This window comes from Pantoea sp. CFCC18179 (assembly GCF_059412405.1).
Map to the genome: position 1 here is coordinate 1 of NZ_JBNBPM010000007.1, position 57,671 is coordinate 57,671.

The window sequence follows — 57,671 nt, forward strand, 5'->3', positions numbered from 1 at the left end:
ATGGATACTTTCTCAGTCCAGGGCATAGTGAGTCTCCTCTGCTATGCCGTTTATAACTGTTACCCATGTGCCCGGTCTAAAGTGTTACCCATGTGGCCGGTTTGTACCTTTATGGTGACCTCAATACCGTTAAATAAACGCAAACGCATCGCCAAACATCTGCGCTTCTAGCGCACCACGCTCGGCACAGAAACGTTCACGTGCAATCTTCGCCATCTCAAAACGTCCGGCAATATAGATATCGTGCTCGCTGAGTGAGGCATAATCCTGCATCACCGCCGTCAACACTGTACCGCTGCGACCCGTCCAATCGTCCGCTGGTTGTTCAACCACCGGGATCACTTTCAAGTTGGGATGCTTCACCGCCAGCGCGTTCAGCTCATCCAAATCGTACAGATGCATTAACTCGCGGCCGCCCCAATAAATGGCGATCTCGCGATCGGGCTTCTGCGCCAGCGCGGTTAGCAGAATCGAACGTGCGTAAGAGAAGCCGGTGCCGCCTGCAATCAGAATGATCGGACGATCGCTATCTTCGCGCAGCCAAGCATCGCCGTGCGGCATATCGACGGTAATCTGGCGATCGTTTTTGATGCGATCCATCACCGCCATCGCGTAGAGATTGAGGTCCGACGCGCCGATGTGCAACTCAATGATGTCTTTTTCCATCGGCGTGGAAGCCAGCGAAAATGGGCGCTTGTCACGCTCATCCATCACCACCATCAAATACTGCCCTGCGCGGAAGCTAAAATCCGCAGCTGGAATCAAGCGGACGCGGAAAACCGTATCCGTAATCGCTTCAACCGAAGTTACTTTGCAGCTTAACGTTGTCATGCGTTCCCTTTTTCTTCGGGTCTAATTGGTCTGCCGCCGTTAGCGCTGCGGCGGCTCGGCAAAGATGGCTAACTCATCCCAAATGGCGTCAATGCGCGCGGTTACAGCCGGATCTTTAACAATCGGCGTGCCCCACTCGCGCGTGGTTTCGCCAGGCCATTTATTGGTGGCATCAAGTCCCATCTTCGAGCCTAAACCGGAAACCGGCGAGGCGAAGTCGAGATAATCTATTGGCGTGTTCTCAACCAACACGGTATCGCGCGCCGGGTCCATACGCGTGGTAATCGCCCAAATCACATCATTCCAGTCGCGCGCGTTAACGTCGTCATCACATACAATCACAAACTTGGTGTACATGAACTGGCGCAGGAACGACCAAACGCCAAACATCACACGCTTAGCATGGCCAGCGTACTGTTTCTTGATGGTCACCACCGCCAGGCGATAAGAACATCCTTCTGGCGGCAGATAGAAATCGACAATTTCCGGGAACTGCTTGATCAGAATCGGCACCAACACTTCATTCAACGCCACGCCCAACACCGCAGGTTCATCTGGCGGGCGGCCGGTATAGGTTGAATGATAAATCGGGTTGCGACGTTGCGTTACGTGCGTCACGGTAAACACCGGGAAACTATCTACTTCATTGTAGTAGCCAGTGTGATCGCCGTACGGACCTTCCGGCGCCATATCGCCCGGCTCGATGTACCCTTCCAACACGATTTCGGCGCTGGCGGGCACTTCAAGCTCGTTAGAGATGCACTTCACCACTTCGGTTTTATTGCCACGCAGCAAACCGGCAAAGGCATATTCCGACAGCGTATCCGGCACTGGCGTTACCGCGCCGAGGATGGTGGCGGGATCGGCACCCAGCGCCACCGCTACCGGAAAACGTTCGCCTGGATGCGCTTTGCACCACTCCTGGAAATCCAGCGCGCCGCCGCGATGCGACAGCCAGCGCATGATCACGCGATTCTTGCCGATCACCTGCTGGCGGTAAATACCCAGATTTTGCCGCTCTTTATGCGGGCCGCGAGTGACAGTCAATCCCCACGTAATCAGCGGCGCGGCATCGCCAGGCCAGCATTTCATTACCGGGATACGCGACAGATCGACTTCCTCGCCGCTGAAAATCTCTTCCTGGCACGGCGCATTGCGCAGGCGCTTGGTCGGCATATTCAGCACTTGCTTGAACTGCGGCATTTTATCGAACAGATCGCGGAAACCTTTTGGCGGCTCCGGCTCTTTCAAAAACGCCAGCAGTTTGCCCACTTCACGTAGCGCACTGACCTCTTCCTGGCCCATGCCCATCGCCACGCGTTTTGGGGTGCCGAACAGATTGCACAGCACTGGCATGTCGTACCCTTTTGGGTTCTCGAACAGTAGCGCTGGGCCGCCGGCACGCAGCGTGCGGTCGGCAATTTCGGTCATCTCTAACTCAGGATCGATCTCCTGAGTGATGCGTTTTAACTCGCCACGCTGTTCCAGCAAGGAGAGAAAATCTCGTAAATCCTGATATTTCATGCGGCGTTAGCTTTCCGGCCAGAGTGAAGCGCCATTATAAAGCGCTTGTCCGCTGGCATGTTGAGGTTTCTGCGTCAGGCGGGCTGACAGGAAAACGGCACCAGCGACTGAATCGCCAGAACATCGTGATAAGCGGCAATCGGCTCGCCGTGGCGGAACACTTTGAAATCCTCGCCGCGCGCACTGTAGTAACGCAGGCGATTTTCGCTGACATGCAGGAAGCTGGCTTCACGCAGCGCAATCACCGATTCGTGTGGATTGACGGCGCAAAACTCAGCCAGTCGTTCATCACGTGTTTCGCCCATATGGCCGCTGACGTGCGCATCAAGATAATGAGGGTTGATTTGCACCGGGAACAAGCCCAACGCGGGCAGCACTACGCTGCTGCGCACCGGCATATCGTTGGTGGTACGAATGGAAGGCGTTGCCACGTTGCAACCGGCGCTCCAACCGACATAAGGCACGCCGCGTTCACGCACCGCACGCTGAATGGCAACGATCAAGCCATGCTCGTGCAGCATTTGGTTAAGGAACCAGGTGTTGCCGCCACTGACCAAAATCATTTCGGCTTGTTCAATCGCGGCAACGGGCGAAGCAAAGTCGTGCACGGTGCGCACTTTAATGCCCAGCGATGTAGATAAATCCTGCGCGCGTTGCGCATGGTCGCCACGAATGATGGCGTAAGGCACCAATACCGCCGAGGTAATGCCGCGCTGGGCAATCATCGCGTGTAACTGCGGATGGGCGTAACTCAACAGCGGCGCATCTTCAGCCACTTTGCCGTTACTTAACAGAAACAGTTCCATCAGCCACTCCATTTCAATCGAAAGATGGAGATGGAGTCTGATACAGATAGTTATCAGCCGTCAATTTTCTTACAAGAAACAGTGAAAAAGGTGCAGCAATCAGAAAAATCGTAGTGATATTATTTTCCCAGCCGGGTTTACGCGGCCGATGCGCTATAACTCTGTCAGCAGGTTTGATATTCTTAGCGTCCATTATTTGGGAGCAGTTATGGAATCCTGGTACTTACTCTATTGCAAACGTGGACAACTATTGCGCGCGAAGGAGCATCTTGAGCGGCAAGAGGTGAATTGCCTCAGCCCGATGATCGCTTTGGAGAAGATTGTGCGCGGTAAACGCACCACCGTGAGTGAGCCGCTGTTTCCCAACTATCTGTTTATCGAATTCGATCCCGAAGCGATTCACACCACCACTATCAGCAGCACGCGCGGCGTCAGCCACTTTGTGCGCTTTGGTACCATGCCCGCGACCGTTTCGCATGATGTGATCGAAGCGCTGCAAACTGACGCGCCGCAGATCGTCCTTGATCCCGAAACGCCGCAAAGCGGTGATGAAGTGATCATCACCGATGGCACATTTGAAGGACTGCGCGCGATTTTTGCTGAGCCGGATGGTGAAACGCGTTCTGTGTTACTGCTAAACATGCTGAACAAACAGGTGATGCGCAGCGTGGATAACAAGCAGTTCCGTAAGCTCTAAGCCAGTTTAAACAGTTGGCGTGCGTTGTGATTAACCTGCGCGCCCAACGTCTCCGCCGCTTCGCCACGCCAGTTCGCCACTTGCTGCACAATATGTGGCAAGAAGCACGGTTCATTGCGGCGTGAGGTAGGACGCGGATGCATATCGCGCGGCAGCAAATACGGCGCGTCGGTTTCGAGCAATAAGCGCTCGGCCGGAATCAACGGCAACAATTCACGCAATTCCAGGCCACGACGTTCGTCGCAGACCCAACCGGTGATCCCCACCGATAAGCCCAATTTCAAACAACCTTCCAGCTCACCGCGCGTGCCGGTAAAGCAGTGCACCACCGCGCCAACCAGTTTTGGCAGCCACGGTTCAAGCACCGCGACAAATCGATCGTGCGCTTCACGGCAATGCAAAAACACCGGCAGTTGCAGTTCAGCGGCCAACGCGAGCTGCGCGTCAAAGGCATATTCTTGTTGATCGTGCGCGGAGAGATTGCGATTGAAATCCAATCCGCATTCACCAATCGCCACCACCTGTTCGCTTTCTGCGAGGCGGCGCAATGTATTCGCCGTGTCAGCTGACCATTCGCTGGCATGATGCGGATGCACGCCCGCAGTCGACCAGCAATAGCCTGCGTGTTGTGCAGCCAACTGGCGCGCCTGCTGGCTTTCCAGCGCGTTGGTGCCGGTAATTAACAGGCCGGTGACGCCTGCTTCGCGCGCACGTTTCACAACCTGCTCGCGATCTTTTGCGAATTGCGTGCTGGTCAGGTTTACACCGATATCAAACATGTTTTCTCCCAAATAAAAACCGCCCAATTGGGCGGCTTAGATTTCTTTATCGCCCCGCCACTTTGCGGGGGCCCTGCATTAAGGACATCAGGATTCGGTGTTCTGTTCCTCATCCTCTGAAGCCTTGCGCCCTTTACCCACATAGTAGCGGGAGAAGAATACGCCGACTTCAAACAGGCAGTACATCGGAATAGCGAGCAAAGTTTGCGAGAAAACATCCGGCGGTGTGAGCAACATCCCAACGACGAATGCGCCAACCAGCATGTAAGGACGCTTCTTGCGCAGATCTTCCGGCGAAGTAATGCCAGTCCAGCACAGCAGCACAATCGCAATCGGCACTTCAAATGCTACGCCAAATGCCATGAAAATCGTCATGACAAAATCGAGATAGTTGGTGATATCCGTCGCGATGGTCACGCCTTGCGGCGCGGTTTTGGCGAAGAAGCCAAACGCCAGCGGGAACACGATGAAGTAAGCAAATGCCACTCCGACATAGAACAGCAGCGTGCTGGAGAACAGCAGCGGCATTACCAACTTGCGTTCATGGCGATACAGCGCAGGCGCCACAAACGCCCAAACCTGATACAAAATCACCGGCACGGCAAGAAACACCGAGACAATGATCGTCAGCTTAATCGGCGTGAAGAAAGGCGATGCCACATCGGTGGCGATCATGCTCGCACCCGCTGGCATTTGGCTAATCAGCGGTGAGGCAACCAGATGGTAAATATCATTCGCGAAATAGACCAAGCAGAGAAAGATGACTAAAACAGCGATGATGCAATTCAACAAACGCTTACGCAGCTCAATCAGATGGCTAATGAGGGGTTGGGTATCTTCAACGGCCATGTTTATCGTTCATCTTTGACAAGAGAGACTTTCGCGGTGCTTTCAGCAGCACTGGCGACAGGATGGGTTTCTGCTTCAGAGGTCACATCGCTAGACTGCGGAGCCTGTGCTGGTGCACTGGATTGATGTTCCGCAGCAGCAGGCGTAACCGCAGGAGAAGTCGCGGGTGGCGCTGCGGCTGGCGTGGTCTGATGAATGGTGTTGGCTTCATCTTCCTCTTTTTCGATATCGATGCTCTGCTGGACCGAACGCTTCATGGAGTCGGCGGTTTTGCGTAGCTCTTCCATCGACTCTTTCAGCTCCGGCGACAGCGTGCCGCGGCCTGCTTCTTCCACCTTCTTCAGGCTGTCCTGCAATTCTTGCAGTTTCAGTTCCTGCGCCAGTTCGTTTTGTACATTCGCGGCCAGCGAGCGAATGGCTCTGATCCAGCCAACGACGGTTTTCACCGCAACCGGTAAACGCTGCGGGCCAAGCACAATCAGCCCGATCACGAACACCAATACCAGTTCACTAAAACCAATGTCGAACACAGTTATACCTGCTTGTCGTTCCGGGCGTCGTCTTTAGTCGCCGAGGTTTGCTGTTTGTCTGCCAAAGTTTTGGCGTTAAAGTCAGCGTCCTGCTCTTTCGGTTGATCCTTTTTATCGTCTTCATCGCCCATGGCTTTTTTGAAGCCGCGAATGGAAGATCCTAAATCCGAACCCAGGTTGCGAAGTTTATTGGTACCGAACAGAAGTACAACAATGACGGCAATGATTAACAATTGCCAAATACTGATACCGCCCATGAGATATGCCTCTAATATTCTGTGAAAAACTATTGATTGTAACGCACAGAAAGCCCATATGATTTCGGGCTTTAACTTGCGACATTACGCGATTTGTACCGGGCAAACAATCAGTTTGTCTTGCGCCAGCCGATAAGCCAGGTGACGATGCCAGCGGCCATTAAAAGTGCCGGGAAGAAATCCCAGTCTGGTCGACTTAACAGCACAGCGGTACCACTTAATAACAGTGTAGCGCCTACACCGAACAGATAGCGTGCCTGATGATTGCGTGTTCGCTGTACGTTTAAATCGGTGACGAGTTTATCGACACTGTGCTTCAATAATTTGTGCTGGCGCATGCTGTCGTAAAATAGTTCCGGCAGCTCCGGCAATTTCTCCGCCCAGTACGGCGCTTTCTCTTTCACCGCCCGCATAATGGCGGGAATCCCGATCTGATCTTTGATCCAATCTTCCAGGAACGGCTTGGCGGTTTTCCACAGATCAAGCTGCGGGTAAAGTTGACGACCAATGCCTTCGATATACAGCAAGGTCTTCTGCAACAGCACTAACTGCGGCTGCACTTCCATATTAAAGCGACGTGCGGTGTTAAACAGGTTCAGCAGCACGTGACCGAATGAAATCTCCGCCAGCGGTTTCTCGAAAATCGGCTCACACACGGTACGAATGGCGAACTCAAAATCTTCCACATTGGTATCCGGCGGCACCCAACCAGAATCTACGTGTAACTCCGCTACTTTGCGGTAATCGCGATTAAAGAAGGCGATAAAGTTTTCGGCCAGATAGCGCTTATCTTCTTTGTTCAGAGAGCCAACGATGCCGCAGTCGATGCCGATATACTGGGGATCTTCCGGGTGGTCGTAGCTAACGAAGATATTGCCGGGATGCATATCGGCGTGGAAGAAACTGTCACGGAATACTTGGGTGAAGAATACTTGCACACCGCGTTCAGCCAGCAGCTTCATGTTGACGCCATGCTGCTCCAGCGTAGCGATATCTGAGATGGGAATGCCGTAAATGCGTTCCATCACCATCATCGATTCGCTGCAATAATCCGAGAACACTTCCGGTACGTACAGCATGCGGCTTTGATCGAAATTACGACGCAATTGAATGGCGTTCGCCGCTTCACGCAGTAAGTTCAGCTCATCAATCAGCGTTTTTTCGTAATCGCGTACCACTTCCACCGGACGCAAACGGCGTCCATCCGGCAGCAAACGCGGCACCCAACGCGCCAGTCGGTAGATCAGCTTCATATCCGCTTTGATCACCGGCAGGATGTCGGGGCGAATTACTTTGATCACTACCGCACGACCGTTGGATTTCAGCGTGGCGGTATGCACCTGCGCGATTGACGCCGAAGCCAGCGGCTTGATATCGAAGTCGTCGAACCAGCTTTCTACCGGGCCGCCAATCGACTTTTCAATCTGCTCTTTGGCTTTGATGCCATCAAACGGCGCGACACGATCTTGCAGCACCGCCAGTTCATCAGCAATCGCTGGCGGGAACAGATCGCGGCGCGTGGAGAGCATCTGGCCGAACTTGATCCACACCGGACCCAGTTGTTCCATCGCTAAACGGATGCGCACACCAGCGGTCGCGTCTTTGTGTTTGTTGGGGATCCAGAAGATGCAGCGCCGCCACAACCGTAACAACAGCGTGAAGCGCATGCGGGGAATCAGTTCATCAAGACCATAAGTAAGAAAGATCTTGATGATGAAGTACAAGCGCCGAATTTCTCCCAGCGTCATTTCGCCTCCAGCTGTGCCAAACGCGCGTCAAACGCATTGAGCGAACGTTCCATCGCTTCCACTTCCTCACAGAACCATGCTAATTCCAGCGCACCTGGCGCGACACGCCACTCTTCGGTCAATACTTGACCGAGATAATCCTGGCGGCGCGTCACCTGCTGCTGCACGAATTTAAGCGCCTGTTGCGCGGCCTGGCTGACGCCCTGCGCAGCAATATCGCCCATCCACGGTGCCAGATATTCCGCCGGATCGAGTTCGGCAAGATCCATCAACGCAGAGAATTGCTGTACCACCTGCAGATCACCCTCGACGTCCAGCTCACCGCTGCGAATCAAGCTGGTGAGTTGTTGGCGATCGCGCAGTTTTGGCAAGGTGCTGATGCGCAAACTTACCGTGCAGTCGCTGCTGTCCTGCCAATCACTCAGCACATCTAATTGCGATTCGCTAAACACCAGCACCAACGGGAAATCGAGCTCTTGCAGACGCAGCATCAACACTTTGCCCGCCAAACGCTGGCGTGCGGTTTTCAGGCTGCGATCGCGATAGAGAACACGGTTCAAGGCGGTCTCAAGACCGCCGGTAATGAGGGGAGTTAAAGTCATGATGAATTAGAATTTAAATCCGCGATGTAGCGCGACAATACCGCCAGTCATGTTGAAGTAAGTGGTATTTTCAAAGCCTGCGTCATTCATCATCGCTTTCAGGGTTTCCTGATCGGGATGCATACGAATCGACTCCGCCAAATAGCGATAACTCTCCGCATCCTGCGCCACTAATTGACCAATACGCGGCAGAATGTGGAAGGAGTAAGTATCGTAAGCTTTGCTCAGCGGCTCGAGCAGCGGTTTGGAGAACTCCAGCACCAGCAAACGTCCACCTGGCTTCAACACACGGAACATCGACGCCAACGCTTTCTCTTTTTCGGTTACGTTACGCAGGCCGAAAGAGATGGTGATGCAATCGAAATAGTTATCCGGGAACGGCAGCGCTTCGGCGTTGGCTTGGACATAACTCACATTGCCGGACACGCCAAGATTGCGCAGCTTTTCGCGGCCCATTTTCAGCATTGAGCTGTTGATGTCTGCCAGCACAACCTGGCCGGTTTCGCCTACCAAGCGAGAGAATTTTGCCGTGAGATCGCCGGTTCCGCCCGCCAGATCTAACACGCGTTGACCGCGGCGCACGCCGCTGCTGTCAATGGTAAAACGCTTCCAGACACGATGGATGCCAAACGACATCAAATCGTTCATCAGGTCATATTTTGCTGCGACGGAGTGAAACACGTCTGCAACTTTATCGGCCTTTTCGCTTTTCGCGACGGTCTGGAAGCCAAAATGGGTAGTTTCCTGCTGTGATTCATCTGCCATCGGTTTTACCTGTTCCACAAACAATTCTTGCCGAAGTGTATCAGAGTCGCGCTACACGAGCACGCGACCACCGTGCTATTCGTTGATGCGGCGCAGAGAAGACGTGGCTGAATCTGCAACGTTTTCATCCGATTCGCGATCGTCTGCCCAATCTTCATCCGCCTCTTCCGGCTGCGCCTGCTCGACTAATTGCGGATTGATCGGCCGTTTGATCTCGACGCCAAGCGAGCGGAAGACTTCACTTTGCGCAATCAGATTGCCGCGCCCTTCTGACAGTTTTTTCATCGCCTGATGATAACTTTGCTGCGCTTTATCGAGATTGTGGCCAATGCCGCTCATGTCATCGACAAACAGCCGCATCTTGTCATACAAGCGCGTTGCCCGATCGGCGATACGCTGCGCATTGCGGCTTTGATGTTCATAACGCCAAAGATTGTTGATGGTACGCAGCGCCACCAGCAGCGTGGTTGGGCTTACCAACATGATGTTTTGCTGCAACGCTTCGCTGATCAATTCTGGCTGACGATCGATCGCCAGCAGAAACGCCGGTTCGACCGGGATAAACATCAACACATAATCGAGCGAGCGTAAACCGGGCAATTGTTGGTAATCTTTTCGTCCTAACAAACGAATGTGTCCGCGCATGGCATTGACGTGTTCCTGGATCGCCTGCTCACGCGTAGCTTCATCGTCGGCGTTGAAGTAGCGTTCGTATGCCACCAGCGTCATTTTGGCGTCAATCACCACATCTTTGCCTTGCGGCAAACGCACAATCACATCGGGCTGCATTCTGCCCTGCTGTTCCAACTGCACGCTGACTTGTGTTTGATATTCGTAGCCTTCACGTAATCCTGAAGCCTCTAACACGCGGCTCAACACCACTTCGCCCCAGTTGCCCTGAATCTTATTGTCGCCTTTCAGCGCTTTAGTAAGGTTGACGGCTTCTTGTGCCATCTGCGCATTCAACTGCTGCAATTGGCGAATCTCGTGGGTCAACGTGTGACGTTCTTTGGCTTCAAGGCCAAAACTGTCGTGCACCTGACGACGAAAACCATCCAACTGTTCACGTAGCGGACCAATCAGGCTATTGAGGCTTTGGCGGTTTTGCTCATCAACGCGCTTGCCGCTGTTTTCGAAAATACGGTTGGCAAGATTTTCAAACTGCGCGCTGAGACGTTGTTCGCTGTTGGTTAGAAGACGCTGCTTCTCTTCAGCGCCAAAACGCGTCTCTTCAAGACGAATAGTGACTTCACGCAATTCAGCTTCTTGTGCGCTGTTTACTTCGAGCTGATTACGCAATTCGCGGCTAAGTTGCTCACTTTCGCCACGCCAATAATCAAGCTGCTGCAAACGCTCTTGCGCACCGCTCAACGAGCCGTGCAATTGGCGAAGCTCTTGTTCGCGCTGCTGAATTTGCTGTTGTAACTGTTCGAGCTGTTGCTGCTGGCGCTGCTGCGCCTCTTCCAACAACCGGCGCTCGGTGATGAAGCTGGCGTGCTGCTGGCCGGCACGCAATTGAGCAATGATCCAACCAATGCCCAAACCGGCCAGCGCCAGCGCGCCGCTGATGATAAGTTGCTGATCCATAATTCCCCCCGTGGATCGTCTCGCTGAGGGAAAAGGTAGAGTGGCACTGTATAAATGTCCAGAAGAATTAAAGCGCTTTCACCGTTAAATCCCCGGCTTTCCACGCATCAATCAGGAAGAACGGCATTGGCAGCACCCATTCGTTGGTGGCGCTATGAATACGTGCTGGATAGGTCCAACTTTGCCCATCATAAGTGATTTCAACTTGCTGCCAGTCGTTTTCAACATTTTCGATTTTACCGGCCATGCTGGCAAAACCGGCATTGCTGCCGACGTGGAAGCTGTCGGTTTGCCAGCGAATCGGTTGATGTGCCGGCCACGGCTGGGCGTGATGGAAATGGAAAATATCGTCATGGCTCAGCAGGCTTTCACGCGCCGTTGGCCACAGCGCCACTTTGAGGAAGTACTGATCGGTAAAACGCTCGCTGCCTTCATACTGGGCAATAAAGTCGCGCATCTGCTGTTCAACATTGTGGAACACGCCGTGGCAGCCGCCCCACATGCCAGCCAGCAACAATTCGGTGTGCGAGAAGTAATCACGCATATGATGGAACCAGCAAGGAGAATTCAGCCAAGCATCCACCGCCACCACTTCGCGCTCAGACAACAATGAGTCGGCATCACGAACGATGTAGCGTTTTACGCTGGCATCGTCCATTACCAGGAAACGCCACAGGGTTGGGAAGATGGTTTTCTCCTGCGACATATCGACCAACTGCGTGTTCGACTGCTGCAAACGCTGCCAAACGTGCTGCGGCACGCTGTCGTCAAGGTAAATGCGGCAAATCCAATCAGGATAGAGTTCGCGCGCCACTTCAATGTTCTTGATCAGCGTTTCGCAATAACGTGGCTGGCCGCCATACAAACTAAAGGAGATGATGTTTTCCGCTGGATTGCTACGATTGATCGGCGGTGGCGTTTCGGAAGGGAAAGCAACTTTCGGGCCTTTACTGAATTTCGCGTCTGATAATTCTAAGGATTCGCGGCCATAGCGTGCCACTTCATCCTGCTTATTCAGCCAACCACACACTTCGGTTAAGCCATCCAGCCAGGTTTCCGATGCTTGCGCACGCTGCGCGGCAGGAGCCTGATAGATCTTCTGGTAAATTTTGTAGGATTTTTTGTATTCGCCGGTGCGCATCAATGTCAGCGCATAATCGCTCAGCACTTGCATGTTGTTAGGCATCACGCGCAGTACTTCTTCACAGCACTGGCGGGCGAGTGGAAAATTGCTGGCCGCCATTGCCTGGCGGAAACGCGCTGCTGCACCTTCAACGCGAGATTGCGCAGCAGCGGGATTGCTCATGAAATTAGGACGAGGGACAGAAACCGTTTTGCGCATAAGAAATTTCTCAGTATTGGCTGAAATTGCGCGCATTCTAATCAGGCAATTGCTGAGCTCCCTATAAGCCTGGTCTCGAATTCGTCCCTTGAATGGCGCACTAAATTAAGTGACGCACGGCTTCAACCACAATTTTCACCGCATCACTTTCGGTCTGCTTCATGGTCGCAGCATCCGGGATCTCTTTTTGCGTACGGTTCACGATGACGCCAGCCACCATGCCGGCACGCAGTCCCTGACTGGCGCACATGGTTAACAGTGTAGCGGATTCCATCTCATAGTTAAGAACGCCCATCTGTTGCCACTCTTCCATCGATCCTTTGAAGCGATTAACCACGCGACCAGAGAAAGTGTCGTAGCGTTCCTGGCCCGGATAGAAGGTGTCGGAAGACGCGGTAATACCAATGTGAGTTTTCGCGCCGCAGGCTTCTGCCGCCGCCACCAGCGCGGTGGTACAGGTGAAATCGGCAACCGCCGGGAATTCCATTGGAGCAAAGTGCAAACTGGCGCCATCAAGACGTACAGATGCGGTGGTAACCAACACATCACCCACATTAATATGCGGCTGAATCGCGCCGGTGGTGCCGACACGCAGGAAGGTGCGCACGCCAAGTTGCGCCAGTTCTTCTACAGCAATTGAGGTTGAAGGTCCGCCGATACCGGTTGAGCAAACGACCACTGGTTTACCCTCCACTTCAGCCAGATAAGTGGTGAATTCACGGTGCGAAGCCAAATGCTGAGGATTATCCATCAGCGCCGCGATTTTCTTCACGCGCTCAGGATCGCCCGGGACGATGGCGAGTGTGGCGCCTTTAAGGTCAGCTTTAGTGATGCCAAGATGGAAAACGTCAGATTGGGCCATAACAGACTCCTGATTGATAAGGGATGTGCGCGCCACTCTACGTGAGCAAGCAGCAGAATTATGTGACTGATTTCACCCTCAATAATGAAAGTTACATTATCAGAAAATTTTTATGTGACACGAATCACACTTTAGCGTTGTGTCATTCTGAATTGCTACAAGCGGTGCTGTGTAAGTTCTGTTAGCAATGTTAATAGAGATGAAGCACACGTGAAAAAATCCCTCTGCACCCTACGTCAGCCTGACGCCATCGGCCAGGCTATAGTTACGTGATTGCGCATTTGCTAGCACGGAGAGAACCATGAAAACCGAAGACAATATGGCACAAAAAACCGCAGCTGGTGGCTTTGCGCCGGCAGTTCAGCCCACCGCAAGCAGCACCATTATTACCACTAGCGATGCGATCCATGCTGGTGAGACCTCGGTTCCCAGCCAGGGCGAAAATCTACCTGCTTATTATGCCCGACCAAAAGAGTACCAAGGCACGCTGCCCGTGGTGTTGGTGGTGCAGGAAATTTTTGGCGTCCATGAGCATATTCGCGATATTTGCCGTCGTTTGGCACTGGAAGGTTATCTGGCGATTGCGCCGGAACTCTATTTCCGCGAGGGCGATCCCAACGACTACAACGATATTCCGACGCTGTTCAAAGAGTTGGTGAGCAAGGTGCCGGATTCGCAAGTGCTGTCCGATCTCGATCATGTCGCCAACTGGGCCGCGCGCCACGATGGCGATAGTCGTCGCATGGCGATTACCGGTTTCTGCTGGGGCGGTCGCATAAGCTGGCTGTTTGCCGCCCACAATCCGCAGGTGCGTGCAGCTGTCGCTTGGTACGGACGTTTAGACGGTGAGAAAACGCTGAAGCAACAAAAGCATCCGATTGATGTAGCGGTTGATTTAAATGCGCCAGTGCTGGGTTTGTACGGCGGTCAGGACGAAAGCATCCCGCTGGAAAGCATTGATAAAATGCGCCAGGCGGTGCATGCGGCGAATGCCAAAGCCGAAATCGTGGTTTATCCCGATGCGGGTCACGCTTTTAATGCCGATTACCGCGCAAGTTATCATGCTGATTCTGCCAAAGATGGCTGGCAACGCATGCTGGCATGGTTCAGGCAGTATGGTGTCGCGCCAAACGCCTAATAAAAAAGGGGCGCACTCGCGCCCCAAACCTATCAACACAACGTATTAAATCGTTTCACTCCGCAAGTTCTGCGCCGCTTTGACCATATTCGCCAATGCCTGACGCGTTTCCGGCCAGCCGCGCGTTTTCAGCCCACAATCCGGATTCACCCACAAACGCTGTTGCGGAATACTTTGCGCCGCTTTACGTAGTAACTCTTCCATCCACTCCACGCTGGGTACGTTGGGTGAGTGAATGTCATAGACGCCTGGCCCGATTTCGTTCGGATACTCAAACTCTTTGAAGCTATCCAGCAGATCCATATCGGAACGTGAAGTTTCGATGGTGATGACATCCGCATCCAGCGCGGCAATCGAATCCATGATGTCGTTGAACTCGCAGTAACACATGTGGGTGTGAATCTGCGTGGTATCCTGCGCCACCGCGGCATTCAGACGGAACGCATCCACCGCCCAAGTCAAATAGGCCGCCCAATCGGATTGATGCAGCGGCAGACCTTCACGCAGCGCCGGTTCATCAATCTGAATAATGCCGATGCCAGCTTTTTCCAGATCTGCCACTTCATCACGCAGCGCTAAGGCAATCTGTTTGGCGATGGTTTCGCGGCTGACATCTTCACGCGGGAACGACCAGCAAAGAATGGTCACCGGGCCGGTCAACATGCCCTTTACCGGTTTCTCAGTCAGCGACTGAGCATATTTGGCCCACTCAACGGTGATCGCCTGTGGACGACTAACATCACCGATAATCACCGGCGGCTTCACACAGCGTGAACCGTAGCTTTGTACCCAGCCGTTTTGCGTGAACACGAAGCCATCAAGGTTTTCGCCGAAGTATTCGACCATGTCGTTCCGTTCCGCTTCGCCGTGTACCAACACGTCCAGCCCCAGACGTTCCTGTTCCACAATCGCCTGTTTGATGTGCTGGGCGATGCCGGTGCGATAGTTGCCACCGTCGATGTTGCCTTTTTTGAAGTCGAGGCGCAGACCGCGAATTTCCGTGGTTTGCGGGAATGAACCGATGGTGGTGGTTGGCCAATCCGGCAGATTGAAGCGTGCACGTTGGGCTTTAGCACGTTCGGTGTAATGGCTGGCACGCTCCACATCTTTGGCTTGAATTTTCGCCAGCCGCGCGCCGACGGCGGCATTGTGCACGCGAGTGGATTTAGCCCGCGCGCGAATCGGCGCGCTCCATTCCACCAGCGAAGCGGCATCATTGTTATTGAGAGCGTGACTTAACAGCGCCAGTTCGGCACATTTTTGCAGCGCGAAGGCAAACCAGCTTTTTACTTCAGCATCCAAACGGGTTTCCACGCTCAGATCGATTGGACTGTGCAGCAACGAGCACGATGAGCCAATCCACAGTTGCTGGCGTTGACCAACCAGCGGTTGCAGGCGTTCAAACCAGCTGCTGAGATCGGCGCGCCATACGTTGCGGCCGTTAATCACGCCGACAGACAGCAACCAATCCGCGGGGATTTGCTGATTGAGTTGCTGAATATCATCTTTGCCATGCACCAGATCGACATGCAGACCTTGCACCGGCAGCGCTTTAATCACATCAATGTTCTGTCCGATGCTGTCGAAATAGGTGGTCAGCAGCAGTTTGCTGGCACCTTGCAGTGCGTCATAAGCCGATTGGAACGCCGCGCGCCACGCTTGCGGCAGTTCCAGCGCCAGCGCCGGTTCATCAATTTGCACCCATTCAATGCCGCGCTGTTTTAGCTCTGCCAACACCTGTTGGTAAACCGGTAGGATGTCTTTCAGCAACGTTAGACGATCAAACTGCTCACCTTTTACTTTGCCGAGCCACAAATAGGTCACTGGGCCGAGCAGCACCGGCTTGACGTTATGCCCGAGCGCCAGCGCTTCATCAACTTCATCCAGCAACTGTGTCCAGCTGAGTTTGAATTTTTGGCCCTGGCTGAATTCCGGCACCATGTAGTGATAGTTGGTGTTAAACCATTTGGTCATTTCCGCCGCTGCTGCCGGTTCACCGCTGGGCGCACGCCCGCGACCGAGGCGGAACAGCGTGTCGAGATCCACCGATCCGTCTTGGTTTTGATGGCGAGCCGGCACATTACCAAGTAGCAAACTGGTGGTTAAAACGTGATCGTACCAGGCGAAATCACCTACCGGCAGCAAATCCACTCCCGCGTCTTTCTGCTGTTGCCAGTGACGAGCGCGCAATTCGCGACCCACGGTCAGCAGCTCTTCCTGTGAGCTATTACCTGCCCAGTAGCTTTCCTGTGCTTTTTTCAGTTCACGACGCAGGCCGACGCGAGGGAAACCGAGTGTGTGGTTCAGAATGGTCATTTGCTGTTCTCCAGATATTCTTAACTGAGTAGCCTGGATGAGATGTTTAGCCGTCCAGATGTTTACACCGCTATAATCTGCGGGTACTGTATGTTCCTCAAGCGCAATATGTTCAATCTCGGAGTGAAGGAATCTCATGATCGAACTCAAACACCTGAGGACGCTGCAAGCGTTACGGAATACCGGCTCGTTAGCCGCCGCCGCCTCGCAGCTTCATCAGACGCAATCGGCGTTATCTCACCAGTTCAGCGATTTGGAACAGCGGCTGGGCTTTCGCCTGTTTGTGCGCAAAAGTCAGCCGCTGCGTTTTACGCCACAGGGAGAGATTTTGTTGCAGTTGGCCGAACAGGTTTTGCCGCAGATTCAGCAGGCGTTGCAGGCATGTCATGAACCGCATCAAACCACGCTGCGTATCGCCATTGAGTGTCACAGCTGCATTCAGTGGCTGACGCCGGCGTTGAATAATTTCCGCCAGAATTGGCCGCAGGTGGTGATGGATTTCAAATCCGGCGTGACGTTTGATCCGCAACCAGCATTGCAGCAAGGCGAGCTGGATGTGGTGCTTACCTCGGATATCCTGCCGCGCAGCGGGTTGTTCTATACGCCGATGTTCGATTTTGAAGTGCGTTTGGTGCTGGCACCGGATCATCCGTTGGCGCAGCTTGAACATATTGCGCCGGAAGATTTGGCTGACGAAGTGCTGATGATTTATCCGGTGCAGCGTCAGCGTTTGGATGTCTGGCGCCATTTCCTGCAACCAGCGGGCGTGAGTCCGGCATTGAAGAGCGTGGATAATACGCTGTTGCTGATTCAGATGGTTTCCGCGCGCATGGGCATTGCCGCGTTGCCGCATTGGGTGGTAGAGAATTTTGAGCAGCAAGGTTTGGTGGTGACGAAAACCTTGGGCGACGGTTTGTGGAGCCGCTTGTATGCCGCGGTACGTGATGGCGAGCAGCGTCAGCCGGTGCTAGAAGCCTTTGTGCGCTTTGCCCGTCAGCACGCCTGCGAGCATCTGCCTTTCGTCCGCGATGCCGCGCGTCCGGGTTCGTTGCAAGCCACTTCTTCCTGATGATGTTGGGCGATGCCTGTCGCCCGCGCTGTTATCGCTGCCTCGCCTGCTCTATAATGCGCCGCCTCAACCCGCGACCAAGAGAGTTTCACCATGATGAGTAACGATGTTCTGCGCAGCGTGCGCTATATGCTTGATTTGAGCGATAGCAAAGTGGTGGAGATTTTTGCCTTAGCGGGAAGTGAAGTGCCGCTGGAAGATGTGCAGGCGTGGATGAAGAAAGATGACGATGCCGCCTTCCGCAAATTGCCGGATGTGTTGATGGGCTACTTCCTCAACGGGCTGATTTTTTATCGTCGTGGTAAAAGCGAAGATGCGCCCGCACCTTCGATTGAGCGCCGCATGAATAACAACATTTTTATGAAGAAGCTGCGCATCGCCTTTGCGTTGAAAACCACCGATATTCCCGATGTGTTGCTGAAAGCTAACTTTAAGCTGTCGCAGGCGGAAGTGGGCGCGATTTTCCGTAATCCAGAACATAAGAATTTCCGCGAATGTGGCGACCAGATTCTGCGTAATTTCCTGAAAGGATTGACGATGATTCATCGTCCGGGGCCGATTAAGAAGGCGTGATGCTTGAGTTTGCTGCCAGATCGGAGCGTCGGACAGAATAGCCCGCTCCGATTGCGAAGAAAGCCCACATCCCTGTGAGTCGGCCTCGCCATCCATGGCTCGGACGCTTCGCGTTTCTGAGCGGGCTACTCTGTCCGATTCATGGCTAAGCGTGGCTTTTGGAGTTTTTGCCTAATACCCAACGCTTGTGCACATACAACGACGCGAAAATCACTGCGGCACCGGCGATAAAGCTCGGCCAATGTGGTTTCTCCTGCCAAATCGCCAGATTCACCAGTAATCCCGCTGGCACATGCATGTTGTTCATGATGCCCAACGTGCCAGCATCCACCTGCGTGGCACCGTAGTTCCACATGAAGTAGCCCAAGCCGGAAGCCGCGACACCCAGCCACACCAAAATGCCCCATTGCAGCGAGGTGGTTGGCAATTTGTTTGGATTGCCCCACAAGCTCCAGGCAATTACCGCGATGATCACCGCGCCAAGATAGAACCACGAAAATGCGGTGTGCTGCGGCATCGGACGCGTTTCCTGCAAGCGTTTGTAACCCACCATGCCGATAGCGAAGCAGATATTGGCTGCCTGCACCAGCAGCAAGCCGAACCAGAAATGGTCACTGACTTTGTCGTAACGAATAATCGCCGCGCCGATTACCGCCAGCATCGCGCTGAAGGCATAGCCAATGCGCAGCGGACGGCGGCTGAGCAAATCGTAGATCAACGTGACATACAGCGGCGTCATTACGGTGAACAGCAGGAATTCGGTGACGCTGAGGTAGAGATAAGCTTCAAAGCTCAGCAAATACATGATGCCGAGTTGCAGCATGCCCACCAGCATATACAGCAAAATGGTTGAAGCACGGTAACCGCGCCAGCGCAGGAATGGCAGGAAGACAATGGCGGCGAGTGATAAACGCATCAGCACCGAGAACCAGGAATCCACCTGACCCGCCAGATATTCCCCGATCAAACTAAAGGAAAAAGCCCACAGAATGGTGGTAACGATCAGTAACAGCACGGTAACGATCCCAAAATGAACAGTGCTGCTAGTGTAAACAAACTGTGATTAGCTGAGGGAACTATTTAATTGACATGTGAACAAAATACACACAATTAGGTCTGCCGCAGGGTCGCCATTTTTGGCGACCACATGGCGAAATTACGCGAGGAACAGCTTACGCAGCGTATGCGGCACCGCATCGTCGGCGTTGCTGCCAATCACATCCAGCGTCGGCAAGGTATCTTTCAAACGCTGCTGCGCATTGCGCATGATGCAGCCTTTGCCAGACATGCTCAGCATCTCAACGTCATTCATGCCGTCGCCAAAGGCGATGCACTCTTTCAGCGAATAACCCAGTTGTTTGGACACCGCTTCCAGTGCGTGGCCTTTAGACACGCCGCCCGCCATCACTTCAAGGCAAGTGGGTAGCGAGAAGCTGACATTCACACGATCGCCCCAGCGCGCTTCAATCGCCTGCTCCAGCGGAATCAAGCGTTCGGCATCGTCGCAGGTGAAGAACACTTTGCTGATGCCATCGGTCGGCAACATACCCGGCTGGTAAACCTGATAATTGAACACGGATTCGCGGAAATAATCCTGTTCGTCGGGGCGATGGCGGCTCATGAACCATTCGTCGTCGCGATACACGTGCGTCAGAATGTGCTCGTCGTGATATTGCAAACCATACAATTCGCTGGCGATATCGGCATCAAGGTTGTGGCTGAACACCAGTTCGCCATCGGCATTGTGCACGCGCGCGCCGTTGGAGGTGATCATATAAGCCGGGATCGCCAGCTTATCGCGCATCTGCCCCACGTCGATGTAGTGACGACCCGTAGCAAATACAAAGTGGATGTCACGCGCCACCAATTCTTGCAGTGTGGTGCGCGCGAATGGCGTTAAACGGTGTTCCGGTGAAAGCAGCGTGCCATCCAGATCGGATGCGACGATGTGATACATGTAAACCTCGGGTGTTGATATCGGAAATTAAAATGCATTAAGCGTGATGGTCAAAGAAATCCATCACCGCGTTGAGCGCTTTGGCGCGCATGGCGTCTGATTCAAACAAGATCTCATGACGCGCGCCGGTGATCACAAGTGGGACATCGCCCGCGCAGGGATGTCCTGCCTCGGCCATCGCCGCACAAAACAGATTTTGCGAGCGGTTATCCACCACATCATCTTCACTGGCTTGCAACAGCAAGCTTGGCGTGGTGATTTTCGCCACCTGATTGAAGATGTCGCGCCCGGCCTGCACGCCTTCGCGCACCCAGTGATAAGTGGGTCCACCCACGCGCAATGCCGGATCGTCAGCATAAAAGCGCAGATTGCGGCGATAGCGTTCCTGGCTGTGCGTCAGGCGATTGATGCCAAACGGATTGGCGCGCCAGCGTCCTGTTCCCAATGCGTAGCCTTCACGCAGTGCCGGCACTTTCTCAGCCCAATCAAGAATCGGATGCGCCATCCAGTCGGGCAGCGGCAGCACAATGCCAAACATCGGCGCGGAGAATACCGCAGCATGAAACGCTTGCGGCTGACGCGCCAGAAACAGCGCTAAAATCGCTCCACCCATCGAATGCGCCAGCACATAGCGCTGCTGATAATGTGGGCTTTCGATCTCTTTCAGATACAGCGTTTCCAAATCATCAACGTAATGGCTGAATTGCACCACATGGCCGCGATGGGAATCGGCCAACAGCCGTTCAGAGCGACCTTGTCCACGATGATCTAAAATCACCACATCATAGCCGCACTGGAACAGGTCATAGGCCAGTTCGGGATACTTGATGTAGCTTTCGATGCGTCCGGGAACCACCAGAATGACACGGCGATGTTGCGGTGAGGTGAAACGTACGTAGCGGATTTTCAGGTTGCCTACGCCGGTGAATTCAAGCTCTTCACGCTGGCGCCAGAAGTCGAGCAGCGGACCATTGGCAAAGGCCGAAAAGCCCTTCTCACGCCCGAGCCAACTCTGTTTGTGCTGCTGCATCGATCCCCCTGAAAAAAACGTGATTGGCGTGCCTACGCTCCGTAGCGTGCCGCGATTTTCTGGCGTATTGTGTCACACTTCGCTAACTTCAGGGAATGTCACACATGACCATTGAATGGTGGTTAACCTACCTTCTCACCACAACGATTCTCAGCCTTTCACCCGGTTCCGGCGCGATTAATACCATGAGCACCGGCATTAGCCACGGCTATCGCGGCGCGGTGGCATCGATCACCGGTTTGCAGTTGGGCCTGGCGATTCATATCGTGCTGGTTGGTGCAGGTTTAGGCGCGCTATTTTCACAATCGATTCTGGCCTTTGAAGTCCTGAAGTGGGCGGGCGCGGCCTATTTGGTGTGGCTGGGTATTCAACAGTGGCGCTCGGCGGGCGGCATTGATCTCGACGCCGTTGCCAAAGCCATGCCGCGTCGCCGTCTGTTCAAGCGCGCGGTGCTGGTGAATCTCACCAACCCGAAAAGCATCGTGTTTCTCGCCGCGCTGTTCCCGCAATTTATTCAGCCGCACCAGCCGCAGTTGATGCAGTATTTGGTGCTCGGCGTCACCACCATCGTGGTCGATATTATTGTGATGATTGGTTATGCCACGCTGGCTACACGCATCGCCGGTTGGATTAAAGGACCGAAGCAGATGAAAGTGCTGAACCGCACTTTTGGTGGCTTGTTTATGGCAGTTGGCGCGCTGTTAGCCAGCGCGCGCAGAATGGCTTAACGCGTTTTCGGTCACCATAAATGGCGACCCTACAATGGATTTTTTCGTAGGGTCGCCATTTATGGTGACCGTTGAGCGACGCGACCGTTTATCGCGAGATGATCAGATGAATGCCAAATCCGGCAAATAACACGCCCGCCATACCATCCACCCATTTCGCCATACGCTGATACTTATCACGCATCCACGGCAGAGCGAAAATCGCCGCCACCAGCGTAAACCACGCAAAGGTCTCGCCAATGATCAGCAGGAATAAACCCCAACGTTCCATTGCGCCGACATCATTGCCGACAAACAGTGAGAACACGCTACCAAAGTAGATAATCGCTTTCGGGTTCGACAAATTAGTCAGGAAACCTTTCAGGAAGCTCATGCCATTTTTTGGCAACGCCACTTCTGGTGCTTCGGTCTGCGGCTGCTTATGGCGTTGACGTGCTGAACGCATCAGCTGCCAGCCCATCCACAACAAATACAATCCGCCACCGACCATAATGATTTCATGCAGCCACGCCATTTTTTCCAGAATCAGATGCAGGCCCATCAGCGCCACGCCAGCCCAGATCACAATCCCTAACGTAATGCCCACCACGCCCATCATCGCCTCTTTACGCGATCGGCTAGCGGCCGTTTGCGAGACAAAGAAGAAGTCCGGACCGGGACTCATCAGCGCAACCAAATGCACCAGCGCGACGGTGGCGAATAACATCAGCATGATTTTTTTCCTTTAACCTTCATCAACATGTTCTTTGATCATCACCAGGAACGGCTTACCAAAACGTTCCAGCTTACGATGACCGACGCCGTTCACGCTGAGCATTTCTGACGCGCTAATCGGCATTTGTTCCGCCATTTCAATCAAGGTGGCATCGTTAAACACCACGTACGGCGGAATGTTCTCTTCATCTGCGATGGCTTTACGCAGCTTGCGCAGCTTGGCGAACAGCTGGCGATCGTAATTGCCGCTATGCACTTTCGGCGAACTGCTGCCACGCGATTTCACCGTGACAATACGTGGCACCGCCAGCATCAACGGCACTTCGGCACGCAAAATCGGCCGCGCGGCTTCGGTCAGTTGCAACGCCGAGTGCATCGCGATGTTTTGCGTCACCATGCCCAAATGAATCAACTGACGCAGCACGCTGATCCAATGTTCATGGCTGTGCTCGCGACCCAAACCGTACACCGGCAGTTTATCGTGGCCGTTGTCGCGGATACGCTGATTGCTGGCACCGCGCAAAACTTCAACAATATAGCCCATGCCAAAGCGCTGGCCGGTGCGATAGATGCTGGACAACGCTTTTTGTGCTTCCAGCAAACCGTCGTAGCGGCGCGGCGGGTCGAGGCAGATATCGCAGTTGTCGCATTGCTGCTGGCGACCTTCACCGAAGTAGTTCAGCAGCACCAAACGGCGGCAGGTTTGCGCTTCCGCAAACGCGCCCATCGCATTGAGTTTGTGGCGCTCAATGTCTTGTAATGGGCCCGGCACTTTCTCTTCCAGGCATTTACGCAACCACGCCATATCGGCCGGATCGTACAGCATCATCGCTTCTGCGGGCAGGCCATCACGTCCGGCGCGACCGGTTTCCTGATAATAGGATTCGATATTGCGCGGGATATCGAAGTGCACCACAAAGCGCACGTTGGGCTTATTAATCCCCATGCCGAACGCCACGGTGGCGACCACGATTTGCAGGTCGTCGCGTTGAAACGCTTCCTGCACGCTGGCACGTTGCGCACTATCAATGCCGGCATGATAAGCGCCGACGCTCAGACCGCGACTTTGCAAGCGCGCGGCGGTGTCTTCGACTTTAGCGCGGCTGTTGCAGTAAATAATGCCGCTCTTCCCACGCTGATCCTGCACGTAACGCAGCAGTTGCTCGGTAGGCTTGAACTTCTCGACCAGCGTGTAGCGAATATTCGGACGGTCAAAACTGCTGATCTGAATCAGCGGATCGTGCATCTGTAGCAGATGCGCGATGTCGTTACGCGTGGTTTCATCAGCGGTGGCGGTTAGCGCCATCACCGGCAATTCCGGGAAGCGCTGACGCAGTTGGCCAATCGAACCGTATTCCGGGCGGAAATCGTGACCCCACTGTGAAATACAGTGCGCTTCATCCACCGCCAGCATCACCGGATTCCACTGATGCAGGCTGTCGAGGAAGTTGTCCATCATCAAACGTTCAGGCGCGATATACAGCAACTTGAGCTTGCCAGTACGGCAATCGGCAAATACTTGCTGCTGCTGTTCACGCGTTTGCGTTGAGTTGAGACACGCCGCCGCTACGCCGTTTGCCAGAAGCTGATCGACCTGATCTTTCATCAGTGAAATCAGCGGTGAAACCACCAGCGTCAGCCCTTCACGCACCAGCGCCGGGATTTGATAGCACAGCGATTTGCCGCCGCCGGTCGGCATCACCACCAAACAATCGCGCCCAGCTAAAGCGGTTTCGATGATGTTTTGCTGACCGGGACGGAACTGCTGGTAGCCGAAGGTATCTTGTAATACCTGCTGCGCCAGCATTTCCTGATTAAGCACTGCCGATGTTGCCACGGTAATCCTGTATTTTTGCGGGTTAGAACAGATCGTTGAGCGTCACGCCCACGCCGAAGCGCGTCTGGCGATGGTTATAATCGATCAACGATTCACCATAACCGCTGAATACCTGCGTGTAAAAGCGCACATGTTCAGAGATTGGGTAGCTCCAGGCAAAGGTTGCGCCGCCGAAGCCGCTGTTCCAGTTGTAGTTACCTTCCACGCTGAAAATGCTTTCGCCCGCCATGTAGCCGAGCTTGGCGCGGTAGTAACCCATGTATTTGGTAATGTCCGGGTTATCGTCATTGTTTTCATTTTCTGGCAGACGATACCAAGGTTTGAGCTCCGCCAACATATTGCCGTTTTGCGCCATGAAGCGCGCATATACGCGGTTCCAGCTGCGCGAAGTCGGTTCGCTACGACCATTCGATTGGTGCACTAAACCGGTTTCCACATCACGCAAAGTCCAGCCTGCGAAGGTGTAATCGGTGGCCCAGCCGAGGAAAATCTGCGGCTCATAATCAGTTTCACGGAACGGTGATGAAGCACCACGGTTCGACAACTGCCACCACGAGCGCTGAGTATAGGACGCGGCCAGCACTGAATTATCGCCTAAAATGCCGCGCCACAGTGGAAACGCCAGGCTGAGCTGGAATTTTACTTCATCGTTTTTTGCTTTGTCTGCCCAGTTGTACGAAGAGATCGCCTCTTTGTTCATGTCAGTGGTGTAGGTGTAAAGCAGATAGTTATTTTCGTAAGGATAAAGCACGAACGGGTTATCGTGTTTCTCCAGCAGGTTAGCGATAATGCTGCCCTTCACTGCCGGTGCATCGTGAACCTCTTTTATCGTGGCTTCTTCGGCCTGCGCCAGGGCAGGAAGGATCAATGCCGCTGCCAGCAAGGCGTAACGCATACGCATAGAATTCTCCAGAGAACTGCGTGATGTAATCGTCAAGGGACGGTTCAAAAAGCAGGCCATTCTACACGCAAACTCAGCGGTTGATCAGCGCCGATTTCCGAAACTGGAAAGCAGCGCGAACGCGGCATAATATACACAACTCGTTAACATTTTAAGGCAGGAACTATGTCATCCCCGTTGCTGACACGGCAGGAAGCGCGCCGTCTGATTGGCGAAATCTTTGTTTATCACATGCCTTTCAATCAGGCGCTTGGATTAGAGCTGGATCGACTGGAAGGCGATTACGCCGAGCTGGCTTTTGCCAATAAAACCATGCTGGTGGGCAATGCCGCGCAGCAGATTCTGCACGGCGGCGTGATTGCTTCGGTGCTGGATGTCGCCGCCGGGCTGGTGTGCGTCAGCTATGCGTTGACGCGTCAGGAAAGTATCAGCGAAGAAGAACTGCGTCAGCGTTTGTCGCGCATGGGCACCATTGATATGCGTGTCGATTATCTGCGTCCGGGGCGCGGCGAACGCTTTATTGCCACCAGCAGCCTGTTGCGCGGCGGCAATAAAGTCGCTGTGGCGCGCGTGGAATTACACAATCAGCAAGGCGATTACATCGCTACCGCTACCGCGACGTATATGATTGGTTAAGCAGTGTTTTTGGGATGAAATGATGGATACGCAACACACTCGCCAGGGCATCGGCTACGCGCTCGGCGCATACTTTATTTGGGGCATCGCGCCCGCCTATTTCAAGCTGGTGAAAGAAGTTCCCGCCACCGAAATCATGACGCATCGCGTGATTTGGTCAGCGCTGTTTATGTTGGTGTTGATTACTTTGAGTCGTAGCTGGAAGCAGGTGCGCAGCGTGATCGCTCAGCCGAAAAAAGTGCTGCTGTTGGCATTAACCGCGGTGACCATTGGCGGCAACTGGCTGCTGTTCATCTGGGCGGTCAATAACCAGCACATGCTGGAAGCCAGCCTCGGCTACTTTATCAACCCGCTGATTAACGTGGTGTTTGGCATGCTGTTTCTGCGCGAACGCTTCCGCCGTTTGCAGTGGCTGGCGGTGGCGCTGGCGACCACCGGCGTATTGGTGCAACTGTGGCAGTTCGGTTCGTTGCCGATTATCGGCCTCGGTCTGGCGCTGAGTTTCGCCTTGTATGGCTTGGTGCGTAAGAAGATTCAAGTCGATGCGCAGAGTGGCATGCTGATCGAGACGCTGTGGCTTTTTCCGCTGGCGGCAATTTATCTATTTGGCTTTGCCGATAGCGCCACCAGCCATCTTAGCGCTAACCCAATGATCTTGAATCTGAAGCTGGTTGCGGCGGGGATTGTCACCACTATTCCACTGATGCTGTTTGCCGCTGCCTGCGCGCGTCTGCGTTTATCGACCGTGGGCTTCTTCCAATATCTTGGCCCAACGCTGATGTTTCTGCTGGCGGTGCTGTTCTACGGCGAGAGCCTGACGCCCGATAAAATGGTCACCTTCGGCTTTATCTGGCTGGCACTCGCGGTATTTATCGTCGATGCGGTGGCATTCACTGCACGATCACGCGTGCGCATAGCGTGAAATAAAGCGCGCTAATGCCGGGCCGGTAAGCAGAATGGTGAACAGACGCAATGTCTGTAACGCCATGACAAACGCGATATCGACCCGGCTTCCCGCTGCGATAATCGCCACCGTATCCAGCCCACCGGGGCTGGTTGCCAGATACGCCGTCATCAGATCGACGTGCAATACGCGCGTCAGCATCCACGCCAATCCGCCGCACAGCAGCATTAAACCAATAATCGACACAATCATTTGCGGCAGCGTACGCAGCGCCAGTTTGAAAATCGGCCGCGTGAAACGTAATCCGACACTCCAGCCAATCAATGCATAAGCCAACGCCAGCAACCATTCTGGCACTTGTAAGGTTGCGACATCGGTGCCGTGCAATATCGCGCCGATCAGCGCTGGCAACAGCAACGCACCAGAAGGAATCCGCAATTTCTGCCCCAACCATGCGCCCGCAAACATCACCACTAACGTCAGCAAGAAACTGCTTTGCAGCGCGGGAAACCATTCCAGTTGTACCGCGCCGCCGCTCGAACCTAAGCCTATGCGCGCCACCACCGCCGCCGCCGTGGCGACAAATAGCACACGTAGATACTGCATAAACGCCACCAGCCGCACATCGGCACCGAAATCACCGGCCATCGCCACCATCGCTGAAGCGCCGCCGGGCGACGATCCCCACGCGCCGGTTGGGCCAGGCAAATTACTGAAGCGCACCAGCAGGAAACCCGACAAACCGCTGGCGCCTAACGTCAATATCAGCACCGCCAGCACCACCGGCCAATCCTGAATCAACGGCGTGAGAATGCCTGGCGATAAACTTTGGCCGATCATGCAGCCCAGCACCGCTTGCGCCAGAATAAACAGGCGTTTATCGATACGTACCGTAGCGCCCGATAAGCCCATCGCCGTACCGACGATCATCGGGCCGAGCAGCAGAGCCGCAGGAAGGTGGAACAGCTGGAGGATGATCCCCAGCACTAAAGAAGCAGTCAGCAGAAGTGTCCATTGCAGTCGCAATGAGAAGCGCGCCATAAGGTGAGAATCAGATAGTGAGCAGAGCCAACAGGTTACGCAGAAAAATGAAGTTTATCTACCATGGAAGTATGAGCATGTTGTCGCTCGATATTAATCGCCTGATTTTTCCATTACCCGTTTTGCGGTCACCATAAATAGCGACCCTACAAATGTTTGGTGCGTTTTTGTAGGGTCGTACCTTCATGACGACCAAGGTAGGTCGCGGGTTACAACCAGTTTTTGCGTTTGAAATAGAGGTACGGTGCAAGACCCGCCAGAATCATCAGTGAAATCGCGCCCGGATAACCAAAGCTCCACTTCAGCTCCGGCATAAATTCGAAGTTCATACCGTAACTTGAGGCCACCAGCGTTGGCGGCAGGAACACCACCGACACCACCGAGAAGATCTTGATGATGCGGTTCTGCTCGATGTTGATGAAGCCCATCGCCGCCTGCATCAGGAAGTTAACCTTCTGGAACAGTGATTCGTTGTGTGGCAGCAGCGATTCGATATCGCGCAGGATTTCACGTGCCTGCTCCAGCTGATTGCCCGGCAGGCGCGCTTTACGCACCAGGAAGTTGAGCGCACGTTGGGTATCCATCAGACACAAACGTACCTTCCAGCCGATATCTTCCAGTTCCGCCAAGCGTGACAGCGCCTGATCGTACTCTTCGCCCTGCTGGCCTTCCATGATCACGCGGCTGAGTTTTTCCAGCGCGCTATAGATGTTCTCAATCTCATCCGCCAACTGTTCGATTTTGGTTTCAAACAGATCCAGCAAAAGTTCGTAAGCGTTGCCATCAACCATCGTCTGGTTGCGCGCACGCATGCGGTACAAACGGAACGCGGGCAGTTCGCGTTCACGCAGCGTATACAGGCGATCTTCGCGAATAGTAAATGCCACGGTGGAGTTGCCCGCGTGGTCTTCGGCATCTTCAAAGAAGAAGAAGGAGTGAATGTGCAGGCCGTCTTCGTCTTCGAAGAAACGCGCCGAGGCTTCGATGTCTTCCAGTTCCGGACGCGTTGCCAGGCTCTGGCCAAGTTCGGTTTGCACGCGATCACGTTCGCTGTCATCGGGTTCGATCAGATCGACCCATACAGACGTGTTGAGTTTGTCGTTGTTTTCTTCTAACTCGATGCGTGTCAGGCGGTTACGATCGAGTTTGAATGCGCTCAGCATAGCAATAACTCCCCATTTCTTTGGAATGGGACAAGGCAGCGCTCCGGGATGCTTAGGGCATAACGGGCACGGCAAAGCCTGAACACGGAAACTTTCGCTTCAAGGATAAATCAGTGCTAACTCACGCGACGAGAGTATAAAAGGGAGGTCGCTGATAACCGCTAAGGTTACCCGCTCAAAGAGGTAACCTTAGAAGTCCCTGTAAAACAGGGTGTTGAGCCAGCATCGACTGGGCGCGTCCAAGGCATTGTCCTCTCATGATAATAGTGCGCGCATGTTACGCTGAGACGAAAAAGTCGTCAAGGTAGCGCAACCGCGCTACACCGTTTCCAGACGGGCGTACGCCGCCACCAACCACTTGATTCCCTGGCCCTGAAACGCCACTTGCAGACGACTGTGTTCGCCGCTGCCTTCGAGATTAATGATGGTGCCTTCACCAAATTTGGCATGGCGCACCCGCTGACCGAGCGCGAAACCACTGTCGTTTTGCGCGATTGGCGTGCCCATGCGTTGATGGCTCACCGGGCGGCTGACGCTGGCGCGCAAACGCACCTCTTCCACGCACTCTTCCGGCAGTTCACCAATGAAACGCGATGGGCGGTGATACACTTCCTTACCATAAAGGCGGCGGCTTTCGGCGTAGGTTAACGTCAGTTTCTGCATCGCACGCGTCACGCCAACGTAGGCCAGACGGCGTTCTTCCTCCAGACGACCGCCTTCATCCAGCGACATCTGGCTGGGGAACATGCCCTCTTCCATGCCGACGATAAACACCTGACTGAACTCCAACCCTTTCGCCGAGTGCATGGTCATCAGTTGCACCGCATCCTGCCATTTATCGGCCTGACCTTCGCCCGCTTCCAGCGCGGCATGCGATAAGAAGGCCTGCAATGGCATCAAATCTTCGTCTTCATCTTGATAGCTAAACTGGCGCGTCGCCGTGACCAATTCTTCAAGGTTTTCAATACGCGCCTGGCCTTTCTCACCTTTTTCCTGCTCGTACATGATCCACAAACCTGAGTCTTTAATCACTCGATCGGTCTGTACGTGCAGCGGCATTTCAGCGGTTTCTGTCGCCAATGAATCCACCAGCTCGCAGAAACGTTGCAGCGCTGAGGCGGCGCGCCCGGCTAAGGCTTTGTTCTGTAAAAGTTCACGCGTGGCTTGCCACAAAGTGAGTTGCTGATCGCGCGCGGTTTGGCGCACTACGTCGAGCGTACGATCGCCCACGCCGCGCACCGGCGTGTTCACCACGCGTTCAAACGCCGCATCGTCATTGCGATTGGCCATCAAACGCAGATAGGCCAACGCATCTTTGATCTCCTGACGTTCGAAGAAGCGCATGCCGCCATAAATGCGATACGGCATGCTGCCTTGCAGCAGCGCCTCTTCCAGCACGCGCGATTGGGCGTTACTGCGATAGAGAATCGCGCAATCCTGCAACGCATTGCCGTTTTCATGCCAGCTCTTGATGCGATTGACCACAAAACGCGCTTCATCCAACTCGTTGAAGGCGCAATAGAGTGAAATCTTTTCGCCATCGCTGCCGTCGGTCCACAGCTCTTTACCGAGGCGACCATTATTGTTGGCGATCAGCGTGTTAGCCGCTTTCAGGATGTTGTTAGTTGAACGGTAGTTCTGCTCCAGACGGATGGTTTCCGCGCCGGGGAAATCCTGCAAGAAGCGCTGGATGTTTTCGACCTGCGCACCGCGCCAACCGTAAATCGACTGATCGTCATCGCCGACAATAATCACGCGACCGGTGTCACCCGCCAGCATGCGAATCCACGCATACTGAATGTTGTTGGTATCCTGGAACTCATCCACCAGCACGTTGCTAAAACGCTCGCGGTAATGATTGAGGATGTGCGGCTTGTTCAGCCACAGTTCGTGGGCGCGCAGTAACAGTTCGGCGAAATCCACCAATCCAGCACGATCGCAGGCTTCCTGATACGCCTGATAGATGCGCAGCCAGGTTTGTTCAACCGGGTTGCCGTAGCTTTCGATGTGTTTTGGACGCAGACCTTCATCTTTTTTGCCGTTGATGTACCACATGCCCTGACGCGCAGGCCACTGTTTCTCATCAAGGTTCATCGCTTTGATCAGGCGTTTCAGCAAACGTAACTGATCGTCGCTATCGAGAATCTGGAAATCCTGCGGCAAACCGGCATCCAGGTGATGCGCACGCAATAAACGGTGCGCCAGGCCGTGGAAGGTTCCAATCCACATGCCGCCCTGGCTGGTGCCGATCAGTTGATCGATACGATGGCGCATTTCTGCTGCGGCTTTGTTGGTGAAGGTCACCGCCATGATCGAGTACGGCGAGCAATTCTCCACCGACAGCAGCCAGGCAATGCGATGCACCAGCACGCGGGTTTTGCCACTGCCTGCTCCGGCCAGCACCAGCAGGTTGCTGCGCGGTGCGGCGACCGCCTCGCGCTGTTTGTCATTCAAGCCGTCAAGCAGATCAGAAACGTCCATAAGCACCGTCTAAAAAAGGAGAGCATCCAGTTACTGGATATATTTACAGCTATTATAGCAGCGAGGTGAGAGATGCCAACCGATCAATTTCAACGTGTGGCAGCAAACGCACATCGTCAATCTTCATCAAATTTCCTGCACGCAGGTTGATCCAGCAGGCTTGCATCCCGGCGCGCACCGAACCGGCAACATCGGTGGTGAGATCGTCACCGACATGCAGAATGTGTTGCGGCGCAATGCCTAAACGCTCAGATGCCAACTGATACATATCTTGCCATGGCTTAGCGCGACCATGCGGACCAGCGCGCAGCGCGAACTGGAAGTAGTGATCAATGCCGAGTTTTTGCGTACACGCGTTGCCATTGGTGATCGCCACCAGCGGCACGCGCTCGCCCAGCCACTTCAACGTTTGATGGGTCTCTTCTGGCATGGCGACTTCGCTGCGCCATTGATGAAAAACGCCCATCACTTCGCTGGCACCCGCAGTGGCTTCCGCTGCCGATAAACCGATATTCAGCATCGCCAGTTCGACCGAGCGGCGACGCCATTCGGATACGTCGTGATAGATTTCCGGCTCGCGGGCCAGCAACTCATCGCGCAGCGCCTGGTAATCTGCCGGGGTAAATTCTCGCAGCGCCGGATGATACGCCTGCAACGCAGCGTGTGATTCCTCGGTGGTTTTGCGGATCACCGCATGGTTGTCGTACAGCGTATCGTCGAGATCAAAAGTGATCGCTTTGATCGGGCCGAGTGGGCGATAAAACTTCATTAAGACTTTCCTCGTTTAGCACGCGGATGGGCTGCATCGTAAACCGTTGCCAGATGCTGGAAATCCAAATGGGTATAGATTTGGGTGGTCGCCAGATTGGCGTGGCCCAACAGTTCTTGCACCGCGCGCAGATCGCCACTCGATTCCAACATATGCGTGGCAAAGGAGTGGCGCAGTTTATGCGGATGAATATGACTGGCGACGCCTTGCTTGATGCCCCACTCGGCAAAACGTTTCTGCACGTTGCGCGTGGAAATGCGGCTACCGCGGCTGGAGACAAACAGCGCATCATCTTGTGGCGCAAAACTGTCGCGCAGCGGCAACCAATGCTGAATCCATGTCACCGCTGTGCCGCCAATCGGTACGCGGCGCTCTTTGCTGCCTTTACCCAGCACGCGCACTTCGCCGGATTCGAGATCAAGATTGCGGCAATCGATATTCACCAATTCTGACAAACGCAATCCACCGCCATACATAGTTTCCAGCATCGCGCGGTCACGCACGGACAGCGGATCGTTGAGATCGATCTCCAGCAGTTGGTTAACTTCATCGACATCCATATTTTTCGGCAGATGGCGTGCGTTACGCGGCGTGGAAATACCTTTGGCGGGATTGGCATTCAGCATGCCTTGATGAACTTGCCAGTCGAGAAAACTGCGCAGCGCCGACATGCGTAACGCCAGGCTGCTGGGGCCCAAACCGTCGCGGCGGCTGCGTGCCGCCAGCGTGCGCACTTGCGCGGGTTCCAGCTGCGCCCAACTCGTCAGCTTCATCTCATCGGCCATCGCCATTAATGCCAGCAATTGCCGTTGGTAATTTTTTTGCGTCAGCGGACTGAGCTGGCGTTCGACTTTCAGGTAACGCAGAAAGTCATCCACGGCCGGCAGCAGCGGACTGACGTTACTCATGCGCGTTCAACCCAGCGCGAGAGTAAATCCGGCAGCATTTGCGCCAGATGCTGAAGCAGCAGCGTGCCCATCCCAGCTTGATAATGTTGATTATCGCGGCTGGTGAACATCAACACCCCTAACTCGCCACGCTCGCCCATCAGCGACATCGCTACCGAGCCAATCGCTTTGGCCTGCGGCAGCAATAGCAACAACTCCGGGCCATTCAGGCTGCCGAGATAGTGATGTTCGTCGCCAAAGCGTTGAATACGCAGCGGTTCGAATGCCTGACGCGATAAACCAAGCTGGGTGAAATCAGAAGGCGCGCCAATGTGCCATTTATCATTGAACACACGAACATGCGCACCCGCTAAGCCCAATTCCCGCGCCCAGCGATGCAAACGCGTCAGCATTTCTTGCAAGCTATCGGCGGCGGCGAGATGACCTTGCAACGTCAGCAGACGATCAAACAGCTGATGGTTGGCCGTGGCCTGCTCCATCAATAAGGTGATCTCTTCTTCCAACTGCTGGATGTGGTTGCGCTGGCGCGCCATGTGCCACTCCACCAGTGAAACGCTGCCGCGCACCGGATGCGGCACCATCATCTGTTCGACCTGGCGCGCATTGCGAATAAAGAAATCGGGATTTTGACGCAGGAATGCGCTAACCGACTGATCGTCCAGCAAAACCTCGCTAGCGGTTTGCTCTTCGACATTTTTCATAGATGAATAAACCCATCGTAGACATGTGTGGCTGGGCCGGTCATAAACAGCGGTTGACCTTCCCCTTTCCAGGCAATGTGCAGCGTTCCGCCCGGTAAATCGACGCGGACGTTCTCGGCCAAAATACCTTGCTGAATCCCGCAGGCAACAGCCGCACACGCGCCGCTGCCGCAAGCCTGGGTTTCGCCTGCGCCGCGTTCGTACACGCGCAAACGGATGTGTTCACGATTGACCACTTCCATGAAGCCGACGTTTACGCGCTCCGGGAAACGTTCATGGCTTTCCAACTCTGGGCCAAGCGTTTCTACCGGCGCGGTTTTCACGCTTTCCACCTGAATCACGCAATGCGGATTGCCCATCGACACCGCACCAAACATCACGGTTTGATCGGCGACACGCTGCAAATAAAGGTTCTCGGCTTTATTGGCGCGTAACGGCACACTTTGCGGTTCGAAGTTGGGTTGGCCCATATTGACGCGCACCAACTCGTCATTGGTGACGCTCAACACCATGCGGCCGGTTTGCGTACTGACGCGAATGTCGCTCTTGTTGGTCAGCCCTTTCAAGCGAACAAAGCGCGCGAAACAACGGGCACCGTTGCCACACTGCGCGACTTCGCTGCCATCAGCGTTGAAAATGCGGTAATGGAAATCGAGATCCGGATCGTAAGGTGGTTCGACGATCAGCAACTGATCGAAACCGATCCCCAGATTTCTGTCCGCCAGGCGGCGAATCAGTTCCGGCGAGAAAAAGACGTTTTGCGTCACAGCATCCACAACCATGAAATCGTTGCCGAGACCGTGCATTTTTGAGAACTGCATTTTTTGCTCCGCCGGATTACTCATCGAGATTAGTTCGCCATTGAACCAGGTTTGCTGGTGACCAAACCACCGACATCCGCATCCTGAGCCGCTTTTTGCTGCTGCTCGGTTACCTGCTGATTAGGCTGCTTTGGCTGATCTTTCGGCGGGAAATACAGCGGTCCTTTCAGTCCACAGCCTACCAGGCTGACCAATGCCAGCGCCATACCCAGCTGACTTATTACTCGTATCATTCTGTCTGCTCTTCTGTCCTTAAGCCATGGTTGCTTATCATCGCAGTTGACGTTGTAAAAGCAACAGGAAATACCCGAACTCCATTCAGGTCAGAGTAAAAGCGTCATCCCACCGCGCGAACGCGGGCGGGATCAATGCATTTGGTAGCGCGGCTGGAAGTCGCCGTTGTCGTTATCAGGCTGCGTGGCGCAAAGCTGCGTCAGCGTTTGGCTGCGGAAAGGAATCACCTGGAAACGTTCGCCAGTATTCACAATTTGGTAGAACTGCGGCAGGTTGAAATTGATAAAGCTGGAGCCGTAAGTAAAGCGGTCATGAGACGATGAGTAGAAACGGCTCACGTCGCGCACCAGCTCCTCTTTGCTGCCTTCGCAATGGTGATAAACCTCAACGCGATTGGTTTCGTCGAGGATATAGATGTTGAAACCGCGATCGTCATTGGTGTCTTCAAAGAAGAACTGAATGATGCCTTCGCTGGCGTAACCGTTCACCACCGGCGGCAATGGCGTTTGATTCGATTCCACTTTGATCGACAAACCATGCAGTTTGTTGTTGGAAATCGCGCCGTAGAATTCGACGGCATTTTCCAGCTTCTGCACTGATACGCTCATGCGCTCGAAGAACAAGCCCCAGGTTTGGCCCGCCATGCGCAACGCTTTGAAGCGTCCCGGCTCCTGACGCGTACTCGACAAACGCAGCTCGATGCACTCGGAAACCAGTTGTTGCACGCGCGTACGAATCAATCCACGCAGATGCTGGCTGTAGCAGAACACTTCTACCGTGTCCGGCGGCGCGGCATCCTGATGCATTTTGCCGAGAATGGTTTTCAGCGCTTCAATCATCGCCTGCTCGCCGCTGAAATGCAGCGTACGCACTTCATTCCACGAATTGCGATACAGCAGATCGATGCTGCCAATCAGGCATTGCTGCTGCTGGCCGAAGCTAAACACATCCAGCTTACGGAAATCGAAATGCACCACTTGATTGCGGAACGCCGAGGTTGGATCGTGCTCAAGATTGACGATAATCGCCAGATGGCGAATCTCGCACGGACTATAAAGCGCTTTCGGTGTCGGTGCGGGCACACGCAATGGGAAGTGGCTTGATACGTCATTCACCAGCTCTTGCAGACGCGGCAGGTCGCACAGATCGTTCCCTTTCATGTGCAAGCGCGTTTTGCTGGTCAGCAGGCCATTAAACCATGCCCACGCTACCAGTTTGTTCAGGTAGCGATTATATTCCAGCGGCTGATGGCTGATGATCGAACTCATGTCCGGTGCCTGGTTATACAGGTACCAACCGGCGCGATTGGCACGGCCTGCCGGAACATGAATAAAGGTGAGATTTTCTTCCGAAAGGTCAGGCGAAATCTGCGGGTTGACCAGCGTGACTTTACCGGGCAACGCCTCAAACGCGGCATACAGTTTACGCGTCAGCACGCCAATATCTTGCGGACTAGCGCTGACGCTTAAATTATTTCGGCGCGCAAAACGGATCAGGTTGCGATAGCTTTGCATCATCGCATCCAGCAATTCGTTGTGCGCTTCACGTACGCGTTCGATTTTCCACTGCGCGCGGTTATCAAGCACCGCTAACTTCTCTTCGTCCCAACCCCACTCTTTCACCAGCTGCGACAAAATCTCGCGACGCCAGCCAGTGCGATGGTGATGATGATCTTCACTGGAGAGCTTTTCACACACTTTCAAATAGAAACATCGACGCACTAAATCGAGGCGCGCCATGTCATCAACGCTGGTGAGGTAACGCGTAACGCGCTCCAGCATCATGCAATAGGGATCGAGGCCGAAGCAGACAATCTCGCCATCGTGCAGGCGCTGTTTGATGTCCATCGACAACAATTGCGTATTCGGATATTCCCAGCTGTAGGCTTCCAGCAGCAGAGTTTTCAGCACCGCTTTGTACGGTGAATCGATGCTTTTATACAGCTGCCACAAACTGGCACCGAAATACTCTTCGGCCGACAGCGTGCCAAGGCCGCCAAGATCCAGCCACTCATTCGGCGTCAGCACGCCTTGTGAATAGAGTGACATGACGTAATCGTCGTAATGGTGCTCTTCTTCGCCAGGCACCATGTTCCACAGGATGCGTTTGCCGGCCATGCGCACGGCGGTACGATAGAACTCATCCAGCAGCAAAATATGTTGCGTTGATCCGCAATCCTCTCCGCCAAGGCTGCCACTTTCGTTATGGCGGAAACGGTTCTCATCAATCAGGAAGAAACTGACTTCCACACCCATCGACACACACCATTTCTGCAACAGCGTACACTTGCGTTGCAGGTTGAGGCGCTCTTCATTATCTAACCAGGATTGATGGCAAACCCAGATGTCGAGGTCGGAGATGCTGTTTTGCCCAACGGACGAGGTACTGCCCATTGAGTAAATGCCGGTAATGGGTCGCTCACCTTTAACCACGTTGCCGAAATCAAGCGACTCGCCGCCCGCTAAACTTTGCAGCAGTTGTTGTTGGTTTTCATCAGGCGTAAAGAGGCACACGCCATGCGGAACGTTACCTTCGAGGTAGCCCGGCATCAGCGGATGATGGTAGTGCAGTAATGTTGGCAGCAGACTGTAGACTTGCTGGAAAGCAGGCCCCATGGCAGCCAGTGCGCGATCTACGCGCAGCTGGTTTATCGCATCCAGTCTCTGTTTCAGTGTCTCAATGTAGAGGTACAAGACGTTTCGCCTGATTGTCCCAGTGTTAAGCACCCTATTTCCAAAACCTGCCGCTTAATAATAAAGATATTGGGCAAATTATTGCTGGAAACGTGATCAATCTAACACCTGGAGGATTGACCGTAAAGAAAGTTGCGCTACTTAACAGTTTAGCATGTTCCGACCGTAGCCCTGCTTTTTTCAGACTTCGACTCCAACTCTAACCGGCAAAAACCGAGCAAGAATTGACATCGCGGCCTTTTCAATCCGTTGAAACTGACAGCATTCCCCTATCAATGATAGGATATTCGATGAACGATCAAAATGGTTAACAGCATGTTAAACAAAATTTTCAGAATTGCTACCAGACAAAGTCCTCTTGCTTTGTGGCAGGCACAATATGTCCAACAGCGCTTGATGGCTGCCCATCCCGGCTTGCAAGTTGAGCTGCTTCCGATGGTCACCAAAGGCGATATCATTCTTGACACGCCACTGGCAAAGGTTGGCGGCAAAGGCCTGTTTGTCAAAGAGCTTGAGCTAGCGATGCTGGAAGGTCGCGCCGATCTCGCCGTGCATTCGATGAAAGATGTACCGGTCGATTTCCCACAAGGTTTAGGTTTGGTGACCATCTGCGAGCGTGAAGATCCGCGCGATGCTTTCGTCTCCAACCGCTACAACAACCTTGATGAATTACCGCAAGGCGCGATTGTTGGCACATCCAGCCTGCGTCGCCAATGCCAGATTAGCGCCCGCCGTCCAGACCTGGTGATTCGCTCACTGCGCGGCAACGTAGGCACACGTCTCGGCAAACTCGATGCCGGTGAATATGACGCCATCATTCTTGCTGCCGCGGGTTTGAAACGTTTGGGCCTGGAAGATCGTATCCGCCAGGCAATGCCCGCAGAAATCTCCCTGCCCGCTGTCGGACAAGGCGCGGTTGGCATTGAATGCCGGATTGATGATGCAGAATTGATTACGCTGTTACAGGCGCTGAATCATGGCGATACCGCGGTTTGCGTCCGTGCCGAACGCGCGATGAATACTCGCCTGGAAGGCGGCTGCCAGGTGCCAATCGGCAGCTTCGCAGTGCTGGAAGACGATCAATTGTGGTTGCGCGGCTTAGTCGGCTCACCCGATGGTCATCAGATGGTGATCGGCGAGCGCCGTGGTCCGCGCGATCAAGCCGAACAAATGGGCATTTCTCTGGCTGAAGAGTTACTCGATGGCGGCGCACGTGACATCTTACGTGAAGTCTATCAAGGACAACCGCCAGCATGACCATCCTCGTGACCCGTCCTGAACCGGCTGCCACTGAACTGGTTTCGCGCCTGCGCAACCTGGGCAAGCTGGCGTGGAGCATGCCGTTGATTGAATTCACGCCGGGTCGCGATCTTGTCAATTTGCCAAATCAACTTGCGGCGCTTCAATCGGGCGATTTGGTGTTTTTGTTATCGCAGCAAGTGGTGACTTTTGCCCAGCCCGCTTTACAGCATAGCGCGACGACCTGGCCTGAAAAGCTCGACTACTACGCCATTGGTCGCAGCACCGCATTGGCGTTGCACACCGTCAGTAATCTGAAAGTAGACTATCCTCATGCGCGGGAAACCAGCGAAGAGTTGGTGCGTCTGAACCGTCTGCAACAGGTGAACGGCAAGCGTGCGCTGATTTTACGGGGCAGTCCTGGTCGCGAATTGCTCGCAGAGACACTCATTGCGCGCGGTGTTGAAGTACAATATTGCGAATGTTATCAGCGCTGCGAAAAGCAGTATAACGGCGCAACGGAAGGCCGCCGCTGGCGCGATCGTAGTATTACCACGCTGGTTGTTACCAGCGGGGAAATGTTACAACAACTCTTTTCTCTGTTTCCGCCGATTGATCGACGGGAATGGTTACTGCACTGTCGGCTTGTGGTCGTCAGTGAACGTTTGGCTACGCAAGCCGCTGAATTAGGCTGGCAGGACATTGATGTAGCCGATGGTGCCGATAACGATGCGCTGCTGCGCGCGTTACGCTGAACTTAACAATGGGATGAGCCAAAATGACGGAACAAAAAGCCTCCTCCGCCATGGTTGAAGAAACCACCCCAGCGGACCAATCTCCCTCTCCAGCAACGAAGCCACCTCGCGATAAAAAAAGCGACGGCAAAGTGCTGAGTGCAGTGGCGATTGTGATTGCGCTGGCGATTGGCGCAGGACTTTACCTGAATGGGAAACACCAGGCCGATTTACAGGCTCAAACTAACCAGAACCTGAGTGAGCAGCTGAGTGCCTTGCAGCAGCAACTGGGCAGCGATAAACAGCAATTCACCCACGAATTAGATAGCGCCAACAGCGCGTTGCAGGAAGCGCGCACACAGCAGGATAACAGTGCCAAAGAGCTGGAAACCCTGCGTGATAAAGTTGCCACAATTTCTGGCAACGACACGCGCACCTGGTTGCTGGCTCAGGCAGATTATCTGGTCAAACTGGCGGGCCGCAAATTGTGGAGCGATCAGGATGTCACGACGGCGGCGGCGTTGCTGAAAAGTGCCGACACCAGCCTGGCAGACATGAACGATCCTAGCGTAATGAATGTGCGCCGCGCCTTGACGCAGGATATCAGCTCACTTTCAGCGGTGAGTCAGGTCGACTACGACGGCACGATTCTCAAACTCAATCAGCTGTCGAACGGCGTTGATAATCTGCGTTTGGCTGATAACGACAGCGATAATTCACCGATGGACGCGGATGGCGGCGAACTCTCCAGCTCGCTAACTGAATGGCGTCAAAACCTGGTGAAAAGCTGGCACAACTTTATGGATGATTTCATTACCATCCGCCGCCGCGATAACACCGCACAGCCGTTGCTGGCACCGAATCAGGATGTTTATCTGCGTGAGAATATTCGTTCTCGTCTGCTGATCGCTGCGCAAGCTGTACCGCGTCATCAGGATGAAATCTACAAACAGTCAATCGATGCCGTTTCTACCTGGGTTCGTGCCTGGTACGACACTAACGATGCGGCCACCAAAGCCTTCCTTGCCCAGTTGGATGAATTGAGCCAGCAGAGTATTTCTATGGATGTGCCGGATACACTTGAAAGCCAGCCGCTGCTGGAAAAACTGATGCAAACGCGCGTGCGTAATTTGCTGGCCCAGCCATCGGTTGCCGCTGATCAACAGGGAGGCTAAGCATGCTAAAGGTATTAGTGCTTTTCCTGCTATTGATCGCTGGCGTGGTCATTGGACCGATGGTAGCCGGCCATCAAGGCTACGTCCTGATTCAAACCGACAACTGGAATATCGAAACTAGCGTCACCGGGTTAGCGATTATGCTGATTCTCAGCCTGCTGGTGATTCTTTTCGTTGAATGGATCTTACGTCGCGTACTGCGAACCGGTGCACGTACGCGTGGTTGGTTCACCGGCCGCAAGCGCCGCAGTGCGCAGCGCCACACGCAAAGTGCGCTGATGAAACTGGCTGAAGGTGATTTTAAACAGGCAGAAAAACTGCTGTCGAAAAACGCCGATCACGCGGATCAACCGGTAGCGAACTATTTGCTGGCCGCCGAAGCTGCGCAGCAACGTGGTGATGAAATCCGTGCCAATCAGCATCTGGAACGTGCCGCTGAGCTGTCTGAAAACGACACCATTCCCGTTGAAATCACCCGCGTTCGTCTGCAACTGGCGCGTAATGAAGATCATGCCGCTCGTCATGGCATTGATCGCCTTCTGGAAGTCGCACCGCGCCATCCAGAAGTATTACGTCTGGCCGAACAAGCTTATATTCGTACCGGCGCGTGGGGCGCATTGCTGGATATTCTGCCATCGATGCAGAAAGTGCAGATCAATGATGAAGCACAGCGCGAAGCGTTACAGCAGCAAGCCTGGCTGGGTCTGATGAATCAAGCGATGGCCGATCAGGGCAGCGACGGATTGAAAAAATGGTGGCAGAACCAGAGCCGCAAAACGCGTCAGGAAACCGCGCTACAAGTGGCAATGGCAGAACACCTGATTGAGTGTGACGATCCCGATACCGCGCAGAGCATCGTGCTGGAAGGGTTGAAACGTCAGTATGATGATCGTTTGGTGCTGCTGATGCCACGTATTAAAAGTGGCGATCCGCAAGCGCTGGAAAAAGCATTGCGTCAGCAAATCAAACAGCACGGCGCGACGCCATTGCTACACAGCACGCTCGGCCAGTTGCTGATGCGCCACGGTGAATGGCAGCAAGCGGCTGAAGCTTTCCAGCAAGCGCTAGCACAACGTCCAGATGCTTTTGATTACGCCTGGCTGGCAGATGTTTACGATCGCCTGCATCGTCCAGAAGACGCGGCAAAAATGCGCCGTGAAGGCTTGTTACTCACGCTGAAGACCAATCCCAGCGCCTGATTTTACGATTGTTACTTTTGTGCACGCCGGGCTTGTCCCGGCTTTTTTTTGCCTGAGATAAACGTAAATCCACAATCCGCAGATAAAAAAACACCTGCCATAAGCAGGTGTAAGATCAGGTCGTTAAGACAACTGATGGCATCCGACTCAACGTAATGTCCTTCTTACTGCAGTAAAGCGTGCGCAAATACTGCCAGGCTGGACAACGGATGCCGTAAGGGGCTCTGCATCATTCCCAGGTTTATGAAGCATCAGCAAACATAAGAGGTGGAATGAGCATCTACAGTCAGATTATTGCACAAGCCGTGCCAAAATTGCAGGTGAAGGGGTAAGTTAATTAAAATCAATACGTTAGATAAAGACCGCGGATTTTGATTGCTACGACTGTCGGGAATTCGCGACGATAAGCTTAAAAGCTGTCTCCAGAGAACGACAAGCTATGCAAGATATTGTCATCTCCAGATAAATCAGTGAGTTAAATGTATCTGAATAGCGACAAGTTGCAGAAAAGTGTAATTGGCCGGGGTTAGAGTAGAGGACAAGCTTCTGAAGGCAATACAAACGAAAAAAGCCTGCTTTTTCAAGCAGGCTTTTCGAATATGGTCGGCGAGAGAGGATTCGAACCTCCGACCCACTGGTCCCAAACCAGTTGCGCTACCAAGCTGCGCTACTCGCCGATTTTTTACTTCTTTTCACGCTACTGCGTAATTTTGCTTGGTGCGAAGGGAGGGACTTGAACCCTCACGTCCGTAAGAACACTAACACCTGAAGCTAGCGCGTCTACCAATTCCGCCACCATCGCGTGTCCGAGCAAAATCTGGGGTGGCTAATGGGACTCGAACCCACGACAACTGGAATCACAATCCAGGGCTCTACCAACTGAGCTATAGCCACCATAATTCTGGTGCGTAAGCGTGTCACGCTTACTAAATTCACTGCATAACGCGGTTAAACCAACCACCGAAGCTCTTGCGCACAAACTAAATGGCGCGCCCGACAGGATTCGAACCTGAGACCTCTGCCTCCGGAGGGCAGCGCTCTATCCAGCTGAGCTACGGGCGCGTAGCGCCGTTGCGGATGGGCATACTACGGGCTTGACCTCATACTGTCCAGCCCTTTTTTATAAAAAAAACGCGTTTGATTACGCTTTGTGCATTCCATCGATAAATACAGCAGTTTGAGGTGCTTACCCGTCGTTCTTTGCTGAAAAAACCGTCAACATCAGAGATCGCCACGCCAATGGTAACGCAAATATTTGAGCAATTTTAATTGGCGACGCCAGCGAGAAGGTTGGCGAATGAGTCGATAAAGCCACTCCAGCCCGGATTTTTGCCACCAAATTGGCGCGCGCTGCACGTGGCCAGTAAACACATCGTAAGTGCCACCCACGCCCATATATAACGCATGTGGCCAATGCGCACGGCAATCACGCATCAACAATTCCTGACGCGGTGATCCCTGCGCCACCGTGACAATCTGCGCGCCGCTCGCAGCAATGCGTGCGAACAATGCATCGCGCTCATCCGGCGCAAAGTAACCATCCTGGCTACCGACAATGTTCACATTCCATTGGCGACGCAGTTTGTCGCAAGTTTCCTGCAGTACTTGCTGACGCCCACCAATCAGAAACACCGGAATGCCCTCGCGACCCGCACGCGCCATCAGCGCTTCCCACAAATCTGCGCCCGCGATGCGATTAACCTGCAATTGGGGATACTTTTTACGAAGTGAACGCACAATGCTAATGCCATCGGGATATTTGAACTCAGCTTCAGCGATGAGCGTACGCAACTGTGCATCTTCTTCCAGCGTAAGCATTTTCTCGGCGTTCATCGCAATCAGTGTACCGCTGCGTGGTTTGCCATCAGGCAACAGAAAACGCAGGAAGCTCGCCATATCATTGAAGGCGTGAAGATCGACTCCGCGCACGCTATAGCGCGGCTTATCGCTATTCATGGTATGAATTTTCCCATTGTGCCCAGAAGTTAAGAAGGGCTATGTAAAACCGGCTCGCTGCGTGGGCGAATCAACCCCGCACGCGCCAACAGCCAGTAAAGCAATTTCGCAAGCCCAATGCAGGCAGCAAAAATCAAACAGAAGAACACCACGCGAGAACCAAATGCATCCAGCCCTTCACGCGCGAGCACGATCATATTAAACACCGCGCCAAAGCAGAAGCTCTGCAATATTGCGCCGCTGTAGCGGTTGTCAGTATCGCGCCCATAAAGGTACAAGTTGTCGAAGCCTTTCATCAGCCAACCAACTGCCACAGCGCCAATCGGGATAAACCACACGCCACCCATCACCAGCAACGAGCCGAGCAAGGTCGGTGAAATTGCCAAACCTGAATGGTTGTTGAGCACTTCCCAGGTAAAGTAGTTAGCGCTGTTCAGGACGATAGAAGGACGTCCCGGCCACAACCAACTGGGGATGAAGACATAGAAATCACGCCAAATGGGAGCCAATCCCTGGAAATCGATCTTGTCGTAGTTCTGCAATAACAGCGCCAGATTTTCCCACGGCGAGAAGGTATCGCGCGTCAGATAAAGGAAGGTATAAAACGCTTCATCACCCACCACATCAAGGTTATAACGGCGCAGCGCCAGCCAGAACATGCCACCAATCGCCATCACACCCGCGCCAACCAGCATCCACAGCGTGATCCAGCCGCGCGTAATGCCAATAAACAGGAACAACGCAAACGCGATGATGATGTTAGCGCGCGTACCGCCCACCAGCGCATAAGTCAGCAGACCAAACGCCACCGAAACCAGCAAAAACCATAGCCACTGGCGCTGCGTCGGTTTGAGGAAGTAACGAATCAGCATCGCGGGAATAAAGAAGTAGAAGAAGCGTTTGAGCGCCACGCCAGACACTTCACTCGAGAAAATCTGGTTGTAAGCAGAGAGCCGGAACAGCAGTAAGCCGTTGTGCATGAAGAACACCGTGACGGTGCCAATCGCTACCAACGCCAGCAGCAAACAGGTCAAATTGGTTTCAACGCGATTCATTTGCAGCCACGGTTTGCGCGGCGCAGCATCAGCGGGCCGCAACCGCACTTTGTAGCTGACGTAATAGATAGCGTAGAAACTGGTGGCGGCCAGTAGCGCTTGCAGCAAATAGTCTGGCGGCACCACGCTAACGTTAAAGCGGAACACCAAAATGCCCGTCAGCGGGAAGCCAAAGTAAAACGTCAGCAAATAGAGAATGGTGAAGAACAGGTGAAAGTTGAAACGCACCCGCTTAAATTCGCGCCAGGTTAAGGTCAGAATGAAACCCAGCGAAAACAGATAAACCACCAGCAGACCACTAAACTGCATCAGGTTCATGTTCTCTCCCTTTCACTCAGAGTAAGCGCATCGCGCCAACCTGCCAGATAGCCAGGGGAAAAAAAGGCGATCGAGGGCTGATCACATTGCGTCAATTGCCGCTGTGCTTCCGCCACGCTGGCGGCATCCAACGCATCTTCACTGAACAACACTGGCAATCCTTGTTCACTGAGATCGCGCCAGAACGGATTTTTACGGTTCAGCACGAACGGAATATTTGCCTGAATGAGCAAGCACAGCGTACCGATGCCTTGTTGACGTTCGAACATAAAATAGCCGAGCTGGCAGCGGCTAAGCAATGCCAGATAAGCATCAAAGTCAATTTTGTCGCGCAGCAGCGTGACCTGCCCAACCGGGAACAAGCGCTGTGCAGCAGCGGCAATCTCCTCTATATAATCATGATTGTTCTCTGGATAACCGAGCGGCACCACCACTTTCACTTGCTCGCCAAACTGGGCGCGAATCGCCTCTAACCCAGCAATGTGGCGATTACTGCGATCGCCGGAGTTGCCGAGCAAAATAGTAAAGTCGCGACTATCTTCTGCTGCTGGCACCGCCGCGTTAGGCATGCGGGTCGGGAAATAGAGCAGCGAAGCCGGTACGCGCGGATGGCGCTGCTGGAAATGGTGCAAATCACCGCGCGTCGCAAATACCCGCGCCATACGACCTTGCGCCAGCCGGCGCATTAGATAAAACAGTTGGTACTTCAGGCCGCGCCCTTCTTCATACAAATCCGCGCCCCACACATGCCAGAACGCCTGCTGACGACGCAGCTTGCCGCTGAGTAACGCAAGCCAAATGCCGGGATTGAACTGACCATGGAAGAAGAACCGCTGAGAGCGATTTGCTGCCCGAGTAATCACCGCCTGCGCCAGCACACGCTTGCTGCTGAAGATTTCAATATGCAGCGACGGATAGGCTTGCAGCGTTTCTGGTGCATCAGAAACCACCATAAATTGACGCGGCGCATCGCCAGGCATCTCGCGGCTCATCACGTCATTAAAGAAGCGCAACACCGTATGATTGTGATGTGGGATATCCGATCCCAACACGTGAAAAGTCGTCATTTTTTCCGGCAATAAATCATGAAGGCGCCACAACAAAGGGCAAAGTAGAGCACGTAGGTTCCCATGTAAGCCTGAGCGGCTCCGGCGGTGCCGTGCAAAGGAATCAGCCAGTGGGAAAAACCGGTCAGTAATGCAAACTGGCTGATTTCAGTCAAAATATAAAAGCGCAGCGACGCTTTAGCGATCACCAGATATCCGAAAACATAGGCGCCGACTTTAAACACATCACCGCATAACTGCCAAACAAACAGGTCGCGCATCGCGCTGAACTGAGGTGAAAAAAGTAGCCAAATCGCCACGTCGCGCAGTAACCACACGCAGAAACTGGCAGCCGCCACCGCAGGCAACACAAAACGCAGCGCACGACCAATTTCACGGGCAATTTGCGGCTTCTGCTCCAGACGCGCCAATGTTGGCAGCAGCCAAACGCTAAAAGTGGCGGTGATAAATTGCAGGTAGGCATCGGAAATGCTGGTCACGCCCTGCCACAAGCCAACTTGCGCCCAACCTTGCTGCTCCGCCAGCAGATTACGCATCATCACCCACGCCACCGGCAAGGTGAATGAGGTAATCAGCGCCATAACGGTAAATTTCGCCAGATTGCGCGCCAAATCGGGATGCCAGCTTGGCTTGAGCCAACTGAGCGGCAGCACACCGCGATGGCGGCGTAACATCAGCAAGGCCGGGAATACCAGCAACGCCGGAACCAACGCCAGGCCGACCAGCGCACCCGCATAGCCGCCCATCCACCAGCAGATAACATAACCCAGCACACCAATTAGGCTTCCGGCAATCAGCGCCAGCGCATTGCCGCGCGCGTCACGAAAACCTTTCAGTAATGCCAGCGTGAGATTGGCCCAGGCAATGCCGAGTTGCAGGAAAGCGACGATGCGCAGCACATTTTCAAAGCCGGCATGACCAAACAGCGCCGCGCTGATCGGTTTTGCCGCCAGCAAAAACACCAATGCCAGCAGCGTAGAAAAGCCCAACACAATCGCCGAAGCCGTACCGGTCACGGCGCGCAGTTGCTGCGGATGATGTTGATGTTGCGCCACTAAAGTGGTGATGCCGTTAAAAATACCGGCACCGGCCAACACGCCGAGTACGGTGATTAACTGGCGAAAGTTACCAGCCTGACCAATACCTTCTGGCCCGTAGCTGACGGCCAGCAGTTTCACCACCAGCAAACCGGCAACGATTTTTACCAGAGTGGAAGACGCGGTCCAGACGGATGCTTTAGCTAATGACATCAGGCAAAGAAACTCAGCAACGAACTGATCACCGTACGCTGATTATTGTCCGACAGGTTATAGAACAGCGGCAGACGTAACAGGCGCTCACTTTCCGAGGTGGTAAACACATCATCGCCATGGAAACGACCAAAGCGTTCTCCAGCCGGTGAACTGTGCAGCGGAATGTAATGGAACACCGTGAGGATTTCCGCCTCTTTCATCCAGTTGATTAGCGCCTGGCGATCGTCGCTGTCGCGCAGTTTGATATAGAACATATGCGCGTTGTGGCGACAGTTTTTCGGCACCACCGGCAATTCAATGCGCCCCGCTGCTGCCAGCGGTTGCAGCGCATCATAATAACGTTGCCACAAACGCAGACGCTGCTGGTTGATGCGTTCTGCCGCCTCCAGCTGCGCCCACAAATAGGCAGCTTGCAGATCCGCCATCAGATAGCTGGAACCGATATCGCGCCAGGTATATTTATCCACTTGTCCACGGAAGAACTGGCTGCGGTTGGTGCCTTTTTCGCGGATGATCTCCGCACGCTCCACCAACTTCGCTTCGTTGATCAACGTCGCGCCACCTTCGCCACCGGCGGTGTAGTTTTTAGTTTCATGGAAGCTAAAGCAGCCAATATGACCGATGGTGCCAAGCGCGCGTCCTTTGTATTGCGACATCACACCCTGCGCCGCGTCTTCAATCACATACAGTTTATGCTTCGCCGCCAGCGCCATGATCGTGTCCATCTCACACGCCACGCCCGCATAATGCACCGGCACAATGGCGCGGGTTTTTGGTGTGATTGCCGCTTCAATCAGCGTTTCGTCGATGTTCAGCGTATCCGGACGCACATCAACAAACACAATGGTCGCGCCGCGCAATACAAAGGCGTTGGCGGTGGAAACAAAGGTGTAGCTCGGCATGATCACTTCATCGCCGGGCTGCAAATCAATCAATATCGCAGCCATCTCTAACGATGCGGTGCAGGATGGCGTCAGCAATACTTTTTTGCTGCCGAAGTGTTGCTCCATCCACTGCTGACAGCGACGGGTAAATCCGCCATCGCCGCACAGCTTGCCGCTGGCCATCGCCGACTGCATATATTCAAGTTCACTGCCGACAATCGGCGGCGCATTAAATGGGATCATCGGGCTTTCCTGTAGAACCAATACGCGGTGCTTTCCAGCCGCGCACCGCTGCGTAAATAGAGGCGCATCGCCGTGAGATTGCTAAGTTGGGTGGCAACGCGCAGCTGTGAAAGTTGGCGTACGCGGCCCCAATCCGCCGCGGCGAGCAACAAGCGTTGACCCACGCCTTTTCCTTGTGCGGCTGGCAACACCGCCAAAAGGCCGATACGCATGTCGCCGTCCACTTCGCGCATCGAGACAAAACCTTGCAGCGCGCCCTGCTCATCACAAGCCACTAAGCATTGATTATCGAAGGTGCCGCGTACCGCGTTTTCAGCCCATTGCGCATAAAAGCGTGCGCTGTCAGTTGCATCGAACCAGGGAGCGCGAAAACGGCTTTGGCTGAACGCTTGCGCTGCCGCCTCACGCAACGCGGGAATTTGCGCTTCCCGCGCAATGCGCACGCCAACTTGACGTTCGGTGCGATTGATGGGGATGCTGAGATCGGCTTCACCTTCGACCAACTGGAAACCCTGCTGGCTCAATGCATCGATCACCTCGATACGTTCAGCTGGCACTTTGGTTTGCCACAACGTATAAGGCTGCTGCAACACGTCGGCCAACGGCAAATCACCGTCCAGTTCCAATCGCGCGCTGTTCTGCCCGAAGAAGTCGTTTTCCCACTTTAGGGGATTAATATTGACGCGGACGGGCATTATGAACATCCAGCAAATACTGGCCGTAGCCGGTTTTGGTCAGCGCCTGCGCGGCTGCCAGCAATTGAGCATCGCTGAGCCAACCGTTGCGCCACGCGATCTCTTCCAGGCAGGCGATTTTAAAGCCCTGTCGTTTTTCCACCGTTTGCACAAACATGCTCGCTTCAATCAGGCTGTCATGCGTGCCGGTATCCAGCCAGGCGAAACCACGTCCTAATAGTTCGACGGCAAGTTCGCCCTGATCGAGATACATCTGGTTGATAGCGGTAATTTCTAACTCACCGCGTGCAGAAGGCTTAACCTGTTTGGCAAACTCCACCACTCGATTATCGTAAAAATAGAGGCCCGTCACTGCCCAGCGCGATTTTGGCTGCTGCGGCTTTTCTTCGATCGATAGCGCGTTGAAATCATCATCAAACTCCACCACGCCAAAACGTTCCGGATCCATCACCTGATAGGCAAATACCGTGGCGCCGCTGCTGCGTGCCGCCACTTTTTTCAGTTTAGGGCTGAAACCCTGTCCGAAATAGAGATTGTCTCCCAACACCAAACAACAGTTATCATCGCCGATAAAGGATTCACCAATGATAAACGCCTGTGCTAATCCATCAGGGCTAGGTTGTTCTGCATAGGCCAGTTGAATGCCAAATTCACTGCCATCACCGAGCAAACGCTCAAAGTGGGCGCGATCTTCCGGCGTGGTGATGATCAGGATTTCGCGTATGCCTGCCAGCATCAGCACCGACAGCGGATAGTAAATCATCGGCTTGTCGTACACCGGCAACAGCTGTTTCGAGATGGCGCGGGTAATCGGATGCAAACGCGTGCCCGAACCTCCGGCTAAAATAATGCCTTTCATCGCTGCTCCTTTTGCAGTGCGCTTTAGCGCGGCGTGGTTAATCCCAAACGTTCGCCGCGATAGCTGCCGTTAAGAATCGCCTGCCACCATTGCGGGTTCGCCAAATACCATTGCACGGTTTTTCGAATGCCGCTCTCAAAGGTTTCCTGCGGCGTCCAGCCGAGTTCACGGGCGATTTTACTGGCGTCGATGGCATAGCGTTGATCGTGCCCAGGGCGATCGGTGACAAAGGTGATCAAATCCCGATAGCGCGCCAGGTATGACGCACGTTGCTGCGGTGCCAGTTCATCCAGCAGATCACATAGCGTTTCCACCACGTCAAGATTGCGCCGCTCGTTATGGCCGCCAATGTTATAGGTTTCGCCGACTTTGCCGCTGCTCACCACGCTGTAAAGTGCGCGCGCATGATCTTCCACATACAACCAGTCGCGAATCTGGCTGCCATTGCCATACACCGGCAAAGGCTTTCCAGCCAGCGCATTGATGATGGTGAGCGGAATCAGCTTCTCTGGGAAATGGTAGGGGCCGTAATTGTTGGAGCAGTTGGTGATGATAATCGGCAAGCCATAGGTGCGAAGCCAGGCACGCACCAGGTGATCGCTGCTGGCTTTAGTAGCTGAATACGGGCTGCTTGGCGCATAAGGCGTGGTTTCAGTGAAGAAATCGTCGCTGCCGTGCAGATCACCAAACACTTCGTCGGTGGAGATGTGATGCAGGATGAAGCCCTTTTTGCGTTCATCCGCCATGCCATTCCAGTAATACCTTGCTGCTTCCAGCAATTGATAAGTGCCGACGATGTTGGTTTCGACAAAAGCAATCGGCCCATCAATCGAACGGTCAACATGGCTTTCCGCCGCCAAATGCATGATGCAATCGGGCTGGTATTGCGCCATCACGCGATCTAACTCGGCACGATCACAAATATCCACTTGCTCAAAGGCAAAGCGCGCATCTTGTTGTACCGGTGCCAGCGATGCCAAATTCCCGGCATAACTGAGCTTATCGACCACCACCACGCGATGTTCGGTGCTCTCAATGAGAAAACGCACCAACGCCGAACCAATAAAGCCCGCGCCGCCCGTAACCAGAAACTGCTTCATCGCCAAACACCTTTGGTATCGACAATCCACGGTTGCGTGACTTGTGCGGCGTCGATGGCGCGGAACTGCGCATGATCCACTAGCATCACCACGATATCGGCCTGTTGCAACGCTTTCTCACTGGAAACCAATGCCGCTTCATCTGCCAGCCGCGCAGGAATCTCAGTAACGTGCGGCTCAACCACCCAGGTTTGCCCGCTGTGCCATTCAGCAATCATATGCGCCACCGTCACCGCCGGGCTTTCGCGCAAATCGTCAATGTTCGGTTTAAATGCCAGGCCAAAGCAGGCGATGGTAACGTCACTGGCGCGTTTGCCGCTGGCGGTGAGGCACTCAGCTAACGCCTGTTTAACTTGATCCAACACCCAACCGGGCTTGGCATCATTCACTTCGCGTGCAGTGCGGATCAATCGCGCCTGTTTAGGATTTTGCGCCACAATAAACCACGGATCGACCGCGATGCAGTGACCGCCAACGCCCGGTCCCGGTTGCAGGATGTTGACGCGCGGATGGCGATTCGCCAACGCAATTAGCTCCCACACATTAATGTTCTGCTCGGCGCAGATCAGCGACAGCTCATTGGCAAAGGCGATATTCACATCGCGGAAGCTGTTTTCGGTCAGTTTGCACATTTCAGCGGTGCGCGCGTTGGTTTCCACGCATTCGCCGCGCAGGAAGATGCGGTACAGCTCGCTGGCTCGCGCGGAACACGCTGGCGTCATACCGCCAATCACACGATCGTTGTCCAGCAGCTCAACCATCACTTTGCCCGGCAACACGCGCTCCGGGCAGTAAGCGATAAATACCTCGCATGCCTCGCCGTGTTGCGGAAAACGCAGATCGGGACGTGCTGCAGCCAACCAGTCGGCCATTTGTTCGGTGGTGCCAACCGGCGAGGTTGATTCGAGGATCACCAGATCACCGGCTTTCAATACTGGTGCAATTGACAGCGCAGCGGCCTGCACGTAGCTGAGATCGGGCTGATGATCACCAATAAACGGCGTCGGCACCGCAATCAGAAAGGCGTCGGCGGCTTCGGCTTCTGTAGTGGCGCGCAGATAACCGGCATGAACGGCCTCACGCACCACCTCGCCCAGTTCCGGCTCAACGATATGAATATCGCCACGATTGATGGTTTCTACAGCGCGGGTATTGATATCCACGCCGATGACTTTTTTTTCCCGAGAAGCAAAAACGGCTGCGGTTGGCAACCCAATGTAGCCCAGTCCGATGACGGAAATGGTTTCAAAACTCATAGTTATACTCTGTGTTGTTTTAGGGCCTGCAAAATGCGCGCGCAGGCATGACCATCACCATACGGATTGTGCGCGCGGCTCATTGCCTGCCAGGCTTCATCGTCCTGCAACAGCAGGCTGACTTCAGCGACAATTTTACTGATATCGGTGCCCACCAACTTCACCGTGCCTGCATCGACGGCTTCCGGGCGCTCGGTGGTATCACGCATCACCAGCACCGGTTTACCCAACGATGGCGCTTCTTCCTGGATGCCGCCGGAATCGGTCAGAATCAGCCATGAGCGATTCATCAGCCAAACAAACGGCAGATATTCCTGCGGCTCAATCAGAATGATGTTTTCGATGCCGCTGAGAATGCGGTTTACCGGCTCGCTGACATTCGGGTTGAGGTGCACCGGATAAACAATTTGCGCCTGCGGATGCTGGCGGGCAATTTGCGCCAGTGCGCTGCAAATACGCTCAAAACCATCACCAAAACTTTCACGACGATGGCCGGTGACCAGAATCAGTTTTTTGTCGGCGTCGAGGAAGGGGTAACGCGCTGCAAGGCGGGCATTGAGATCGGCATCATCCAACACGCGATCGCGGACCCATAACAACGCATCAATCACCGTGTTGCCAGTGACGAAAATGCGCGCTTCCGGCAGATTTTCGCGCAACAGGTTTTGCCGTGAATTTTCGGTAGGCGTGAAGTGATAACTCGCCAGATGGCCGGTTAAGGTACGGTTAGCCTCTTCGGGCCACGGCGACATTAAGTTGCCGGTGCGCAGCCCGGCTTCCACATGCCCTACCGGAATCTGGTGATAGAACGCCGCCAGGCTCGCCGCAAAAGTGGTGGTGGTATCGCCGTGCACCAACACCACATCCGGTTTGAAATCAGCGAGGACGGTTTTCATGCCTTGCAAAATGCGGCTGGTGATCTCCGTCAGTCCTTGCTCGGGTCGCATGATATTCAGGTCATAATCGGGTTGCAGCTTAAACAGCCGCAACACTTGATCGAGCATTTCACGGTGCTGCGCGGTGACACACAGCCGTGACTCGAACGCAGTATCCTGCGCCAGCGCTTGCACCAGCGGAGCCATTTTGATCGCTTCAGGACGTGTGCCAAATACGGTCAGAACTTTCACGTGACTTCTCTTAGTGGCTGGTTGGTAACGTTAAACGCGGACGGCGCACCAGCGCCACTCCCGCACCAACTAGCGCGCCAATGACGCCCCACATGATCATCATAAACAGACGACGCGGACTATCGCGCGATACCGGCTCTTCCGGGGTACGTAAATAGCGATAGGTCTGGAACTTTTTGTCCAGACGCGGCCCGGCTTGCAGCGTGCTCAGCATCGCCCTGTTTTGATCATAGCTTAAATCATAAGCGGGACCGCTGGCTTGCAAGGTGTCGAGTTGTGCTTGCAGCATTTGCTGTCCCAGCAGGAAGCGATCGCTGTCCGGCAGCGCTTCACCGGTTGCCGGCGCGCGATTCTCTTTAATGCCTTGCTCGCCCGCCACTTTGAGCGCTTGTTCGATACGTTGACGTTGACGTTCAAATACTGCCTGCGCCACGTCTTGCTGGCGATTAACCTGTGATTGCAACTGCACGCTGCGTGCCTGCCAGGCGCCTTTTAATTCATCGTTCAGATGACGCGCCGCGCGTTCGCTGGCATAGGCGATGTATTGGCGCAGCAGATTGTTGGCATCACTGGCGGTTTCCGCGATCAGCTTGACGTTATCTAAGATGTTGCGTGCCGGGTCGGCCGCCGTAAATTGAATGTTGGTGATCAAATCGTCCAGCAACGCCGCATCGTTATGCGCATTGCCACTTTTGCGGCTTTTGTAATATTCGGTCTGCTGCCAGAAATCGCGACGCGTATCCCAGGAAGCCAATTGCATGGTGAATTCCTGGTAAACCTCATCCATCACCGTGGGTGCGGGCGAATTAAGATTCAACGTGTTGTTGCGCACATCCAGATTGTTGAGAAACTGCTGCTGCACAAAGAAATCACCCAACATGTTGACGGTCGGGCGATCGGTGACCGCCGTGGTGCTCCAGGCTTGTTTCATCAACATAGAAGCCACCCACGCCAACAGCGTGAACAGCAGCGCCAAGCCCACAATCCAGCGCTTACCGCGCCAAAGTGTGCAGCCAAGGCCGCGTATATCCAGTTCGTTCTCCACAACCACCGAGGTCATAACAAAAATCCTTATTAGGGTACTTTTCTGGGTAATTTATTTTTTATCTTCGCCACTGCTTTGCCAGCGACGTTTAATACGACGAATTTTACGTGCCACGCGCCATGCGTGTTTCAGGCAGTAGCCGTAAAGCAGGAATGCCATCATGAACAGTACCAGCATCACCCATTCCGGGATGAAGGCCAGATATTCACCGAGCACGCCAATGCCGGCCAGAATCGCTGCAGCAACGGTAATTAACACAAATGCCTGCCGCGAGGTGAAACCGGCACGCATAATTAAGTGGTGAATGTGCTGGCGGTCAGCAGAAAACGGGCTCATGCCTTTACGCAAGCGGCGATACATAATCGCCACCATATCCATCAGCGGAATGGCAATCAGCCACAGCGCGGTGACCGGTGTAATCGGATGGCTCAGACCTTGTGTGGTTTCCAGCAATATCCAGATGATGGTGAAGCCAATCATGGTGCTGCCGGCATCGCCCATAAACACTTTGTAGCGGCGACCAATCAAACCAAGATTGAGCAGAATATAAGGAATGGTGGCGGCGATCATCGCAAAGCACCACATGGCGAGGCTGGTTTGGCCGTCGAAGTACAGAATGATACCGATCGCGGCAAACGTGACGCTAGAGAGGCCGCCTAATAGCCCATCAATGCCATCGACCATGTTGAAGGCATTAATCGCCGCCCATACCGCAAATAGCGTCAGTACGTAACCGAAAGGTCCAACGATTAATTCAACCGGCCCGATAATAAAACCAAGGCTGAGCAAATAGAGTTTGGCGCCGACCATCATCACGATGGCAACCGCGGCTTGAACTAACGCGCGGATTTTAACGCTGATATCAAAGCGATCATCCAGCGCACCAACCAGTACCAATACGCCCGCGCAGCTGAGATACAGCATGGCGTGCGGTAAATAATAATTTGAGATGGCAAACGCAAAGCAGATTCCCGCGTATACGGAAATACCGCCGACTAACGGAATCGCGCCATGGTGTCGTTTTCGGGAGTTTGGTGTGTCCACGAGCCCAATTTTTTTAGCTGCTTTGCGAGCAAAAAACAGGAACACTAAAGTAAAAAGAAAAACTAAACCAAGCTCCGTACTCATAGTGAGTAAATTCACGTTCATGCTCTCAGCTAAAATCGAGGACAACAATAAGCAAAACGCCTGCTATTGCCGTATATCCCTATTCCGAATTCTGCTGCAGAAAAGTCTGATTGCTCAAAAATTCAACACATCTCTGCCACAGTCATTATAAATGCTTCCTGACTGCGCTAATCCTAATGCCCATAAATAAAAAACGCCACGTTAAGACGTGGCGTTAGCAATATTTCCTGGCAAATTGTGCGAATCGCCGCTTGGCTTAGCGACTCGCTTTATCGCAACTTAGGAACGCTTCATCATATCGAAGAATTCGTCGTTGGTTTTGGTCATCGCCAGTTTATTGATGAGGAATTCCATCGCGTCAATTTCACCCATTGGATGGATGATTTTGCGCAGGATCCACATCTTCTGCAGCTCTTCCTGCGTGGTGAGTAGCTCTTCTTTACGCGTACCGGAACGATTGTAATCAATCGCTGGGAATACACGCTTCTCGGCGATTTTGCGCGAGAGGTGCAATTCCATGTTACCTGTACCTTTAAACTCTTCGTAAATCACTTCATCCATCTTCGAACCGGTATCAACCAGCGCGGTCGCAATGATGGTCAGGCTGCCGCCCTCTTCCACGTTACGTGCCGCACCGAAGAAACGCTTCGGACGATGCAAGGCGTTGGCATCCACACCACCGGTCAGGACTTTACCTGAAGCCGGAACCACGGTGTTGTACGCACGGGCCAGACGCGTGATGGAGTCGAGCAAGATGATCACATCTTTTTTATGCTCAACCAGGCGCTTGGCCTTCTCGATCACCATCTCAGCAACCTGCACGTGACGTGATGCTGGCTCATCAAAGGTCGAAGCAATAACTTCACCTTTAACCAGACGCTGCATCTCGGTCACTTCTTCCGGACGTTCGTCGATCAGCAGCACCATCAGCAGGCAATCTGGATAGTTGTAAGCAATGCTCTGCGCGATGTTCTGCAGCAGCATAGTTTTACCCGCTTTTGGCGGTGCCACGATCAGACCACGCTGACCGCGACCAATTGGGGAAGCCAGATCCAGCACGCGTGCTGTCAGGTCTTCAGTCGAGCCATTACCGCGCTCCATACGCATACGTTTGCTGGCGTGCAGCGGCGTAAGGTTTTCGAACAGAATCTTGTTACGCGCGTTTTCCGGCTTGTCATAGTTAACTTCGTTAACTTTCAACAGCGCAAAGTAGCGTTCACCCTCTTTTGGCGGGCGAATCTTGCCAGAAATAGTGTCACCAGTGCGGAGGTTGAAGCGGCGGATTTGGCTGGGAGAAACGTAGATATCATCGGGACCGGCGAGGTAGGAGCTATCTCCAGAACGGAGGAAACCAAATCCGTCCTGTAATATCTCCAGCACACCATCACCAAAGATGTCTTCGCCGCTTTTTGCGTGCTGTTTCAGGATAGAGAAAATAATATCCTGCTTGCGCATACGCGCCTGGTTTTCCAGCCCCATATTTTCGCCGAGGGTAATCAGCTCAGAAACCGGCGTATTCTTTAATTCGGTAAGATTCATAGTGAT

The 57,671-nt window shown here is 53.9% G+C and carries 53 protein-coding genes and 4 tRNA genes; 11 read left to right on the top strand and 46 right to left on the bottom strand.

What is annotated here, in order from left to right:
* Positions 1-129: 129 nt before the first annotated feature.
* The 3 genes from fre to pepE all read right to left on the bottom strand — a co-directional run bounded on the left by fre (position 130) and on the right by pepE (position 3,161).
* Positions 130-831 (bottom strand): NAD(P)H-flavin reductase, encoded by a 702-nt coding sequence (fre, locus tag ACPUC7_RS14325; protein ID WP_494923429.1) that lies wholly within the window; start codon positions 829-831, stop codon positions 130-132.
* Between the two features lie 39 nt (positions 832-870).
* Positions 871-2,355: a 4-hydroxy-3-polyprenylbenzoate decarboxylase gene (gene ubiD / locus ACPUC7_RS14330; protein WP_494923430.1), complete on the bottom strand. Its 1,485-nt coding sequence runs from the start codon at positions 2,353-2,355 to the stop codon at positions 871-873.
* Between the two features lie 74 nt (positions 2,356-2,429).
* Complete coding sequence (pepE, locus tag ACPUC7_RS14335) at positions 2,430-3,161, bottom strand: dipeptidase PepE (protein WP_494923431.1); 732 nt, start codon at positions 3,159-3,161, stop codon at positions 2,430-2,432.
* 208 nt (positions 3,162-3,369) lie between these two features.
* On the opposite strand from pepE, the gene rfaH reads away from it, so the two are divergent.
* Positions 3,370-3,858, top strand: a complete 489-nt coding sequence (gene rfaH / locus ACPUC7_RS14340) for a transcription/translation regulatory transformer protein RfaH (protein ID WP_008105818.1) — start codon at positions 3,370-3,372, stop codon at positions 3,856-3,858.
* Here the strand turns inward: rfaH and tatD are convergent.
* From tatD to udp, 10 genes are all read right to left on the bottom strand, one after another.
* The gene (tatD, locus tag ACPUC7_RS14345; RefSeq protein ID WP_494923432.1) at positions 3,855-4,637 is read right to left on the bottom strand and encodes a 3'-5' ssDNA/RNA exonuclease TatD; all 783 of its coding nucleotides are present in this window, start codon (positions 4,635-4,637) and stop codon (positions 3,855-3,857) included. The genes rfaH and tatD overlap by 4 nt on opposite strands.
* A gap of 87 nt (positions 4,638-4,724) precedes the next feature.
* Entirely contained in the window at positions 4,725-5,486 is a 762-nt protein-coding gene (tatC, locus tag ACPUC7_RS14350; RefSeq protein ID WP_343553958.1) for a Sec-independent protein translocase subunit TatC, read from the bottom strand.
* Positions 5,487-5,488: 2 nt separating this feature from the next.
* Positions 5,489-6,016 (bottom strand): Sec-independent protein translocase protein TatB, encoded by a 528-nt coding sequence (gene tatB / locus ACPUC7_RS14355; protein WP_494923433.1) that lies wholly within the window; start codon positions 6,014-6,016, stop codon positions 5,489-5,491.
* Positions 6,017-6,018: 2 nt separating this feature from the next.
* Positions 6,019-6,273: a Sec-independent protein translocase subunit TatA gene (tatA, locus tag ACPUC7_RS14360; protein WP_009127893.1), complete on the bottom strand. Its 255-nt coding sequence runs from the start codon at positions 6,271-6,273 to the stop codon at positions 6,019-6,021.
* A gap of 110 nt (positions 6,274-6,383) precedes the next feature.
* Complete coding sequence (gene ubiB, locus ACPUC7_RS14365; RefSeq protein WP_494923434.1) at positions 6,384-8,021, bottom strand: ubiquinone biosynthesis regulatory protein kinase UbiB; 1,638 nt, start codon at positions 8,019-8,021, stop codon at positions 6,384-6,386.
* Positions 8,018-8,623, bottom strand: coding sequence for a ubiquinone biosynthesis protein UbiJ (ubiJ, locus tag ACPUC7_RS14370; RefSeq protein ID WP_494923435.1), 606 nt, complete (start codon positions 8,621-8,623; stop codon positions 8,018-8,020). Before ubiJ ends, ubiB begins: the two co-directional genes overlap by 4 nt.
* A gap of 6 nt (positions 8,624-8,629) precedes the next feature.
* Entirely contained in the window at positions 8,630-9,388 is a 759-nt protein-coding gene (ubiE, locus tag ACPUC7_RS14375) for a bifunctional demethylmenaquinone methyltransferase/2-methoxy-6-polyprenyl-1,4-benzoquinol methylase UbiE (RefSeq protein WP_008105805.1), read from the bottom strand.
* Between the two features lie 75 nt (positions 9,389-9,463).
* Complete coding sequence (rmuC, locus tag ACPUC7_RS14380; protein WP_494923436.1) at positions 9,464-10,975, bottom strand: DNA recombination protein RmuC; 1,512 nt, start codon at positions 10,973-10,975, stop codon at positions 9,464-9,466.
* Positions 10,976-11,042: 67 nt separating this feature from the next.
* Positions 11,043-12,317 (bottom strand): tetratricopeptide repeat protein, encoded by a 1,275-nt coding sequence (locus tag ACPUC7_RS14385; protein WP_494923437.1) that lies wholly within the window; start codon positions 12,315-12,317, stop codon positions 11,043-11,045.
* A 100-nt stretch (positions 12,318-12,417) separates the two neighbouring features.
* Positions 12,418-13,179, bottom strand: coding sequence for a uridine phosphorylase (gene udp, locus ACPUC7_RS14390; RefSeq protein ID WP_494923438.1), 762 nt, complete (start codon positions 13,177-13,179; stop codon positions 12,418-12,420).
* A 301-nt stretch (positions 13,180-13,480) separates the two neighbouring features.
* Between udp and ACPUC7_RS14395 the strand changes: the two genes are divergently transcribed.
* Positions 13,481-14,317 carry a dienelactone hydrolase family protein gene (locus tag ACPUC7_RS14395; RefSeq protein ID WP_494923439.1) on the top strand — a complete coding sequence of 279 codons (837 nt, stop codon included), beginning with the start codon at positions 13,481-13,483 and terminating at the stop codon, positions 14,315-14,317.
* A 45-nt stretch (positions 14,318-14,362) separates the two neighbouring features.
* Here ACPUC7_RS14395 and metE read toward each other — a convergent pair whose 3' ends face one another.
* Positions 14,363-16,633 (bottom strand): 5-methyltetrahydropteroyltriglutamate--homocysteine S-methyltransferase, encoded by a 2,271-nt coding sequence (metE, locus tag ACPUC7_RS14400; RefSeq protein ID WP_494923440.1) that lies wholly within the window; start codon positions 16,631-16,633, stop codon positions 14,363-14,365.
* 136 nt (positions 16,634-16,769) lie between these two features.
* Between metE and metR the strand changes: the two genes are divergently transcribed.
* Positions 16,770-17,702 (top strand): HTH-type transcriptional regulator MetR, encoded by a 933-nt coding sequence (metR, locus tag ACPUC7_RS14405; protein ID WP_494923441.1) that lies wholly within the window; start codon positions 16,770-16,772, stop codon positions 17,700-17,702.
* Positions 17,703-17,795: 93 nt separating this feature from the next.
* On the top strand, positions 17,796-18,275 hold the full coding sequence (locus ACPUC7_RS14410; protein ID WP_494923442.1) for a YehS family protein: 480 nt from the start codon (positions 17,796-17,798) through the stop codon (positions 18,273-18,275).
* A gap of 145 nt (positions 18,276-18,420) precedes the next feature.
* Here the strand turns inward: ACPUC7_RS14410 and ACPUC7_RS14415 are convergent, their stop codons facing one another.
* From ACPUC7_RS14415 to pldB, 3 genes are all read right to left on the bottom strand, one after another.
* Positions 18,421-19,290 carry a carboxylate/amino acid/amine transporter gene (locus ACPUC7_RS14415; protein ID WP_494923443.1) on the bottom strand — a complete coding sequence of 290 codons (870 nt, stop codon included), beginning with the start codon at positions 19,288-19,290 and terminating at the stop codon, positions 18,421-18,423.
* Between the two features lie 141 nt (positions 19,291-19,431).
* Positions 19,432-20,232 carry a sugar/pyridoxal phosphate phosphatase YigL gene (gene yigL / locus ACPUC7_RS14420; RefSeq protein WP_343553970.1) on the bottom strand — a complete coding sequence of 267 codons (801 nt, stop codon included), beginning with the start codon at positions 20,230-20,232 and terminating at the stop codon, positions 19,432-19,434.
* Positions 20,233-20,269: 37 nt separating this feature from the next.
* Positions 20,270-21,262, bottom strand: coding sequence for a lysophospholipase L2 (gene pldB / locus ACPUC7_RS14425; protein WP_494923444.1), 993 nt, complete (start codon positions 21,260-21,262; stop codon positions 20,270-20,272).
* Between the two features lie 104 nt (positions 21,263-21,366).
* Here pldB and rhtB point away from each other — a divergent pair, with 104 nt between their 5' ends.
* Positions 21,367-21,990: a homoserine/homoserine lactone efflux protein gene (gene rhtB / locus ACPUC7_RS14430; RefSeq protein ID WP_343553972.1), complete on the top strand. Its 624-nt coding sequence runs from the start codon at positions 21,367-21,369 to the stop codon at positions 21,988-21,990.
* An 88-nt stretch (positions 21,991-22,078) separates the two neighbouring features.
* On the opposite strand, the gene rhtC is transcribed toward rhtB, so the two are convergent.
* Genes rhtC through pldA form a run of 3 tightly spaced genes read right to left on the bottom strand, consistent with a single transcriptional unit; the run spans position 22,079 to position 25,442 of the window.
* The gene (gene rhtC / locus ACPUC7_RS14435; RefSeq protein WP_494923445.1) at positions 22,079-22,702 is read right to left on the bottom strand and encodes a threonine export protein RhtC; all 624 of its coding nucleotides are present in this window, start codon (positions 22,700-22,702) and stop codon (positions 22,079-22,081) included.
* Between the two features lie 12 nt (positions 22,703-22,714).
* A complete protein-coding gene (gene recQ, locus ACPUC7_RS14440; RefSeq protein WP_494923446.1) occupies positions 22,715-24,541 on the bottom strand; it encodes an ATP-dependent DNA helicase RecQ in 1,827 nt (608 codons plus the stop codon).
* A gap of 22 nt (positions 24,542-24,563) precedes the next feature.
* Positions 24,564-25,442 (bottom strand): phospholipase A, encoded by an 879-nt coding sequence (gene pldA / locus ACPUC7_RS14445; RefSeq protein ID WP_343553975.1) that lies wholly within the window; start codon positions 25,440-25,442, stop codon positions 24,564-24,566.
* Positions 25,443-25,607: 165 nt separating this feature from the next.
* Here pldA and ACPUC7_RS14450 point away from each other — a divergent pair, with 165 nt between their 5' ends.
* Together ACPUC7_RS14450 and rarD are read left to right on the top strand one after the other, a co-directional pair.
* Entirely contained in the window at positions 25,608-26,078 is a 471-nt protein-coding gene (locus ACPUC7_RS14450; protein ID WP_343553976.1) for a thioesterase family protein, read from the top strand.
* A gap of 22 nt (positions 26,079-26,100) precedes the next feature.
* Entirely contained in the window at positions 26,101-27,000 is a 900-nt protein-coding gene (rarD, locus tag ACPUC7_RS14455) for an EamA family transporter RarD (protein WP_494923601.1), read from the top strand.
* Here rarD and ACPUC7_RS14460 read toward each other — a convergent pair.
* The 9 genes from ACPUC7_RS14460 to ACPUC7_RS14500 all read right to left on the bottom strand — a co-directional run bounded on the left by ACPUC7_RS14460 (position 26,980) and on the right by ACPUC7_RS14500 (position 37,793).
* Complete coding sequence (locus tag ACPUC7_RS14460; RefSeq protein WP_494923447.1) at positions 26,980-28,023, bottom strand: AbrB family transcriptional regulator; 1,044 nt, start codon at positions 28,021-28,023, stop codon at positions 26,980-26,982. The two genes, rarD and ACPUC7_RS14460, sit on opposite strands and share 21 nt — an antisense overlap.
* Positions 28,024-28,232: 209 nt before the next feature.
* A complete protein-coding gene (corA, locus tag ACPUC7_RS14465; RefSeq protein WP_494923448.1) occupies positions 28,233-29,186 on the bottom strand; it encodes a magnesium/cobalt transporter CorA in 954 nt (317 codons plus the stop codon).
* 318 nt (positions 29,187-29,504) lie between these two features.
* Positions 29,505-31,667 carry a DNA helicase II gene (gene uvrD, locus ACPUC7_RS14470; RefSeq protein WP_494923449.1) on the bottom strand — a complete coding sequence of 721 codons (2,163 nt, stop codon included), beginning with the start codon at positions 31,665-31,667 and terminating at the stop codon, positions 29,505-29,507.
* 52 nt (positions 31,668-31,719) lie between these two features.
* The gene (gene yigB / locus ACPUC7_RS14475) at positions 31,720-32,436 is read right to left on the bottom strand and encodes a 5-amino-6-(5-phospho-D-ribitylamino)uracil phosphatase YigB (protein ID WP_494923450.1); all 717 of its coding nucleotides are present in this window, start codon (positions 32,434-32,436) and stop codon (positions 31,720-31,722) included.
* Entirely contained in the window at positions 32,436-33,344 is a 909-nt protein-coding gene (gene xerC / locus ACPUC7_RS14480) for a tyrosine recombinase XerC (RefSeq protein ID WP_494923451.1), read from the bottom strand. The genes yigB and xerC overlap by 1 nt, the downstream gene beginning before the upstream one ends.
* The gene (locus ACPUC7_RS14485; RefSeq protein WP_494923452.1) at positions 33,341-34,045 is read right to left on the bottom strand and encodes a DUF484 domain-containing protein; all 705 of its coding nucleotides are present in this window, start codon (positions 34,043-34,045) and stop codon (positions 33,341-33,343) included. Before ACPUC7_RS14485 ends, xerC begins: the two co-directional genes overlap by 4 nt.
* Positions 34,042-34,866, bottom strand: coding sequence for a diaminopimelate epimerase (dapF, locus tag ACPUC7_RS14490; protein ID WP_343553984.1), 825 nt, complete (start codon positions 34,864-34,866; stop codon positions 34,042-34,044). The genes ACPUC7_RS14485 and dapF overlap by 4 nt, the downstream gene beginning before the upstream one ends.
* Before the next feature lie 29 nt (positions 34,867-34,895).
* On the bottom strand, positions 34,896-35,099 hold the full coding sequence (gene lptM / locus ACPUC7_RS14495; RefSeq protein WP_343553985.1) for an LPS translocon maturation chaperone LptM: 204 nt from the start codon (positions 35,097-35,099) through the stop codon (positions 34,896-34,898).
* Positions 35,100-35,231: 132 nt separating this feature from the next.
* Complete coding sequence (locus tag ACPUC7_RS14500) at positions 35,232-37,793, bottom strand: class I adenylate cyclase (RefSeq protein WP_494923453.1); 2,562 nt, start codon at positions 37,791-37,793, stop codon at positions 35,232-35,234.
* Between the two features lie 315 nt (positions 37,794-38,108).
* On the opposite strand from ACPUC7_RS14500, the gene hemC reads away from it, so the two are divergent.
* The 4 genes from hemC to hemY are packed head-to-tail and all read left to right on the top strand — an operon-like array spanning position 38,109 to position 42,140.
* Positions 38,109-39,050 carry a hydroxymethylbilane synthase gene (gene hemC / locus ACPUC7_RS14505; protein ID WP_494923454.1) on the top strand — a complete coding sequence of 314 codons (942 nt, stop codon included), beginning with the start codon at positions 38,109-38,111 and terminating at the stop codon, positions 39,048-39,050.
* Positions 39,047-39,787 carry a uroporphyrinogen-III synthase gene (hemD, locus tag ACPUC7_RS14510; RefSeq protein ID WP_494923455.1) on the top strand — a complete coding sequence of 247 codons (741 nt, stop codon included), beginning with the start codon at positions 39,047-39,049 and terminating at the stop codon, positions 39,785-39,787. The genes hemC and hemD overlap by 4 nt, the downstream gene beginning before the upstream one ends.
* A 23-nt stretch (positions 39,788-39,810) precedes the next feature.
* Positions 39,811-40,941 (top strand): uroporphyrinogen-III C-methyltransferase, encoded by a 1,131-nt coding sequence (gene hemX, locus ACPUC7_RS14515; protein ID WP_494923456.1) that lies wholly within the window; start codon positions 39,811-39,813, stop codon positions 40,939-40,941.
* Between the two features lie 2 nt (positions 40,942-40,943).
* Positions 40,944-42,140: a protoheme IX biogenesis protein HemY gene (gene hemY, locus ACPUC7_RS14520; protein ID WP_494923457.1), complete on the top strand. Its 1,197-nt coding sequence runs from the start codon at positions 40,944-40,946 to the stop codon at positions 42,138-42,140.
* Between the two features lie 600 nt (positions 42,141-42,740).
* On the opposite strand, the gene ACPUC7_RS14525 is transcribed toward hemY, so the two are convergent.
* The 17 genes from ACPUC7_RS14525 to rho form a co-directional block, all read right to left on the bottom strand.
* Positions 42,741-42,817: transfer RNA gene (locus ACPUC7_RS14525), tRNA-Pro, on the bottom strand.
* Between the two features lie 38 nt (positions 42,818-42,855).
* Positions 42,856-42,942: transfer RNA gene (locus ACPUC7_RS14530), tRNA-Leu, on the bottom strand.
* Positions 42,943-42,958: 16 nt separating this feature from the next.
* Positions 42,959-43,034: transfer RNA gene (locus tag ACPUC7_RS14535), tRNA-His, on the bottom strand.
* A gap of 91 nt (positions 43,035-43,125) precedes the next feature.
* Positions 43,126-43,202, bottom strand: a tRNA-Arg gene (locus ACPUC7_RS14540).
* Between the two features lie 159 nt (positions 43,203-43,361).
* On the bottom strand, positions 43,362-44,096 hold the full coding sequence (gene wecG, locus ACPUC7_RS14545; RefSeq protein ID WP_494923458.1) for a lipopolysaccharide N-acetylmannosaminouronosyltransferase: 735 nt from the start codon (positions 44,094-44,096) through the stop codon (positions 43,362-43,364).
* Positions 44,097-44,125: 29 nt separating this feature from the next.
* Complete coding sequence (gene wzyE, locus ACPUC7_RS14550) at positions 44,126-45,469, bottom strand: ECA oligosaccharide polymerase (RefSeq protein WP_494923459.1); 1,344 nt, start codon at positions 45,467-45,469, stop codon at positions 44,126-44,128.
* The gene (gene wecF, locus ACPUC7_RS14555; protein WP_494923460.1) at positions 45,466-46,536 is read right to left on the bottom strand and encodes a TDP-N-acetylfucosamine:lipid II N-acetylfucosaminyltransferase; all 1,071 of its coding nucleotides are present in this window, start codon (positions 46,534-46,536) and stop codon (positions 45,466-45,468) included. Before wecF ends, wzyE begins: the two co-directional genes overlap by 4 nt.
* On the bottom strand, positions 46,533-47,786 hold the full coding sequence (gene wzxE / locus ACPUC7_RS14560) for a lipid III flippase WzxE (protein ID WP_494923461.1): 1,254 nt from the start codon (positions 47,784-47,786) through the stop codon (positions 46,533-46,535). The genes wecF and wzxE overlap by 4 nt, the downstream gene beginning before the upstream one ends.
* Positions 47,786-48,916 carry a dTDP-4-amino-4,6-dideoxygalactose transaminase gene (rffA, locus tag ACPUC7_RS14565; RefSeq protein WP_494923462.1) on the bottom strand — a complete coding sequence of 377 codons (1,131 nt, stop codon included), beginning with the start codon at positions 48,914-48,916 and terminating at the stop codon, positions 47,786-47,788. Before rffA ends, wzxE begins: the two co-directional genes overlap by 1 nt.
* The gene (rffC, locus tag ACPUC7_RS14570) at positions 48,913-49,611 is read right to left on the bottom strand and encodes a dTDP-4-amino-4,6-dideoxy-D-galactose acyltransferase (RefSeq protein ID WP_494923463.1); all 699 of its coding nucleotides are present in this window, start codon (positions 49,609-49,611) and stop codon (positions 48,913-48,915) included. The genes rffA and rffC overlap by 4 nt, the downstream gene beginning before the upstream one ends.
* A complete protein-coding gene (rfbA, locus tag ACPUC7_RS14575) occupies positions 49,589-50,470 on the bottom strand; it encodes a glucose-1-phosphate thymidylyltransferase RfbA (protein ID WP_494923464.1) in 882 nt (293 codons plus the stop codon). Before rfbA ends, rffC begins: the two co-directional genes overlap by 23 nt.
* 23 nt (positions 50,471-50,493) lie before the next feature.
* The gene (rffG, locus tag ACPUC7_RS14580; protein ID WP_494923465.1) at positions 50,494-51,570 is read right to left on the bottom strand and encodes a dTDP-glucose 4,6-dehydratase; all 1,077 of its coding nucleotides are present in this window, start codon (positions 51,568-51,570) and stop codon (positions 50,494-50,496) included.
* The gene (wecC, locus tag ACPUC7_RS14585) at positions 51,567-52,826 is read right to left on the bottom strand and encodes a UDP-N-acetyl-D-mannosamine dehydrogenase (protein WP_494923466.1); all 1,260 of its coding nucleotides are present in this window, start codon (positions 52,824-52,826) and stop codon (positions 51,567-51,569) included. Before wecC ends, rffG begins: the two co-directional genes overlap by 4 nt.
* Positions 52,827-52,828: 2 nt before the next feature.
* Positions 52,829-53,953 carry a non-hydrolyzing UDP-N-acetylglucosamine 2-epimerase gene (gene wecB, locus ACPUC7_RS14590; RefSeq protein ID WP_494923467.1) on the bottom strand — a complete coding sequence of 375 codons (1,125 nt, stop codon included), beginning with the start codon at positions 53,951-53,953 and terminating at the stop codon, positions 52,829-52,831.
* Between the two features lie 10 nt (positions 53,954-53,963).
* Entirely contained in the window at positions 53,964-55,013 is a 1,050-nt protein-coding gene (gene wzzE, locus ACPUC7_RS14595; RefSeq protein ID WP_494923468.1) for an ECA polysaccharide chain length modulation protein, read from the bottom strand.
* A gap of 36 nt (positions 55,014-55,049) precedes the next feature.
* Positions 55,050-56,126, bottom strand: coding sequence for a UDP-N-acetylglucosamine--undecaprenyl-phosphate N-acetylglucosaminephosphotransferase (gene wecA / locus ACPUC7_RS14600; RefSeq protein ID WP_494923469.1), 1,077 nt, complete (start codon positions 56,124-56,126; stop codon positions 55,050-55,052).
* A 279-nt stretch (positions 56,127-56,405) separates the two neighbouring features.
* A complete protein-coding gene (gene rho, locus ACPUC7_RS14605; protein ID WP_008105744.1) occupies positions 56,406-57,665 on the bottom strand; it encodes a transcription termination factor Rho in 1,260 nt (419 codons plus the stop codon).
* Positions 57,666-57,671 lie beyond the last annotated feature (6 nt).

Bases quoted from the DNA above. Each gene is read 5' to 3' on its own strand.
- fre (WP_494923429.1), bottom strand. From the start codon at position 831: ATGACAACGTTAAGCTGCAAAGTAACTTCGGTTGAAGCGATTACGGAT.
- ubiD (WP_494923430.1), bottom strand. From the start codon at position 2,355: ATGAAATATCAGGATTTACGAGATTTTCTCTCCTTGCTGGAACAGCGT.
- pepE (WP_494923431.1), bottom strand. From the start codon at position 3,161: ATGGAACTGTTTCTGTTAAGTAACGGCAAAGTGGCTGAAGATGCGCCG.
- rfaH (WP_008105818.1), top strand. From the start codon at position 3,370: ATGGAATCCTGGTACTTACTCTATTGCAAACGTGGACAACTATTGCGC.
- tatD (WP_494923432.1), bottom strand. From the start codon at position 4,637: ATGTTTGATATCGGTGTAAACCTGACCAGCACGCAATTCGCAAAAGAT.
- tatC (WP_343553958.1), bottom strand. From the start codon at position 5,486: ATGGCCGTTGAAGATACCCAACCCCTCATTAGCCATCTGATTGAGCTG.
- tatA (WP_009127893.1), bottom strand. From the start codon at position 6,273: ATGGGCGGTATCAGTATTTGGCAATTGTTAATCATTGCCGTCATTGTT.
- ubiB (WP_494923434.1), bottom strand. From the start codon at position 8,021: ATGACGCTGGGAGAAATTCGGCGCTTGTACTTCATCATCAAGATCTTT.
- ubiJ (WP_494923435.1), bottom strand. From the start codon at position 8,623: ATGACTTTAACTCCCCTCATTACCGGCGGTCTTGAGACCGCCTTGAAC.
- ubiE (WP_008105805.1), bottom strand. From the start codon at position 9,388: ATGGCAGATGAATCACAGCAGGAAACTACCCATTTTGGCTTCCAGACC.
- rmuC (WP_494923436.1), bottom strand. From the start codon at position 10,975: ATGGATCAGCAACTTATCATCAGCGGCGCGCTGGCGCTGGCCGGTTTG.
- ACPUC7_RS14385 (WP_494923437.1), bottom strand. From the start codon at position 12,317: ATGCGCAAAACGGTTTCTGTCCCTCGTCCTAATTTCATGAGCAATCCC.
- udp (WP_494923438.1), bottom strand. From the start codon at position 13,179: ATGGCCCAATCTGACGTTTTCCATCTTGGCATCACTAAAGCTGACCTT.
- ACPUC7_RS14395 (WP_494923439.1), top strand. From the start codon at position 13,481: ATGAAAACCGAAGACAATATGGCACAAAAAACCGCAGCTGGTGGCTTT.
- metE (WP_494923440.1), bottom strand. From the start codon at position 16,633: ATGACCATTCTGAACCACACACTCGGTTTCCCTCGCGTCGGCCTGCGT.
- metR (WP_494923441.1), top strand. From the start codon at position 16,770: ATGATCGAACTCAAACACCTGAGGACGCTGCAAGCGTTACGGAATACC.
- ACPUC7_RS14410 (WP_494923442.1), top strand. From the start codon at position 17,796: ATGATGAGTAACGATGTTCTGCGCAGCGTGCGCTATATGCTTGATTTG.
- yigL (WP_343553970.1), bottom strand. From the start codon at position 20,232: ATGTATCACATCGTCGCATCCGATCTGGATGGCACGCTGCTTTCACCG.
- pldB (WP_494923444.1), bottom strand. From the start codon at position 21,262: ATGCAGCAGCACAAACAGAGTTGGCTCGGGCGTGAGAAGGGCTTTTCG.
- rhtB (WP_343553972.1), top strand. From the start codon at position 21,367: ATGACCATTGAATGGTGGTTAACCTACCTTCTCACCACAACGATTCTC.
- rhtC (WP_494923445.1), bottom strand. From the start codon at position 22,702: ATGCTGATGTTATTCGCCACCGTCGCGCTGGTGCATTTGGTTGCGCTG.
- pldA (WP_343553975.1), bottom strand. From the start codon at position 25,442: ATGCGTATGCGTTACGCCTTGCTGGCAGCGGCATTGATCCTTCCTGCC.
- ACPUC7_RS14450 (WP_343553976.1), top strand. From the start codon at position 25,608: ATGTCATCCCCGTTGCTGACACGGCAGGAAGCGCGCCGTCTGATTGGC.
- rarD (WP_494923601.1), top strand. From the start codon at position 26,101: ATGGATACGCAACACACTCGCCAGGGCATCGGCTACGCGCTCGGCGCA.
- ACPUC7_RS14460 (WP_494923447.1), bottom strand. From the start codon at position 28,023: ATGGCGCGCTTCTCATTGCGACTGCAATGGACACTTCTGCTGACTGCT.
- corA (WP_494923448.1), bottom strand. From the start codon at position 29,186: ATGCTGAGCGCATTCAAACTCGATCGTAACCGCCTGACACGCATCGAG.
- uvrD (WP_494923449.1), bottom strand. From the start codon at position 31,667: ATGGACGTTTCTGATCTGCTTGACGGCTTGAATGACAAACAGCGCGAG.
- yigB (WP_494923450.1), bottom strand. From the start codon at position 32,436: ATGAAGTTTTATCGCCCACTCGGCCCGATCAAAGCGATCACTTTTGAT.
- xerC (WP_494923451.1), bottom strand. From the start codon at position 33,344: ATGAGTAACGTCAGTCCGCTGCTGCCGGCCGTGGATGACTTTCTGCGT.
- ACPUC7_RS14485 (WP_494923452.1), bottom strand. From the start codon at position 34,045: ATGAAAAATGTCGAAGAGCAAACCGCTAGCGAGGTTTTGCTGGACGAT.
- dapF (WP_343553984.1), bottom strand. From the start codon at position 34,866: ATGCAGTTCTCAAAAATGCACGGTCTCGGCAACGATTTCATGGTTGTG.
- lptM (WP_343553985.1), bottom strand. From the start codon at position 35,099: ATGATACGAGTAATAAGTCAGCTGGGTATGGCGCTGGCATTGGTCAGC.
- hemC (WP_494923454.1), top strand. From the start codon at position 38,109: ATGTTAAACAAAATTTTCAGAATTGCTACCAGACAAAGTCCTCTTGCT.
- hemD (WP_494923455.1), top strand. From the start codon at position 39,047: ATGACCATCCTCGTGACCCGTCCTGAACCGGCTGCCACTGAACTGGTT.
- hemX (WP_494923456.1), top strand. From the start codon at position 39,811: ATGACGGAACAAAAAGCCTCCTCCGCCATGGTTGAAGAAACCACCCCA.
- hemY (WP_494923457.1), top strand. From the start codon at position 40,944: ATGCTAAAGGTATTAGTGCTTTTCCTGCTATTGATCGCTGGCGTGGTC.
- wecG (WP_494923458.1), bottom strand. From the start codon at position 44,096: ATGAATAGCGATAAGCCGCGCTATAGCGTGCGCGGAGTCGATCTTCAC.
- wzyE (WP_494923459.1), bottom strand. From the start codon at position 45,469: ATGAACCTGATGCAGTTTAGTGGTCTGCTGGTGGTTTATCTGTTTTCG.
- wecF (WP_494923460.1), bottom strand. From the start codon at position 46,536: ATGACGACTTTTCACGTGTTGGGATCGGATATCCCACATCACAATCAT.
- wzxE (WP_494923461.1), bottom strand. From the start codon at position 47,786: ATGTCATTAGCTAAAGCATCCGTCTGGACCGCGTCTTCCACTCTGGTA.
- rffA (WP_494923462.1), bottom strand. From the start codon at position 48,916: ATGATCCCATTTAATGCGCCGCCGATTGTCGGCAGTGAACTTGAATAT.
- rffC (WP_494923463.1), bottom strand. From the start codon at position 49,611: ATGCCCGTCCGCGTCAATATTAATCCCCTAAAGTGGGAAAACGACTTC.
- rfbA (WP_494923464.1), bottom strand. From the start codon at position 50,470: ATGAAAGGCATTATTTTAGCCGGAGGTTCGGGCACGCGTTTGCATCCG.
- rffG (WP_494923465.1), bottom strand. From the start codon at position 51,570: ATGAAGCAGTTTCTGGTTACGGGCGGCGCGGGCTTTATTGGTTCGGCG.
- wecC (WP_494923466.1), bottom strand. From the start codon at position 52,826: ATGAGTTTTGAAACCATTTCCGTCATCGGACTGGGCTACATTGGGTTG.
- wzzE (WP_494923468.1), bottom strand. From the start codon at position 55,013: ATGACCTCGGTGGTTGTGGAGAACGAACTGGATATACGCGGCCTTGGC.
- wecA (WP_494923469.1), bottom strand. From the start codon at position 56,126: ATGAGTACGGAGCTTGGTTTAGTTTTTCTTTTTACTTTAGTGTTCCTG.
- rho (WP_008105744.1), bottom strand. From the start codon at position 57,665: ATGAATCTTACCGAATTAAAGAATACGCCGGTTTCTGAGCTGATTACC.